Origin of the sequence: Paractinoplanes maris (assembly GCF_023544465.1) — a bacterium.
Classification (GTDB): Bacteria; Actinomycetota; Actinomycetes; order Mycobacteriales; family Micromonosporaceae; genus Actinoplanes; species Actinoplanes maris.
The window spans coordinates 287,038-342,001 of the sequence record NZ_JALPVL010000014.1 but is presented as its reverse complement, the minus strand read 5'-3'; the positions used below and the strand labels follow the sequence as shown (position 1 = coordinate 342,001).

The window sequence follows — 54,964 nt, the reverse complement described above, 5'->3', positions numbered from 1 at the left end:
CCCGGCCGGCGAGCCCGTCGACAGCCACCGCGCCGTCGTCGTCGTGCAGGCTGCCCAGCAGGCGCGCCAGCACGGTGAGCGCGTCCGGCACCGGGCCGCTGAACAGGCCGCTGTGCCGGGCGTCGCGCGCCGTGCGGACCTCGGCGAAACAGCTGACCAGTCCGCGCAGCGACGTCGTCAGCGCGGGGCGGCCGACATCCCAGTTGTCGGAGTCGGCCACGACGATCACATCCGGGTGCGGCCCGCCGAGATGGTCGGTGATCAGCCTGTCCAAGGACTCCGAGCCGTACTCCTCCTCGCCCTCGACGAACAGGACGATCCCCACCGCGAGGTCGTCGCTCAGGGCCCGCAACGCCGCGATGTGGGTCATCACCCCGGCCTTGTCGTCCGCGGCGCCCCGCCCGTAAAGCCGGCCGTCGCGTTCGACCGGCTCGAACGGGTCGCTGTGCCACCGCGCGAGGTCACCGGCCGGCTGAACGTCGTGATGCGCGTACAACAGCACGGTCGGCGCGCCGGGCGGTGCCGCCCGGCGCCCGAGGACCGCGGGTTGCCCGCCCGAGCGGACGACGCTCGTCCGCAGCCCGCAACCGCGTGACAGCTCGGCGACGGCCGCGGCCGAGCGCTCGACGTGCGAGTGGTCGAATCCGTCGAACGCGATCCCAGGGATGCGGATCAGCCGCTCGAGGTCGGAGCGGACCCCGGGCATCTCCCGCTCGATCGCGGCGCGCAGCGCCAGGTCGGGCCCGGCCGCCATGGTGGCTCCCTCCGGTGGTCGAGCCGGTCGGCTACCCGGCGACCGCGCCGGCATTCCTCTCGCCGACGGGTGATCGGACGAATGACCCGCTGGTCCGGGGGTACGCCGCGACTCATGGATCACGAGACCACTCCCGTTCTCGATGCCATCGAGCAGTTCCGGCGCGAGGACCAGTACACCTTCGCCCTGCCCGGGCACCGCCTCGGCCGGGGCATCGACGAGCGGACGGCGGCGGTGCTGTCCCGGGGCGCGTTCGAGGCCGACGTCATCAACGCCAAGACCGCCGTGCCGCAGGCCGAGGAGTTGTTCGCCGACGCGGTGGGCGCCCGTCAGGCCGTCTTCACCACCTGCGGGTCGAGCATCTCCATCCACACGGCGATGCTGACCGTCACCGGTCCCGGACGCACGATCCTGGTCGACCGCAACGTGCACAAGTCGGTGGTGGCCTCACTGATCCTGGCCGGAGCCCACCCCGTGTGGTTGCGCCCGCGCTGGGACCACGAGAACCAGATCGCCCACCCGGCGGCCGCCGCCGACGTGGCCGAGGCACTGCGCCACCATCCGGAGATCAGCGCCGCCTTGATGATCACACCGACCGAGTACGGGACCGGCGCGGACGTCCGGGCCATCGCCGAGCTGTGTCACGGGCACGGCATCCCGTTGCTGGTCGACGAGGCCTGGGGCGGGCACTTCCCGTTCCACCCGGACATGCCGACGGCCGCGGTGCGGGCCGGCGCCGACATCGTCGTGCAGAGCCTGCACAAGGCGGACGGAGGCTTCTGCCAGTCGTCGGTCATGCTGGTCGGCGGCGACCTGGTCGATCCGGTCGACCTGCGGCTGCGGCTGGATCTGATCACGACGACGAGCCCGTCGCCGCTGATGTTCGGAGCCATCGACGGCTTCCGGCGCCGGATGGTCCGGGAGGGCCGGCAGCTGCTCACCGAGGCGCTGGAGCGGGCGGGCCGGCTGCGGGAACGCCTGGACCGGGTCAAGGGTCTGGAGGTGATGGACTCCTCGATCATCGGGCACGACGCGGTCGCCGAGTGGGATCCGCTCAAGCTCAGCGTCGACGTCTCCGCTCTCGGCATCACCGGATACCAGGCCCGCGAATGGCTGGAGTCGGAGTGCGGGCTGATCACCCAGCTCGGCGACAGCCGGCGGATCGTCTGTTCCCTGACGTACGCCGATGACGACGCCGCCCTCGACCGTCTCGCCACAGCGCTGGAACGGCTCGCCGGCGACCCACCCGCGCCGGAGTCGCCGCCGCCCGCCGTGCCGCCGTTGGAGGAGCTGAATCTCGACCAGGTGCTGAATCCGCGCGACGCCTACTTCGCCCAGACGGAGCAGGTGGCCGACCCGGTCGGACGGATCGCCGCGGAGATGATCAGCCCGTACCCGCCCGGTGTGCCGGCGGTGCTGCCGGGGGAGCGGTTCAACGAAGCGGTCGTGACCTACCTGCGCGCCGGTAAGGCGGCCGGGATGACGATTCCCGACGCCGCCGACCCCGAGCTGAAGACGTTCCGGGTGGTCCGCGAGTGACAGACCGGGCGATCCGGCGGTGCCCCACCCGATGACAGGATGGGTGCGTGGTCACCGCTGTCGGCTGGGCCGAGTCTGCTTGGCAACGCCGGATCGTCCAGGTGCGGCGCCTGACCGGAGGCTGGACGTCGACCATGCTGGGCCTCACCGGGGAGGACGGTCAGCGGGCCGTTCTGCGGCTGATGACCAGACAGCCATGGCGACGGCACGCGGCCGGGCTGCTGGCCCGGGAGGCGACCGTGCACCAGCAACTCGACGGCTCACGGATTCCGGCGCCGTCGAGCATCGCCCTCGACTTGTCGGGAGATGCGGCCGGCGCCCCGGCTCACCTCATGTCGTGGCTTCCCGGGAGACTGCGCCTGGACTCCGCCTCGGACGAGGTCCTGCGGGCGTCGGCGCAGATGCTCGCCACCATCCATCAGTTCGAGCCGGGACCGGGGCGCCGGCCCCGGACCTACCAATCGTGGGCGCCGCCGGGCAAACACGTCAGGCCCGGGTGGGCACAGCGGCCGGCGTTGTGGAATCAGGCGTTCGAGCTGCTGGGGCAACCGGCACCGGACTATGTGGGCACTTTCCTGCACCGCGACTTCCACCTGGGGAACCTGCTGTGGTCACGAGGGCGGATCAGCGGTGTCGTCGATTGGGTCGAGACGTCGTGGGGACCGGCGGATCTGGATGTCGCGCACGCCGCCACCTACCTGGCGATGGTGCACGGCGTTGAAGCCGCGGCGGCGTTCACGTCCGCCTACCGTCGCCGCGCCGACGATCGCCGCGACGCGGACGTGGTCCGGTACTGGAATGTCATGGACCTCGTCGGCTACCTGCCGGACCCGGTGAAGGTTGCCCAGCCATGGCGAGATTCCGGGCTGAAGATCAGCGACGACCTAGCTCGCCGTCGTCTCGAACAGCGGCTCGAGCACGTCCTCCGGGGCCGTTGACCACGTCGCCGTGCCGGCTGCCGTCCAGTGCGGTCGGTCCGTGCGGGCGGGGCGACAACGTGGGCAGGACTGACGTCGGGGCGCCGGCCGTCGGAGCTGACGCCGGATTCGGGCCACTGTGGGTGACCAGGATGCCCGGTCGGTGGCTGCTCCGGCGGCGGATGACCACCAGCGCGAGCGCGCCCAGGCCGGCCGCGATCAGACAACCGCCCAGAAGGGTGAACAGCAGCAGACTGCTGCCCGCGTCGCCGGCTGTCTTGGTGGTGGCCGGCGGCGCCGCGGCCGCGAAGCTCGCCGTGGCTGGCTGCCCGGTCTCCGCGGGGCTCACCGCCGCGGTGGGCGACGGCGGAGTTGTAGGTGCGACGGCGACGGCGACGGGGGCCAAGGTCAGGCGTACGGTCGCGGCGTCGCCGGCGGTGCCCCGCACGGTTGCGCGGGCGGTGCGATAGCCGTCTTTGGCCGCGACGACGGTGACCGGACCGGCCGCGATCGGCCGGCTGTCGCTCGACCTGATCGAGAACCGGCCGCCGCGATCGGTGGCCGCCCGGTGCTCGTGCCCGGCGCTGTCCCGGGCGGTCACGGCCGCGCCGCGGATCGCCCTGCCGTCGGCGTCACGGATCCGGCCGGAGATCCGGCTCACCGCGGACGATCTCTTCCTGGCGCCGCTCACGATGATCATCTGGTGGTCGAACGCGGTCTCAGCGTTGATCCGCACGCTGACCGCGAGGTTGCGGCCGCTCTCCTCGCCGGCGCTCACCGCGGGAGCGACAACGGTGGCCTCGAAGGTCCGGCTCCGGCCGGGTCCGATGTCCTGGGCCGCGGAGCATCCGGCGGTGCATCGCAGGCCGCCGGAGACGGCCACGAAGACTTTCTCGGTCCGCTGGTTGTTGTTCGTGGCCTGGAACCGCACCCGCACAGTCCCGCCGGACGCCACGGTCTCCGACGAGACGCTCAGGATCCGGATCGCCGGCGAAGCCGCCGCCGCGGGTGCGGGGGACATCGCCATTGCCGCGCCGATCACCGCCATCGACGCGACAACTCGGGCCGGCTGGATACGGAACGTCGTCACGTGAACCACCTGTTCTTACGGCGAGTGACGCCGGTCGATGACATCGCGGGCCACTATGCCGTGTCCTCGATGGACTGCGCGAATCGTCGGCGTAACCCGACCGGGAGCCTGTATCGGACGTCAGACCGGCCACGGCCGCGGTAAAAAACCCCGGAGTCGTGCTGCCGATCCCGGCGGATGTCGTCGCCGATCACCGGCCGACGGGGCTGTCCCGCCGTCGTGGGCTGGGACGATGGCGACGCGCCCGACCATCTATGACGTGGCCCGGGAGGCCGGGGTCGCGGCGTCGACCGTGTCCCGGGCGTATGCCCGGCCGGGCCGGGTCAGCGCGCGGACGGCCCGGGCCATCCTCGAGGCCGCCGAGCGGCTCGGATACCGCACCGAGCGGCTGGACGGGCGCGGTTCGCCGCACGCCCCGGCGACCCGGGCGATCGGCCTGGTCGTGGCCGACGTGACCAATCCGTTCTACGGCGAGATCATCAAAGGGGCGTCCGACGCAGCGCGGGCCGAGGGCTACCTGCTGATCCTCTCGCACACCAGCGAGTCCCCGGAGCTCGAGCGGGAGCTCATCGAGGCCGAGCTGAGCGCGGTCGACACCCTGGTGTTCGCCAGCTCCCGGATGAGCGACTCGACGTTGCGGCTGATCGCCAAGCAGAAGGCGACTGTGCTGCTGAACCGGACGATCCCCGAGGTGTCCTGCCTGATCTCCGACAATCCGCCCGGGGTGCGGCGGGCGGCCGAGCATCTGGGCATGCTCGGGCACGAGAGCATCCTCTATGTGGCCGGTCCCGAACAGAGCTGGTCGGAGGGGGTCCGGTGGCGGGCCCTGCGCGAGTCGGCGATGGAGCTGGAGCTGGACGTCCGGCGGCTCGGTCCCAACGCGCCGACCGTCGTGGCCGGTTTCCGGCAGGCGCCCCGGGTGGCCGACCTCGGGGCCACCGCCGTGCTGGCCTACAACGACCAGCTGGCCATCGGGGTGATGAAGGGCCTGCGGACGCTCGGATTGCGCGTCCCCGAGGACGTGAGCGTCGTGGGTTTCGACAACGTCCAGTTCGGCGAGATCATCGAGCCGGGGCTGACCACCGTCGCCGCGCCGCTGCGGCACATGGGGGAGACCGGTCTCCGCAACAGCATCGCCGTCCTGCACGGGGCCCGGCCCAGCGCTCCGCCGCTGGTCCTGCCGGTCACGTTCGTCGAGCGGCAGTCCACCGGCCCGTGCCGGAAGCCCGCGGCGTAGGCAGTGATCAGTCGATCGCGTGGCCGTCGGGGGCGATGAGGTGTCCCTGCTCGCGCTTGCGGAGCTCGGTCTCGTCGCGGATCTGCCGGAAGCGCTCGTCGGTCAGCGGGTACTTCCAGAAGATGGCGATCGCGATCACCGCGACGAGGGCCGGCAGCAGCCCGATCGTGAAGCGGATCGACCAGATCGCCGAGTCCGGCTGGATCGGGTCGGGGACGGCCGTGGTGGCCGACAGGTAACCGCCGATCGCGAGGGCCCAGGCGCCGATCGCGCCGCCGATCGACTGGGTGATCTTGCGGGTGAAGGAGAAGATCGCGTACGTGGAACCTTCGGACCGCTTGCCGGTCTGCCACTCGCCGTACTCGACGGTGTCGGCCTCGAGACCGAACATCACCGTGTTGATCAGAGCCGCGCCGACGCCCTTGACGGCCAGGAAGATCAGCGCGGGGACGGCGAGCCCGGCCGGGGTGAAGAACAGGGCGACGCCGCCGATGATGGTGAAGACGCCGCAGTACTGGAAGATCATCTTTTTGCCGAAGCGATTGACGAGCTTCGGGATGAACGGGGCCAGGACGATCGAGGTGCCCGCGTTGACCAGCGTGATCGGGCCGAGCCAGCTGATGTCGCCCATCACGTACTGGGCGTAGTAGGCCGACGCACCGCCGACCGCGAACAGGCCGATGAGATAGAAGAAGCTGGCCGCACACAGGTAGCCGAGCGGCTTGTTGGTCCTCAGGGTCTCGATCGTCTCGCGCATCGACACCTTGGGCTGGGTCCGGACCACCTGCTCGCGGCAGAGATAGAAGGTCAGCAGGTAGGCCAGGGTGCCGATGACGATGAACGCGACGGTGGTCTGGGTGAAGATCGTCTGGACCTTGGCCGCGTACGCCTCGGCCGTGAGATCCGCCTTCTGTGAGCGCACGTCCGAGATCCGGGGAGCGATCAGGTAGGTCAGGACGATGCCGCCGACGGCTGCTCCGAAGAACCGGGAGGCGACCAGCTTGGCCCGCTGGTGGACCGACTGGGTCATCGCGGACGCGAGTGAGCCGTACGGGATGTTGACCAGGGAGTAGAGCAGGCCGAGCACGGCGTAGGTCAGGTAGGCGTACAGCAGTTTGCCGTTGTCGGACAACGTGGACGGCACGTGGAAGGTCAGGAAGCTGAGGAACAGCAGGGGAACCGCGCCGAAGAGGATGAACGGGCGGAACTTGCCCCAGCGGGTCACCGTGCGGTCGACGAGCCGGCCGGCGAAGGTGTCGGCGAACGCGTCCCAGAGCCGGACGATGAGGAACATGGTGCCGACCGCGGCCGCCGAGATGCCGGCGACATCGGTGTAGTAGTAGAGCAGGAAGGCGGTGGACAGGGTGAAGGCGAGGTTGCCGGCGAAGTCGCCGAGGCCGTAGCCGACGACCGTCCTTCTGCTGAGCCGGTCGCCCGCGATGAGCGGGTTCGGGGCGAGGCCGTTGATCGACATGGGAGCGGTTCTCCTCGGGCTGGCATCGAGCGGTGTCGGTGGATGTAGCCAGTAGAGGCTCCGTAGCGGTCTGAGCACAGCTTGTTGCACCCAGTTGCCCTTCGCGGGCGGCGCGGCACCGGGGCAACTCGTGGCAATCGATGGGGTCCGGCGGCGCTCGATGAGTCAATGGGGACATCACCGAAGCGAAAGGGCCCGATCATGCTGCGTCCCCAGGACAGCTCCACCCGTGAGAAGAAGCGACTGGACGGCCTCTGGTCGTTCCGGCTCGACCGCGACTCGGCCGGCCGGGATGCGGGCTGGTTCCGCGGGCCGTTGACCGGCGCCCGGGAGATGGCTGTGCCGGCCAGCTTCAACGACCTGGCCGCGGATGCCTCGGTCCGGGACTACTTCGGTGACATCTGGTACCAGCGCACCGCCCGCGTGCCGAAGGGCTGGGCCGGTGAGCGCGTCGTGCTGCACTTCGAGTCCGCGACCCACCGGGCCACCGTCTGGGTGAACGACACCGAGGTGATGAGCCACGAGGGCGGCTACACGCCGTTCGAGGCCGACATCACCGAGCTGGTCACCCCCGGCGAGGAACTGCGGATCACCGCGCTGGTCAACAACACGCTGTCGTTCCAGTCGATCCCGCCGGGCGTGATCGAGCAGACACCCACCGGCCCGGCTCAGATCTACTGGCACGACTTCTTCAACTTCGCCGGCCTGCACCGCTCGGTGTGGCTGGTGGCTACCCCGCAGGCCCGGATCGAGGACCTCACCGTCGTGACCGGACTCGCCGCCGGCGACGGCACCGTCGACTACACCAGTGCGGCGACCGACGCGGACGGCTTCGACACGCACGTCGTGCTCCGCGACGCCGACGGTGCCGTCGTGGCCGAGGCGACCGGGGCCTCCGGTCGGCTCGACGTTCCCGGTGTCCGGGCCTGGGCGCCCGGCGCGGCCTACCTCTACGACCTCGAGGTGCGGCTCGTCGACGACTCCGGCGTGGTGGGGGACTCCTACCATCAGCCGGTGGGCGTGCGCACCGTCGAGGTGCGCGGCACCCAGTTCCTGATCAACGGCGAGCCCTTCTACTTCCAGGGCTTCGGCATGCACGAGGACCATGCGGTCATCGGCAAGGCGCACAGCGACGCCCATCTGGTGCACGACTTCGAGCTGCTGAAGTGGATCGGCGCGAACTCGTTCCGGACCTCGCACTACCCGTACTCGGAGGAGGTCCTGGACTACGCCGACCGGCACGGGATCGTGATCATCGACGAGGTCGCGGCCGTCGGCCTCAACATGGGTCTCGGTGGCGGCATCTTCGGCGGGCAGGGGTATCAGACCTTCTCGCCCGGGACCGTCAACGACGCGACCCGGCAGGTGCACGCGCAGGCCATCCGTGAGCTGGTGGCCCGCGACAAGAACCACCCGAGCGTCGTGCTGTGGTCGATCGCCAACGAGCCCGAGTCCGATACCGCGGGCGCCGAGGACTACTTCCGTCCGCTCTTCGACGTGGCCCGTGCGGCCGACCCGACGCGGCCGGTCGGCTTCGTCAACGTCATGCTCGCCCCGCACGGCAAGTGCCGCGTCTCCCAGTTCGCCGACGTCCTGATGCTCAACCGCTACTACGGCTGGTACGTCAACACCGGCGACCTGGCCGGCGCCGAGCAGGAGTGGACCCGCGAGATCTCCGCGTGGGCCGGCGACGGCAAGCCGATCATCATCACCGAATACGGCGCCGACACCATGCCCGGTCTGCACTCACTCACCCCGCAGCCGTGGAGCGAGGAGTATCAGGTCGACTATCTGGACATGAACCACCGGGTGTTCGACGCCTGCGACGCCGTGGTCGGCGAGCAGGTGTGGAACTTCGCCGACTTCGCCACGAAGTCCGGCATCATGCGGGTCGACGGCAACAAGAAGGGCGTCTTCACCCGCGACCGCCGGCCCAAGTCGGCCGCCTTCGCGCTGCGTCGCCGGTGGCGTGCCAAGGAGAGTGGCAGCCTGAACTGACCCGGAGACATTGACACCTAGGACTTCTATGCCTAGCGTGCCTGGGCATGGACATCCGCGGTCATCTCGACCTCCTTCTGCTGTCCGTGCTGGACGATGCCGGGCCGGTGCACGGATACGCCGTGATCACCGCGCTGCGCGACCGGTCGGACGGCGCGTTCGACCTGCCCGAGGGCACGGTCTACCCGGCCCTGCAACGCCTCGAGCGCGCCGGCCTGGTGGCCAGCCACTGGGACGAGACGTCGGCCCGCCGGCGCCGCGTCTACCGGTTGACCGATGACGGCCGGCGGGCCCGGGCCGCCAAGAAGCAGGAGTGGCGGGGCATCGTCCTCGGCGTTCAGGCCGTCATCGGGCCGATGACCGCGGGGCGGCCGGCATGACCGCAGCGGCCCGGCTCGACGGGGGACCCGTCGATCGATATCTCGACGAGATGTTCGACCTGCTGTCCGGCACCGGCGCCGACGGGCGGCGGCTGCTGACCGAGGCCGAGGAGCACCTCGCCGAGGCCGCCGCCGAGGGGCGGTCCCGCGGGCTCGACGCCGAGGCGGCCGAGCGCGAGGCGGTCCAGCGTTTCGGCGCGGCGGCCGCCGTCGCCCGGCGCGTGCCGGCCACCGCCGGCCCGGTGCGCGTCTCCCTGCGCCGGCTGGCGACCGTGGCGTGGGCGCTTACCGGTCTGGCCCTGACCTGGTTCGGGCTGAGCGGCGCCCTCACCTGGCTGCTGAGCGGGCCGTGGACCCGGCTGCTCATCGCGACCGACCGGTTCGGCGGGCACCCGATGTGCGAGGGCCCGTGGATGCCGCCGTTCCCGATCGACTGCGTGGAGGCCTACCGGCAGGACGTCGCCTTGCTGCCCGGCGTCGGCAACGACTTTCCCTACCAGCTCGTCGGCGGCCTCGGCGTGGCATTGGTTGTCGCGCTGCTGATCCTGCGGCGCATCACCGCGCTCGGCGCACCGTCCTGGACGCCGTCCCGGACCGTGCCGGGTCTCGTGTTCGCGGTGCTGTTCGGCCTGACCGGCGTGGCCCTGCTCATCGAGGCGATCGACGGCGTGTTCAAGGAAGTCCAGTACTACGTGGTGGCCGACCTCGTCGCCGGCCTGCTCGCGGTGACGATCGGGGCGGTCGTGGTGCGACGGTCCCGGATTGTTCAGGGCGGACAGCCGACGGCCTGCTGAGCGACGAGGCGGACCGGGCCGGGCGACGCCGGTCAGGTGTCGATGCGGGAGACCGGGGCGATCACCAGGTCGTGGACGCGCCAGTCGAAGTCGCGGGCGAACCTCTCCAGCCCCTCGAGGCGTTCGACGAGCCGGTCGGTGCCGTCGCGGGGGACGACGATGAGCTCGCCGACGAAGACGTGCCCCTCCTCGCGCAGGCGGAGGCGGGCGTCGGCGATCCAGTCGTGGTCGCGTACGGCGGTGAGCAGTTGCCCGGGCAGCGGGTGCTCCCGGCTGCCGTCGACGACGCGGGGCTTGCTGTCCATGAGGTCGGCCACCGCGCTGCGGGTGGTGCGGACGCCGTCGCGGACGATGTCGCCGCCGATGATCAGCGCGGCGACGGCGTCGGCCCACCACAGTCCGGCGCCGATGCCGGCGATGCCCAGGACGGCGGCGCCCGCGGTGAGCCAGTCGGCGCGGTTCATCTCGGCGTCGGCGAACAGGACCTTGTCGTGCAGTTCACGGGCGATGCGCTGCTTGGCCCGGCCCAGCAGGATGGCCGGCACCATGGTGACCAGCAGGACGGCGATCATGAGCCAGCCGAGCCAGAACCGCTGCCCGAGGACCTCGATGAGTCCGATGGGCGGGCGCTCGCGGGCGAGGAGCCGGACCACGGAGTCGTAGACGACGTAGCCGCCGAGGCTGAACAGGGTGACCGAGCCGGCCAGGAAGGCGACGCTGACCGAGCGGTGGTAGCCGTAGGGAAAGCGTTCGTTGGGCGCGCGGTTGCGGTAGCGGGCGGCGATCAGGAAGGCTGCGGGTGGCACCAGGCCGAGCATGTCCTCGATCCAGGCCGCCTTCATGGCCTGCGACTGGCCCAGGGTGACGGCTAGCAGGGCCACGGTGGCGGCGAAGAACACGATCGTCCACCACTCGAGGCGGATCGCCCGGCGGTGCAGGGCGGCCTTGTCCGGCGGAAGCTCGAACCGGTCGTACGCCTTCATCGGGCCGCCTCCGTCCGTTCGGCGTCGACCAGCACGCGAACGACGTCGTCGTGCGACAGCTTCAGCAGGAAGTGCTCCACTTCGCTCTGCCAGGCGTTCTCGCCCGGCGGCAGCGCCCAGACGTGGTCGGTGGCGCCGAGTTCGTGCTTGGAGGGTGTCAGCCCGAGCTCGGTCAGGCGCCACTCGCCGACCACGACCGGCAGCTGCTCCCGGCCGGTTACTTCGTCGACCGCGACGACGGTGGCGCCCTCGCCGACCAGCGCGGCGACATCGGCAGTGCCACCGGGTACGGCGACGCGCTGCCCGGTGAGGTCGTCGGGCACGCGTACGCCGGCGGGCGCGGCCACCAGGGTCCGCATCGTGACGTAGGGCCGGGTGAGAGAGGCCTCCTCGGTCCACGGCGCGTCCGCGGCGAGGCCGCCGACAACCAGGTCGAGCACGCGGCCCTTGACGGCCGCCATGAGCTCGGACTCGGAGCCGGGGTGCCACTCGACCCGGGCACCGAGCCGGTCGGCGAGCCGGGTCACCAGGGTGATCTCCGCGCCGGTGGGCGGGCCCTCGTCGGGAACCGTGACCCACGGCGGGTTCTCGGTGACGCCGACGTGGAGCACACCGCCGCGCACGTCGGCGAGGGTGCTGCTCGTATCGCGTGGCAGCCCGCAAGCCCCCAGCACCACCATCAGGAGGATCAGAACAGCGGTGCCGCGTCGCATGCCTCTCCCGCCGGAATCGTAACGATCGCCGCATCCACCCTAGAGGGCCGGGCGGACGTCATCGCGCAGCCGGCGTAAGGAGTGTTTCGGCTCAAGGTGGGTACGTGGCTGCGGGTCGGGACCTGCGGCGAACCCCGCCGGAAGCGCCCAGGACCACCAACCGCCGACAACGACGAGCGCGAGGACAGACGATGACTGACAACGAACCGCAGCAGCAGCCGCCCGGCACGACGCAGGAGATGCGGCGGCAGCCGGATCACGGCGAGGACAGCTACCGGGGCAACGGCCGGCTGACCGGCAAGCGGATCCTCATCACCGGCGGCGACAGCGGTATCGGCCGGGCCGCCGTCATCGCCTTCGCCCGGGAGGGCGCCGACGTCGCGATCTCGTATCTGAGCGAGGACGAGGACGCCCGGGACACGGCTGCCCTGGTGGAGAAGGCCGGTCGCAAGGCGGTGCTGATCCCCGGTGACCTGACCTCGCGGGAGCACTGCCGGGCCGTGGTCGACCAGGCCGTACGGGAACTCGGGGGTCTGGACGTGCTGGTCAACAACGCCGCGTTCCAGATGACCCACGAGACGGTCGAGGAGATCAGCGACGACGAGTGGCAGCACACGTTCGACACCAACATCACCGCCATGTTCCGGCTGGTGCAGGCGGCCCTGCCGCACCTGGGCGAGGGTGCTTCGATCATCAACACCAGCTCGGTGAACTACGACCAGCCCAAGCCGACGCTGCTGCCGTACGCCACCACCAAAGGCGCGATCGCCAACTTCACGGCCGGGCTGGCCCAGATGCTCGGCGACCGGGGCATCCGGGTCAACGCCGTCGCCCCGGGCCCGATCTGGACGCCGCTGATCCCCTCGACCATGCCGCCCGAGCAGGTCGAGGAGTTCGGCAAGAACACCCCGCTGGGCCGGCCGGGTGAGCCGAAGGAGGTCGCCCCGGTGTACGTCCTGCTCGCCTCGGACGAAGGCAGCTACATCTCCGGCGCCGTCGTCCCGGTCACCGGCGGCAAGGCCATCCTCTGAACCACCGCCGGGGCCGGTCTCGTGCCGGCCCCCACGGTGGAGGATCGCCGGATCAGTCGCCAGGAATCGCGGTGGTCCGGTGCCGACTCGCCCAGGGCCGCGGCCGCGCAGGCCGCGCCCTGCTCCCGCAGCGACTGGGCCACCGTGGTGAGGTTGTTGTCCCGGGCCAGCTCCGAGTCGTCCCACCCGCTGACCCGCAGCGGGCCGGTGGTCTCGCTCAGGGCGGCGAGCGCCAGTGTGTCGCCCATGGCGGCGACGGCGTCGATGCCGGGCGCCACCGCGAAGAGCTCCCGCATGACCGTGCGCGCCTCGGCCACGTCGTTGGTGCGGCACACCCCGACCGGCACCTCGGACCAGTCGAGGCCGAGGTCCAGCGCCGCGTCGCGGTAACCGGCCAGCCGATCCCGGGTGACGGGGTAGGCGACGGTATCGGGATCGACGCCGGAGCGGACGAAGGACTCCCGGCGCCGGTCGACCGGAAAGCTCAGCACGGCCGGTCGCCGGGCGGTGGCGAACACCTCGAGGCCGGCCGCGCGGGCGGCGGCGCGGTTGTCGATGCCGATCACGGTGGTGCCGGCTCGATCGGGACCGCTGTGGACGACCACCGGGCGGTGGGTGCTGCCGGCGGCGGCCAGAACCGGGTCGTCGGCGGTGGTCGTCCAGATCACGTACGCGTCCACCGCCGCGGCGGTCACCCGGTCGGGGTCCTCCTCGCCGGTGCCGGTCGGCACGATCAGCAGCCCGTATCCGCGCTCGGCGCAGACCTCGGCGATGCCGGCCAGGAAGGCCACCGCCTGCGGGTCGTCGAAGGCGTAGGTGAGGTGTTCGCCCAGCACGACGCCGAGCGTGCGGGTGGCGCCGTAGCGCAGGGACCGCGCGCTGGGATCCGGGCCGGCGTAGCCGAGGGCCTGGGCGGCGCGCAGCACCCGGTCGCGGGTCTCGGCGGCGACCCGCTGCGGCCGGTTGTAGGTGTAGGACACGGTCATCGGGGACACGTCCGCCGCGCGCGCCACGTCGGTCATGGTCACCCGGCGGGAGGGCTGCCGCGATTGCACAGGCCCACCCTATCTGTGTAGCGTTACACAATGCTTCTCGCGACGCCGCGCCGACCGCTTGTCACCGCCGCCTACCTGGCGCTGGGCGTGTTCGGCACGTTCTGGGGCACCTGGGGCGCGGCCGTGCCCCGCATCCGCGATCAGGCCGGGGTCGGCGACGCCCAGCTCGGCACCGCCCTGCTGTTCATCAGCGCCGGCGGCCTGCCCGCGATGCTGCTGACCGGCCGGGCGCTGGACCGGTGGGGTCTGCGGTGCACCGCGGTGCTGGTCGTCGCGCTGGGCGGCGCCGGACTCGTCGCGGCGGCCACCGCCGGCGGGCTCGTCAGCCTGTGCGCCGGGCTCGCTCTCGTGGGCGCGGCCAGCGGCGCGGCCGACGTCGCGATGAACTCGATGGCCGGCCGGGCCGAGCAACGGACCGGGCGGCCGGTCATCACCCGGGCCGGCGCGGTGTTCTCCACCGGCGTCGTGCTGTCCAGCCTCGGAGCCGGTGCGGCGTACCGGCTCGGGGCCGCCACCTGGGTTCCGTTCGCGACCGTACTGCTGCTGTCGGTGGTGGCCGGTGCCGCCATCCACCGGGCCCTGCCGACCGACGTCTCGGGTCCCGAGCCGGCCACCTCGCGCCGCGGCCGGCTGACGATCTGGCCGCTGCTGCTCCTCGGGGCGCTGGGTGCGCTCGCGTACGCCAGCGAGAACGCCCACCAGAGCTGGAGCGCGGTCTATCTCGAGGACGTGCTGGCCACCGAGCCCGGGCTCAGCGCGATCGCCCCCGCGGTGTTCGCGGCCGTCGTGGCGGTCACCCGGCTGGCGGTCAGCGCCCTCAAACCGGCGTACGCCCGGCGGGTCCTGGTCCTCGGGTCGGTCGTGGCCGCAGCCGGCGCGGCGGTCCTCGCCCGTGCCCCCACCGTGCCCGTCGCCCTGGCCGGGCTGGTCCTCGCCGCCGCGGGCACGGCGGCACTCTTCCCGACGCTCCTGAGCATCGTCTCGCGCAACGTCGCCGAGTCCTCGCGTGGCCGGGCCACCGCCGTCGTGACGGTCGTGGCCTACCTGGGCTTCCTGCTGGGCCCCGTCTACGTCGGAGGGTGGGCCGCCGCGACCGGGCTCCGAGGGGCGATGGTCGCGGTGGCCGCCCTCGGCGTCGCGCTGGCCGCACTCACCCTGCCGCTGCTGGCCCTGAGCAGATACACGGTGACGACCCGGTCCGCCAGGTGACCCAGGCCGGTGGTCAGGGCTGGTGCTGTTCGATGACCTGGGCGGCGGTGTCGGTCAGGGAGGCACCGGTTTCCGCGGCCCGGTCGCACAGAACCTGGTAGCCGTGGTCGGGGCCCGTCCCGTCGGCCGACAGCACGGTGATGGCCCGCTGAATCATGGTGCGCAGGGCCACGGCGCCGATGAGACCCGCGGTCAGCTCGCGGCCGCCGGCCTCCAGCGCGTCGTGGTCCCAGCGATCGGTGGAGTCCGGGTCGTACGCCGCCCACACCGCGGTGGTCAGCGTCGACAGGGTGCCGGACCGGCGGCTGTAGAGATTGAGCGCCGCGACGGTTGTGCCCGAGCCGGCGAACAACGGGATCGACAGGGACGTCTCGAGGCCGGACCGGGTGGCCGTGTCCCGGAAACCCGGCCAGGTCATCGTGGCGGCGATGTCGGGAACGGCGGCCGGATAGTGCGCCTCGAGGGCTTCGAGGCAGGGACCGGCCTTGTCGTCGTACTGGGCCTGGTCGACGGCGGCCGCGAGGTCACTGCTGGCCGCGACGGTGGCGTACCCACCCTCGTCGCGGCTGGTCACCGAGGCGCACTCGACCGGGGCGATCAGCTTTGCGGCCAGCTGAGCGATCACGACGAGGTCGGTCCCGATGCGGAAGCTGTCGTCCGGCGTGCCGGCCAGGGCCAGCAACCGTTCCTGCAGCAGACCGGTCGGCTGCACCTGCCCAAGCGGCGAATTCACCGGCCGTGCATACCACCACGATCACCGCATAAACACTGCCGGCGTCGCCGGGTGGGCCGGCGGATTCACTCGGTGGCCGAGTCGACGTCGGCCCCGCCGCTGTCGCCGATCCAGACCGACTTGAGGTTGCAGAACTCGCGGATGCCGGCGGCCGACAGCTCCCGGCCGTACCCGGAGTTCTTGACCCCGCCGAACGGCAGCTGCGGATACGAGGTGACCATCCCGTTGACGAAGACCGCGCCGGCGTCCAGTTCGCCGGCCAGCCGCTGCTGCTCCTGCGGGTCGTCGGTCCAGGCGTTCGCGCCCAGACCGTACGAGGTGGCGTTGGCCAGCTCGATGGCCTCGTCGATCGAAGCGGCCCGGTAGACACCGGCGACCGGGCCGAACACCTCCTCGGAGAAGATGCGCATGTCGCGGGTGATGTCGGTGATCACGGTCGGCGGGTACCACCAGCCGGCCCCCTCGGGCGCCTTTCCGCCGCACCGCACGGTGGCGCCCTTGTCCACCGCGTCGGCGACCTGCTCCTCGACGTCCGCGCGGCCCTGCTCGGTGGCCAGCGGCCCGACATCGGTGGCGTCCATCATCGGGTCGCCCACCGTCAGCGCCGACATGTGCGCGACAAACGTGTCCACGAACTGGTCGTAGACGTCGGTGTGCACGATGAACCGCTTCGCCGCGATGCACGACTGGCCGTTGTTCTGGCAGCGCGAGGTGGCCGCAACCTGGGCCGCGCGGTCGAGGTCGGCGGTCGGCAGGACGACGTACGGGTCGCTTCCGCCCAGCTCCAGCACGGTCTTCTTCAGCTCGCGGCCGGCGATCGCGGCGATCGAGCGGCCCGCGCCCTCGCTGCCGGTGAGCGTCGCCGCCCGGACCCGCGGATCGGTGAGGATCCGCTCGACCGCGTCCGAGCCGACCAGCAGGGTCTGGAACGCCCCGGCCGGGAAGCCGGCCCGGGTGAACAGCTCGCCCAGATAGAGCGCGGTCTGCGGGACGTTCGAGGCGTGCTTGAGCAAGCCGGTGTTGCCGGCCATCAACGCCGGCGCGGCGAACCGCATCGCCTGCCAGAGCGGGAAGTTCCACGGCATGACCGCGAGCACCGGTCCGAGCGGCTGATAACGCGCGTACGCCCGGACCGCACCGACCGCGGACGGGTCGACCGGCTCGTCGGCCAGGAACTGCTCGGCGTGCTCGGCATAGAAGCGGCAGGCGGTGGCGCACTTGGTGACCTCGGCCTTGGCCGCGGCGAGGGTCTTGCCCATCTCCTGGGTCATCAGGGCGCCCACGTCGTCCTGCTCGGCGTCGAGCAGGTCGGCCGCCGCCCGCATCCAGCCGGCCCGCTGCTCGAAGGACGTGGCGCGCAGGGCGCGGAAGCCCGTCACCGCCCGGCCGATCGCCGCGTCGACCTGCTCGTCGGTCAGCGCATCGAACGTCTTGAGCACCTCACCCGTGACCGGGTTCGTCGTGGCGATCGGCATGGTCGTCTCCTCCTGGCTTGTCTGAGGACAGCCGCTACCCGCTCACGCGCCGGTTAACCGCTGCGCGTTGTTTGACCGGGCCCGGAACGGGCACGAAACGCAGGTCCCCCACGTCGAGGAGGTCATCATGCCGGCCAAGGACGACATGCCCAGCACGGTGAAGCGCTCACCGAAGAAGGCGCAGGATACCTACGCCAAGACCCACGACCACGCGGTCGAGGAGTACGGCGAGGGCGAGCGGGCCCACCGTACGGCGTTCGCGTCCCTCAAGCACTCGTTCGAGAAGACCGGGGATCACTGGGAGCCCAAGGAGAAGAAGGGCCCGAGTGACGCCAAGGCGGCCGGCGGCCGGGACACCAAGGCCAAGACCGCCGGTGGGGTCGACGCGAACGCCAGCAAACAGCACCTGATGGATCAGGCCAAGAAGCTCGAGATCAGCGGGCGCAGCCGGATGACCAAGGGCCAGTTGGTCGACGCGATCCAGAAGGCCAACGACAAGAGCACCCGCAAAGCCCGCGGCAAGTAGTGCCGCTACCGCGCCGCCGCGATCTCGACCGGCATGGCCGCCCAGATCACTTTGTCGTCGCCGTCCGGCAGCAGCCCCCACCGGTCAGCCAGGGCGTCGATGACGAGTGATTCGAGGGCGGCACAGTGCTCGTCCGGTGGTTCCGGGGGCGGCTGCCGGCCGGCCCGGACCCAGAGGTAGAGGATTCCGCGGTCCAGCAGCGCCACGACCGTCATGATGGTCGACGCCCGCCGGACGGTCTGGCTGACCAGTTCACTGGCCAGCAGCGCGGCGGCCCCGGTGAGGTGGGTCAGATCCCAGGCCAGGCAGGCCTGGGTCACGATGTCGCGGGCCGCGCGGGCCGAGCCGGAGATCGGCAGAATCTGCTCGACGAACGACGGCGATCTCAGCAACCCTACGGCGAGTGCCTCGCAGGCATGGGCGAATCGGCCCGTGACCGCGGGGCTCCGGCCGAGCTCGTGGCGACGCGCGGCGACGTCGATGGGCGGCTCGGGGCTCAGCAGGATCGTCGTGCCCGAGGCCATGGTGCTGTAGCCGATCGTCAACGACGAGCCGGTCACGACGATCCGGTCGGACGCCGGCATGTCGGGCAAGTCGAGGATCAAGCAGTCCGGTCGCCGAGCGAGCAGGCGTTTCAGCGCCGCCCGCAAGGCCAGCAGGGAAGACGTGTCCGGTCTACCGTGGACCGCGACGAATGTGGACTGCGGGCCCGTGTCGACGTCCCAGGTCAGCGGGCACATGTGTCCGACCGGCCATCGTCGCCGCAGCGTCTCCTGCTCGCTGTCATGCGGCGCGGGTACCCGCCCGAAAGGTCACTACACCGGCGAGATTCCACCCGGCACCGGACGCATGAGACCTGCCGTGGCGGGTACGCCGCGGCATGGGACGTTACGGCGACGAGGTGGCGGCACTGGCCGCGCCGCTGACCGATCCCGGCGACCTCGACGTGCTGCTCGACCGGGTGGGTGACGCCCGGGTGGTGATGCTGGGTGAGGCGAGCCACGGCACGCACGAGTTCTATACGTGGCGGGCGGCGATCAGCCGGCGTCTGATCGAGGAGAAGGGCTTCTCGTTCGTCGCCGTCGAGGGCGACTGGCCCGACTGTGACCGCGTGGACCGCGCCGTCCGCTGCCTGCCGGACGCGCCGGCCGACCCGCGGGAGGCGCTGCTCTGTTTCGAGCGGTGGCCGACCTGGATGTGGGCCAATGAGGAAGTCGTCGACTTCACGCGCTGGCTGCGCACCCGCAACGCCGGCGTCGATGCGTCCGAGCGGGCCGGTTTCCACGGTCTGGACGTGTATTCGCTGTGGGAGTCGCTGCGCGAGATTCTCACCTACCTGCGCGAGCACGATCCCGAGCAGGTGCCGGCGGCGCTGGCCGCCTATCGGTGTTTCGAGCCGTACGGCGAGAACGCGCAGGAGTACGCCTGGGCGACCCGGATGGTGCCGGCCAGTTGCGAGAACGAGGTCATCGACCTGCTCGCCGCGCTGCGCCGGCGGGCCGCCGCCGACGGGGCCGACCGGTTCCGGGCCTGGCAGAACGCCGAGGTGGTGGCCGGGGCGGAGCGCTACTACCGGGCCATGGTGCGCGGCGGCCGCGAGTCCTGGAACGTGCGGGACCGGCACATGGACGAGAGCCTGGATCGCCTCCTGCAGCACTACGGGCCGGGCTCCAAGGCAGTCGTGTGGGCGCACAACACCCATGTCGGCGACGCCCGGGCCACCGACATGGCCGAGTCGGGCACGGTGAACGTCGGTCAGCTCGCCCGCGAACGATACGGCCCCGACCGGGTGGTGCTGGTCGGCTTCGGCACGCACCACGGCACCGTGGTCGCCGGGCACGCCTGGGGTGCACCGATGGCGGTGATGGCAGTGCCGCCGGGCCGGCGCGACTCCCTCGAAGCCGTGCTGCATGCGGCCGCGCCTCAGCAGGCGTTGTTCGTCTTCCCGCCGGGCGACCACCCCGACGTGCTGACCGGCGAGCTCGACCACCGGGCCATCGGCGTGGTCTACCACCCCACCCGTGAGGAATACGGCAACTACGTGCCGACCGTGCTCGGCGAGCGCTACGACGCCTTCCTCTGGTTCGACAGGTCCCAAGCCGTACGGCCGCTGTCCCCGCACGCCGTCGATGTGCTCGAGCCGGAGACGTATCCGTCCGGAGTCTGACCGGGCTTGCATGGACCGGGCCTCGGCGGGGAAGTGAGGACCCGTGCAGATCTCTGACGTCGTTTTCGCGGTCATCGGCTTCGGGGCTCTGCTCGCGGGCATCCTTCCGCGGGTCCTGGAGCGACGGCCGCTGTCGATGCCGATCGCCTTCCTCGCGCTCGGCATGCTGGTCTTCGCGCTGCCGATCGGATTGCCGGACGCCGACCCGCTGGCCCATCCGAAGGCCACCGAGCACCTGACCGAGATCGGCGTGATCGTCGCGCTGATGGGCGCCGGCCTGAAGATCGACCGGCCGCTGAGCCTGCGGGGATGGTCGTCGACCTGGCGGCTGCTGGCGATCGCCATGCCGGTCACGATCGCCGCGATGGCCCTGCTCGGCTGGTGGTGGGCCGGCCTGGTGCCGGCCACCGCGCTGCTGCTGGGCGCGGCCCTCGCGCCGACTGATCCGGTGCTGGCTTCCGACGTGCAGGTCGGCGAGCCCACCGGCGAGGAGGATTCCGAGGACGAGGTGCGGTTCGCGCTGACCTCGGAGGCCGGTCTGAACGACGGGCTGGCGTTCCCGTTCGTCTACGCCGCCATCGCCATGGCCGGCGCCGCCGGACTGAGCTGGGTGGGGGAGTGGGCCTGGCTGGACCTGCTCTACCGGCTCGTGGTCGGGGTGGGGGCGGGGCTGATCGTCGGCAAGCTGCTCGGGCGCCTGTTCTTCCGCGCCCGCAAGGAGAGCCTGCGGCTGGCCAAGCATTCCGAGGGGTTCCTGGCGCTGGCGGCGACCTTCCTGGCGTACGGGGTGGCCGAGGTCGCCCAGGGTTACGGGTTCGTCGCGGTGTTCGTGGCCGCGCGGGCGATCCGGGCCGCCGAGCGGTCGCACGACTACCACCAGGTGCTGCACGACTTCGCCGAGCAGGTCGAGCGCCTGCTGACCGTCCTGTTGCTCCTGCTCTTCGGCGGCGCCGTCGTCGGCGGTCTGCTCGAACCGCTGACCTGGCCGGCCGCTCTGGCCGGACTGGCGCTCATCTTCGTCGTCCGGCCGGTGACCGGTTTCCTGTCCTTGCGCGGCGCACCCGGTCGCGCGGCGGAGCATTGGGTGATCGGGGCGTTCGGCATCCGCGGCATCGGCTCGTTCTACTACCTGTCCTATGCGCTCACCCACGCCGCCTTCCCCGGCGCCGACCTGGTCTGGGCGACGATCGGCTTCGTCGTGCTGGTTTCCGTCGTGCTGCACGGCATCGCCGTCACACCGGTTATGCGCCTGCTCGACCGGGCCAACGAGCGCACCCACCAGCAGGATGTCGTGCCCGAGCCGGCGAGCGAGCAGTCCTGAACCGGCCGGCCCGGGCAGTGGTTCAGCGGCCGCCGGCGGCCGTCCAGCACTGCGGCCGGCCCTGGCAGGCGCTCATGGCCCGTACGGTCGCCGCCAGCTCGGCCTGGACCGGCGACGAGAGGGTCCCGGCGGTGTTGTTCAGCATGTTCGGGTCGGCCCGGCGGTCGTAGTACTCCTTCGTCCCGTCCGCGTACTCGACATAGGTGTAGGTGGTGGTCCGGATGGCCTCGTAGGTCGCCGGGTTGCCGCTGTTCTTGTCCGCGCGGTCCGGGTCGGCGGGGTCGGTGTTGGGGCCGTGGTGCTCGATCAGTGAGGTCGTCCGCCACCCCGGGCCCGGCTCGCCGCCCAGCAGCGGCACCAGGCTGCGGCCATCGACGTCGGACGGCGTCGTCGCGCCGGCCAGCTCCTCGAAGGTCGGCCGCAGATCGACGTTCTCGACCGGTTCGGTGACCGTCTTGCCCACGCCGACACCGGGACCGGCGACGATGAGAGGAACGTTCACGTCGGTGTCGAAAGCCGTCTGCTTACCGGGGGTCATCCGGTATTCGCCCATGTGGAACCCGTTGTCGGAGCTGAACATAATGATCGTGTTGTCGGCCGCCCCGGTCTTCTCGAGGGTGTCCCGCAGCGAGCCGATCATCCGGTCCACCGACTGTACGGCCTGGGCCCGCTTGCGGAAGTTCACGTCGATGGTCTTCTGCTCTTGGGCGGTCAACGGCTCGCGTCCGGCCAGGTATTTGGGAGGGTTGGCGGGCAGCTTGTCGAAGGCCGGCCCGCGCGGCGCGCCGTTGGTGAAGATGCCGGTGTTGTGCGGATAGCGGCCGGTGAAGATCGAGGACCGCGACGGGCAGGGCGGAGAGCAGCGCGCAAGCGTGCCGGAGGAAAGTCATGTCCCGGACGCTAGGGGCCTGGGTATCGATGAACGTCAGCGAATCGTACGAGGGACGTAAAGCCGTTTCGGTGGCCCGGGTTGCCCCGATCACAGCGGGGCGGACGGTCCGCCGGTAGGGTTGGCCCCAGGTGCGCCGGGAAGTCTGGTCGGCAAGTGGCTGGACCGACCCCAGATTTGGAGCGCCTGTGAGCGAAACACCTCGTCTTGTCCCCCGTCTGCTCAGCCGTGGTTCCTGGGCGGAGGCGCGGCGCATCGCCGATGTGCTGCGTAAAGAGACGATCGGCGGGGCCCTGCTCCTGGTCGGGACAGTCATCGCGCTGGTCTGGGCCAACTCGCCGTGGCGCGAGCACTACGACGCGATGGTGAGCTATGAGATCGGCCCGTCGGCGCTGCATCTCAACCTGACGCTGGGAGCGTGGGCGGCCGACGGGCTGCTGGCGATCTTCTTCTTCGTCGCCGGGCTCGAGCTCAAACGGGAGTTCGTCGCCGGTGACCTGCGGGATCCCCGCCGGGCGGCGGTGCCGGTGGCCGCCGCGGTCGGCGGCGTCATCGTCCCGGCCGTGTTCTACACGGTGATCAACCTGGGTGGTGCGGTGAAGGGCTGGGCCATCCCGACGGCGACCGACATCGCGTTCGCGCTGGCGGTGCTGGCCGTGGTCGGCCGGTGCCTGCCCTCGGCCCTGCGGACCTTCCTGCTGACCCTGGCCGTCGTCGACGACCTGCTGGCCATCCTGATCATCGCGGTGTTCTACACCGCGCACCTGGCGGTGCTGCCGCTGCTGGCCGCCCTGGTGCCGCTGGCGCTGTTCACCGTGCTGGTGCAGCGGCGGGTGCGCTCGTGGTGGCTGCTGCTGCCGCTGGCCGCGGCGGCCTGGGCCCTGGTGCACGCCTCGGGGGTGCACGCCACCGTGGCCGGGGTGCTGCTCGGCTTCGCCGTGCCGGTGCTGCGGCCGGCCCTGGACCGCGGGGCCGAGCCCGGTCTGGCCGAGCACTTCGAGCACCGGTTCCGGCCGATCTCGGCCGGCGTCGCCGTGCCGATCTTCGCCCTGTTCGCCGCGGGTGTCACGATCGGCGGACTCGAGGGCCTGACGTCGGCGCTGTCCGACCCCATCGCCATCGGCATCGTCGCCGGCCTGGTCCTCGGCAAGCCGATCGGCATCCTGCTCGCGACCTGGCTGACCGCCCGGTTCACCCGCGCGACCATCGACTCCGGCCTGTCCTGGATCGACATGGCCGGGCTGGCCCTGCTGGCCGGGGTCGGCTTCACCGTCTCACTGCTGATCGGGGAGCTCGCGTTCGGCCCCGGCGAGCAGGACGACCGGGTGAAGGTCGCCGTGCTCATCGGCTCGCTGGTGGCCGCGCTGCTGGCCGCCGTGGTGCTGCGCCTGCGTAACCGCACCTACCGGCGCATCTACGACGAGGAGCAGGCCGACCGGAACCAGGACGACATCCCCGATGTTTACCAGAGCCAGGGAAACCCCGCCTGATCACCGGACCGGCGATCGATCCGGGAACCCTGGTCGGCGATTGATGACGGCTGACCGCATTCGGGAGAATCCATGAGCGCACTGGCTTGGATCGCCGTCCTCGTCTTCGTGACGGCCTACGTCCTGATCGCCACCGAGAAGATCAACCGGGTCGCCGTCGCGCTCGGCGGGGCGGCGATCATGCTGGCGCTCGGCGCCACCGACGCCGAGCACGCCTTCTTCTCCGAAGAGTCGGGCATCGACTGGAACGTCATCTTCCTGCTGCTCGGCATGATGCTGATCGTCGGCGTACTCAAACGCACCGGCCTGTTCGAGTACGTCGCGATCTGGGCGGCCAAGAAGGCCCGCGGGCGACCGTTCCCGATCATGGTGATCCTCATCGTGGTCACCGGGGTGGTGTCCGCCGCGCTCGACAACGTCACCACCGTGCTGCTCGTCGCACCGGTGACCCTGCTGGTCTGCGACCGCCTCGGCGTACCGCCGGTGCCGTTCCTCATCGCCGAGGTCCTGGCCTCCAACATCGGCGGCGCCGCCACCCTGGTCGGCGACCCGCCGAACATCATCATCGCCAGCCGTTCGGGGCTGACCTTCAACGACTTCCTCAGCGTGATGGCGCCGCTCGTGCTCGCCGTGCTGGTCGTCCTGGTGGGGTTGTGCCGGATCATGTTCCGGTCGGCGTTCCGATATGACGCGGAACGCGTCGAACGGGTGATGGCGTTGCGCGAGGCCGACGCCATCCGCGACCGCCGGCTGGTGATCATCAGCCTGATCGTGCTCGGGGCGGTGCTCGTCGCCTTCAGCCTCCACACGCTGCTCGGCTTGGAACCGTCCGTGGTCGCCCTGCTCGGCGGCCTGCTGCTGCTGGCTCTGTCGCGGCTCGACGCCACCGAGGTCGCCCAGGACGTCGAATGGCCGACGCTGATCTTCTTCGCCGGCCTGTTCATCATGGTCGGCGGCCTGGTCACCACCGGCGTGATCGACACGCTGGCCCACGCGGCCACCGGTGCGGTCGAGGGCAAGCTGTGGCCGGCCACCATGCTGCTGCTGTGGGCGTCGGCCGCGCTGTCGGCCATCGTCGACAACATCCCGTACGTGGCCACGATGAGCCCGATCGTCGCCGAGCTGGTCGACGCGGCCGGCGGCAACGACAAGGCTCAGGTGCTGTGGTGGGCCCTCGCCATCGGTGCCGATTTCGGTGGCAACGCGACCGCGGTGGGAGCGTCGGCGAACGTCGTGGTGCTCGGCATCGCCGAACGCGCCGGCCACCGCATCTCGTTCTGGGGCTTCACCAAGTACGGCTTGATCGTCACCGTCATCTCGGTCGCGCTGGCCGTGCCGTACCTGTGGCTGCGGTTCTTCTGACGGCTCAGGTGCCGAGCATGCGGTCGAGCAATCCGTCCAGGGTGATGGCACCGGTCATCACCCGGTCACGGTCGACCACGGCGACCAGCGGCACGTTGGAGCGGGCCATCACCGAGGCGACCTCGAGCAGGGTGGCGTCGGCGCTGACGGCCGGCAGCTCGGGACGGTTGCGCGGCAGCAGGTCAGCGACCGTGCGGTCGCCGATGCCCTCGAGGACGACATCGGCGGCGGCCTCGTCGATCACCCGGGCCAGGGCCGGATCGTCCTGGCAGTACGACGGCAGCGCCATCCGCAACACTTGCGTGCCGGCCAGCACGGTCAACGGCCGGCCTTTCGGGTCGACCACCACCAGCCCCGGCAGATCCTGGGCGGCCAGCAGCCGGGTGGCCTCACGGGCCGGCGTCCTCTCGGCCACGGTGTCCATCTGAACCGCCACATCACCAGCACGCATGCGTCGACGATACGCCGGATCCCCCATTGATCCCGCCGACGGCAACGGCAGGCCGTTCCGGCGGGACGGCGACGAGAGTACGGTGAGGCGCAGGTGTGCCGGGAAGCCTGGTCGGCGGTCACGTCCGCACGACTGAAGGGCCTTCCGATGGGTGATTCCGCCCTGCGCGCCGACCACCTCACCAAACGCTACGGGCGCCTGACGGCACTCGACGATCTGACGCTCGAGGTGACGGCCGGCGAGGTGTTCGGGTTTCTCGGACCGAACGGTGCCGGCAAGTCCACCACCATCCGTCTGCTGCTGGGCCTCGCCCGGCCCACCGCCGGGCGGGCCTGGGTGTTCGGCATCGACGCCGCGGACGTCGCCCGGGCACACCGGCTTCTCGCCCATGTGCCGGCCGACGTCGCGTTGTGGCCGCACCTGACCGGTGCCGAGATCCTGCACCTGCAAGCGCGCACCGGCTCGGGCGTCGACCTGGCCTACCGCGACGAACTGGTGCAGCGGTTCGAGCTGGACCCGTCGAAGCCGGCCGGTACGTATTCGACCGGCAATCGGCAGAAGGTCGCGCTGATCGCGGCGTTCGCCACCCGCGCCCCGTTGCTGGTGCTCGACGAGCCGACCAGCGGCCTCGACCCGCTGATGGAGCGGGAATTCCGCACAGCCGTCGCGACCGCCCGCGCACGCGGCCAGGCGGTCTTCCTCAGCTCTCACCAGCTGGCCGAGGTCGAGGCGGTCTGCGACCGGGTGGCGATCCTGCGCGCCGGCCGGTTGGTCCAGGTCGCCTCCCTCCCGGAACTGCGCGACCTGCATCGCTCCGAGGTGACCCTCACCTACACGGGTTCGCCACCGGCGCTGGCTGAGGTCAGCGGCGTCGGCGCGGTGGAGTCTGCGGGGGAGGGACATGTGCGGTTCACGCTGACCGGCTCGCCGGCACCGGTCCTCCAAGCGCTGGCCGCAGCCGACATCACGGCGCTGGTCGTGCGCGAGCCGAGCCTCGAGGAGATCTTCCTCGACTACTACGGCGCCGCGGACGTCCGATGAGCACCGGCAGTGCTGCCCTCGCCCCGGCCGCGCCCGGTCGGGCGGTGACCGGATCGGCGATACGGCAGGTGCGCCGCGGTGGCTTGATCGTCGTTCTGCTCACCGCCGGCCTGCCGGCGCTGGTCGCCGCCACCTATGCCGGGGTCATGGCCGACCCGGCCGCGGCCGGCGGTCTGCGGGCGCTGGCCGGCAACCCGGCGATCCGGACCCTGTTCGGTGAGCCGATCGGCCTCGACAACGCGGGCGGGTTCACGGTGTGGCGGGTCGGGACCGCACTGGCGGTCCTGCTCGGCGTGTGGAGCATCCTCGCCACGACCCGGATCACTCGCGGCGCGGAGGACGCCCGTCGCTGGGATCTGCTCCTGGCCGGACAGTTGACGCTCAGGGGCACCGTCGCACGCCATCTCGCTGCCGTCATGCTCGTCCCGGTCGTCGCCGGCGGCGCGGTCACCGCCGTACTGCTGCTTGCCGGCACCCGGACGGCGGGGGCGTTGACCTACGGGGCCGGCATCGGCGTACTCGGGCTGTTCTTCGTCGCGGTCGGCGGCCTCACCGCGCAAGTGTTCCCGGCACGAGCTTCGGCGACCGGGACCGCGGTGGCGGTCCTTGCGGCGGGCCTGCTGACCCGCATGATCGGCGACGGTCTCGCCGATCTGGCCTGGCTGCGCTGGACGTCGCCGTTCGGCCTGCTCGCGCTCAGCGCCCCGTACCACCGGAATTGGATCCTGCCCGTCCTCGTCCTGCTCGCCGCGACGATCGTGGTGGCCGGCGCCGCACTCGTCCTCGCCGGCCGCCGCGACCTGCGGGGCGGCTTGTTCGCGGAGCGGTCCGGCCGGCGACCGCGGCTTCGCCTGCTCAGCGGCGTGGAGGCGTTCGCCGTACGCCGGATGGTGCGGCCGTTGACCGGCTGGGCGCTCGGGATCGGCGCGTACTACCTGTTGATCGGGCTGACCGCGGTGTCCATCACCGAATTCCTGACCGGCAACCCGCGCCTGGCGGACGAGGCCGCCCGGGCCGGCTTCTCGCTCGGTGCCGTCGAGGGATTCACCGCGACCCTGTTCGCCATCCTCGCCCTGCCGGTCGGCGGGTTCACCGCGATGCGCCTGGGCGCCTTCGTCGCGGCCGAGACCGACGGCCGGTTGACCCTGCTGAGCGCGCAACCGATCAGCCGGCCGCGCCTGCTCGGCGCCGAACTGCTCGCCACCACGGCCGGTGCGGTGCTGCTGGTCAGCGTCGCCGGCCTGACCACCTGGCTCGGCGTGGCCATCTCGGGTGGTGACCTCGCTCTGCTCGCCGCTCTGCGAGGAGCGTGGAACGTCCTGCCCGTCGTCCTGCTGACCCTCGCCGCAGCCGCCTTGGCGGTCGGCTGGGCGCCCCGCACGACCGGGGTCGCCGGGTCACTGCCCGCCACCGGCGGCTTCCTGCTGCTGGTGCTCGCCGACAGCGTCGGCGCGCCCGGCTGGGTTCGTGGCCTGTCCCCGTTCGCGCACCTGGCGCCCGTGCCACTCACGGGTGTCAACTGGCCCGCGACGGCGGTCACGACCGGCCTGGCGATCGGATCGACCGTGCTCGCCCTGCTCGGCTACGGCCGACGGGACATCCGGGTCTGAACCCGTGGCAGGCATGCGCCGTGTCGTGGACGTGCGAACGGCAACGCCGCCTGAGGTTTGTCCGAGAGCGTCGTGGGCATTTGTTCCTACTTCGGAGATGTCTGGCTCCGGCTGAGGCGTCAACTCACATCAGCTTGTGACTCCGCACAGGTGTATTGCGGAGGAGAGTTGCATGCCTGGTCCTCAGGCGTTGACGTGGCATCAGGAGATTCGGGACGAGCTACCGACCCTGACCGTGGCCGGGACGTTGACCGTGGCGTCCGGCGAGCCGCTGCACGACGCGGCGATCGGATTCCTGCGGCAGCACCGGGCCGAGGTGATGATCGATCTGACCGCGTTGACGGTGGCCGACGAGAGTGCGGTTCTGGTGTTCGGCCGGATCGTGGACGAGGCCCTGCGGTGGCCCGACGTTCTGGTTGTGGTCTGCGCCCCCACCGGCGAGGTGATGCGGCTGCTCAGCGCGGACGTGCTGGACCCGAGGCTGGTCTTCGACAGCGTGGCTTCGGGGCGGTCGGTCGCGCTGGCGAGCGTGCCCGCGGTGTCCGAGGACCTGCTTCCGATCTCGCGGGCCGCGCGGCACGCTCGCCGGGTGGTCACCGAGGCGTGCTTGCGGTGGGACGAGCCCGATCTGATCGGCTCGGCGACGCTGGTGGTCAGCGAGCTGGTCAGCAATGCGGCGATGCACGCCCAGACGATGATGACGATGCAGGTCCGGCTGCGGCCCTGCCATGTGCGCATCGCGGTCTTCGACGGCTCGGCTCTTCCGGCTGTGTCCCGGTCGGCCGGAACGGCCGGTGGTGGCGGCCGCGGCCTCCTTCTGGTCGACGCTGTCTCCGCGGCGTGGGGCTCGACGCCTCTGCCCGACGGCAAAGTGGTCTGGTCGGCACTGGCCCGCGGCAACGGTGATCAGTAGAAGCCGGCCCGTTCGTTGATGGAGCGATGCGTCAGCCCGGCCTCCAGGAAAGCCTGGCGTGTCCGGTGATGGGGATTGACGACGGTCAGCTGACACTCCATCTGCCGGGCGTCGCCGCGGCACAGCAGCAGAGCCGCGACCCCGGCGGCGTCCAGCGAGATGAGGCCCCGCGCGTCGATCTCGATCAGGCGGGGCTGGTGCCGGCGTAACTGATCCAGCACGCTGTGGTGGAGGTCCGTGCCGCCGGCCGCGTCGAGCTCGCCGGCGATGATGAGGCGCCGCGTCACGGGATCACCGCTGCGGTCGGCTTCGATCACCAGACCAGTGGCACGTCTGGCCGTGCCGGGCATCTTTTCGTTGAGCACAGGTCACCTTCAGCTCGAATGCCGGGACAAGCCCTCGCTGCTGAAGGTCCGTACGAGGATACCCATGATCACGGCCGGTAGACATCACACTTCGGAAGGACGGCGGGCGGCCGCGGGTGAATCCCAGGATGGGTGATCACGCCCGGCATAGAACGGGTGGACGTGGGTACGACGCGCCGAGCCCACGGAGGACAACCATCGTCATGACTGAGCACCGATCCAGCACACCGGCACCTCACCAACGCGGTGCACTGGCCCGCTGCCTGGCCGATCTCGCCGATACCGCCGACGACGCGCCCGGCGTGGACGCGCAACTGATCACCGCCGCGCTGCTGACCGCCGACCTGGTCGCAGCCGCCGACTACGCGTCCGTCACGGTGCTGCGCGACGGCGGCTATACGACGGTGGCCGCCAGCAGCCAGCTGGCCAGGGCGGTCGATCGGGCCCAGTACGACAGCGCCTCGGGACCGTGCCTCGACAGTGTCGCCACGGGCGCGCCGGTCGCCGTGCCGGACATGAGCACTGCCATCCGGTGGCCCGGATTCCGGGACGAGGCGTGGCGCCTGGGCTTGCGGGCGTCGCTGTCCATCCCGTTGTTCGCCGGAAGCGGCACGACGATCGCCGCGCTCAATCTGTACGGACGCGACCACGTCACGATGACGCCGCTCAGCGAGGCGGTGCTGACCGTCTTCGACATCGGCCCCGGCGACGGCGAGCAGGCCGCGATCCGGTCGGCCACGCTGGACGACGGGAGCCGGGACCTGCTCGCCGGGCTGGCCGAGGCCCACGCCGTCCGCGCGATCATCCAGCGCGCGATCGGTCTGCTCATCGGCCGGGTCAGCTGCACGGCCGAGCAGGGCTACCGGACCCTGCGGGGGTGTGCCGCCGACGCCGGCACCACCTTGAGTCACGTGGCGACCGACCTGCTGACCGAGCCGACGTGACCGTTCCGGACCAGCCGGATCCACCAGCGGAGGGACTGCCATGACCGATGACAAGCCGGTCGACCCGGCCGACGCCTTTGCCGAGCTCGGCCGGATCAAGCTCAGTGAGATCGACCTCCAGGGCGTCCTCCGCAAGATCGCGGACCTGGCCAAGCGTACGGTTCCCGGGGCCGCCGAGGTGACCGTGACGCTTGTCCAGGGCGAGCGGGCGCAGACCGCGGCGTTCACCGGTGACGTCGCCCTGGCCCTGGACGAGACGCAGTACCGGCTGGGGCACGGACCGTGCCTGGAGGCCTCGGCCGGCGCCGGAACGTTGTCGCTGCCCGACATGGCCCGGGAGTCACGCTGGCCGGATTTCGCCCGGCGCGCGTTGGACGCGGGGGTGCACAGCTCGCTGTCGGTCGGTCTGCCGGTGCACGCGGATGTCACCGGTGCGCTGAACGTCTACGCCACCCGGGCCGCGGCCTTCGACAACACGGCGGTCGAGCTGGCGGAGGTGTTCTCCGGCTATGCCGCCGTCACGCTGGGGAACGCGCATCTGTACGACGCGAAGGCCACCCTGGCCCAGCAGATGCAGGCGGCCATGCAGAGCCGTGCCGTGATCGAGCAGGCCAAGGGCATCCTGATGGGTGGGCGGCACTGCAGTGCGGAGGAGGCCTTCAAGATCCTGACCAAGCTGTCGCAGGACACCAACCGCAAGCTGCGCGACGTCGCCGCCGCCCTGGTGGACAGCGTTCAGCACCGGGGACAAGCATGATCCCCGCGGCGCGGGCCGGAGCGGACCATGGGTGACCGGATCGCCGACCCGTGGGGCGAGCGGACACCGTACGGGCCGGGGGAGACCTGGCCGGCCCGGGTCGACCTGCACCTCGCCGACGGTCGCGCGCTCCCGGGAACTGCTGCGGGGTCCGGGCGGCTGGGGCCACTTCGGCTTCTACGCCACCGGTCAGCTGTTCCTGGAGGAGTACTACACGCTCGGTGTGCTCGGTAAGGCCGGGATCGGCACCCCGCACATGGACGGCAACACCCGGTTGTGCACGGCCACCGCGGCGGCCGCGCTCAAGGCGAGCTTCGGCACCGACGGGCAACCCGGCTCCTACACCGATGTGGACCACTGCGACGCGATCGCGCTGTGGGGACACAACGTCGCGGCGACCCAGACCGTGCTGTGGATGAGGATGCTGGACCGGCGCCGCGGGACCGACCCGCCGGCGATGCTGGCCGTCGACCCCCGCTCGACCCCGGTCGCCCGGGAGGCCGACGTGCACCTGGCGGTGCGCGCCGGCACCAATCAGGCCCTGCTCAACGGCCTGCTCCACGAGATGATCAAGCGAGGCTGGTACGACGAGAAGTACCTCGCCGCGCACATGGTCGGCCGGCACCTTCACCAATGTGGACCGGACCGTGCATCTGAGCGAGAAGGCGGTCGACCCGCCCGGCGAGGCCCGGGCCGATCTGGACATCTTCCTCGACTACGCCCGGCGGATGGACTTCCGCAACCGCGACGGCGCCCCGCTGATCGACTGGACCACCCCCGAGCAGGCGTACGCGGCCTGGCAGCGCTGCTCGGCCGGCCGGCCCTGCGACTACACCGCGATCACCTACGAGCGCCTGCGCGGCGGCAGCGGCATCCAGTGGGGTGGTGAGCGGCTGTACACCGACGGCGTGTTCAACACCGACCCCGGCTACTGCGAGACCTACGGCCAGGACCTGAGCACCGGCGCCGAGTTCACCGCCGAGCAGTACCGGGCCAAGCAGCCGGCCGGGCGGGCCTTCCTGCCCGCCGCCGACTACCAGCCCTCGCCCGAGGTGCCGTCCGAGGAGTACCCGCTGCTGCTGACCACCGGCCGTACGGTCTATCAGTTCCACACCCGCACCAAGACCGGCCGCGCCCCGGAGCTGAACGCGGCGGCTCCGGACGTGTGGGTGGAACTGCACCCGCAGGACGCCGCCCGGCACGGCATCGCCGAGGGTGACCTGGTCGGCATAGCCTCACCGCGAGGCGCTGTCGAAGCGCGGGCCCGGCTCGGCGGCATCCGTCCCGGCGTGGTGTTCGTGCCCTTCCACTACGGCTACTTCGACGTCGACCCGGCGCGGCGCCGGCCCCGCGCCGCCAACGAGATGACCGTGACCGCCTGGGACCCGGTGTCCAAGCAGCCCCTCTTCAAGGTGGCCGCGGTCCGGATCGCCAAGCTCGCGGGATCGGACGACTGACCATGCATCTCGCCCACTACCTCGGACTGCTGCACCGGGCCCAGCTCGCCCGGGCCGACGCGTTCCGGCAGGTGGCCGACGCGCACGGCGCGGAGCCGGACATCGACCACCTCTGCCGGCAACAGGCGAAGCGTTGCGATGACCACGCCGCGCGGCTGGAGCCCTTCGCGCGGCGCTACGCCGAGAAAGCCCCCGAGGAACCCGAGCGGCTGCACTCCGAGCTGTTCCGGGGCACCCGCACCGGCGGCATCGGCCTGCTGCGCGACCTGCAGGACCTCTATCTCATGACCGCCGAGTGCGACATCTGCTGGACGGTCGTCGGCCAAGCCGCCCAGGGCGCCCGCGACCGCGACCTGCTCGACGTCGTGACCCGTTGCGAGGGCGAGACGGCGATCCAGCTCGCCTGGCTGCGCAGCCGGATGAAACAGGCCGCCCCGCAGGCACTGGTCGTAGCCGACTGATCAGCTGGGCGGGCGCTGGGCCTTGCGGACCAGGGCCGTGGCGACGTCGTGGAGCTTGCGATTGGAGTTCTGCGACATCTTGCTGAGCGAGGCGAACGCCTCATCGGCGCTGCAGTGCATCTCGGCCATGATGATGCCCTTGGCCTGCTCGATCACCGCACGATGCTCCATCGCCGCCTGCATGTGCTGGGCCAGGGTGGCCGTCGCGTCGTACAGGTGTGCGTTGGCCAGCGCGACCGCGGCGTAGCCGGAGAAGGTCTGAGCCAGCACGACCGCGTCCTCGTCGAACGCGTCGGGTTCGGTGGAGTACAGATTCAGTGCGCCGCTCACACTCTCGTGGACGGGCAGGCCGACCGACAGCGAGCTGCGCACTCCGGCCTTCAGTGCGGCCGGCACGTAATGCGGCCAGCGTTGCTCCCGAGTCAGGTCGGGCACCGACTGGACGGCGGCGGCGGCGGCCGCGTCCAAGCACGGGCCGCCGCCTTCCTCGTATTGTCGTTCGTCCATGTCGCGGGCCAGATCGCCGGTGAACGCCGCGGTGTGCGCCTTCTTGCGGCGGAGCAGCGTCACCGATGCCTCGTCGACGCCGGCGATCGTCCGCTTGGCCAGGGTGGCGACCTGCTGCAGCACACCTTCGAGGTCGGTGTCGGCGAGTTTGATCCGGCCGAGCTCGGCGAAAGCGTACGTGGGGTCGAGGGGCTGTTGATCTGCCACGGCGGGACATCCCTGGAAAAGGGCACAACAGCGTCGATCAGAGACGAGCTGGTGCGCAGGTCACTGCAGGCTTCTCCACCACGGCGGGGGAGCCGGGACCTGCGCCACTTCTTGACGCCGGGCTCGTCGGCCCGACAGATGGACCGACCACAGAATCCCAGTGTAGTGCCCGCGGGTGGACCGATGGCGGGCGCCATTGTGCTCAGCCGTGTGATGGGACGCGATGCGATGTGGTGTCGGCTGGCGGCCGAGGCAACCGGCGATTACTCTCATCAGTGGGTCAAGCCAAGTGCCCGTTCATGTGGCGACGGCAGAGGCGGACTTGTGACTATTCGTCAGACCTTTGAACTCGGGCGTATCGAGCTCGACGGACGACCGATTCGTGACGGCGTGACAGTGACTGTCGTCAATGACAGCGGCGCCCCGGTGCTCGCGGTCCGCAGCTGGACCGAGCACGGTCCGTCCGCCGCCGAGCCGATCGGTCGGATGACGGTCATCGCCGCCGAGGGCGATATCGACGTGGACACCGAGCCTTTGTTGCGACACGTCCTGGCGCAGGCCGTCAACGGCCGCCCGGCCGTCTGTTGCGATCTGAGCGGGGTCACCTTCTTCGGTGCCGCCGCCGCCAATCTGCTGCTGGCCACGCATCGGCGTGCGACCGAGGCCGGGCAGCTCTTCGTTCTGCGGGGTGCCGGCGGGATGACTGAGCATGTCCTGGCGGTAGCCGACCCGGACCACGTCATCGCCCGGTACTGAGGGCCGACCCGTACCGGAAAGCGCACGTCGGCCAGGATCACGCAGCCGGACAGGGCGCCGAACGGCGCCGAGCCGACACGTATTATCGTCATCACGGCGGCTCCTGTGGGCCGCCACCAGCGTCAAGCAGCGGCGCGGGCCAGGAAGCTCGACGGCTTCCGGCAACTCTGTCCCGCCGACTCGCACGGCCATCGCCATGGCACCGTGCCCGTTGCAAGGATCGCCCGAGATTCATGACGCACGCCCCGACCGACCCGCTTGCTGTCTTCGCCCGACTCGGCCGCGTCAAGCTCAGCGAGACCAGCCTCGACGATGTCCTGAGCCAGGTCGCCGCTGTCGCGCGACAGGCGCTGCCCGGCGCCGCCGACGTGTCCATCACCCTGGTCCGGCCGGACGGCCCCTACACCGCCGCCTGCACCGGAGATCTCGCGCGGGTGCTGGACGAACGACAGTACGAACACCATCGTGGACCGTGCCTGCAGGCAGCCGCCGAACATCGGACCATCTCCGTGCCCGACACCGCCGGCGACACCCGCTGGGCCGGCTGGGCCCCGCGGGCGGCCGCCGCGGGAGCCGGCAGCGTGCTGTCGGTCGGCCTGCCCCTGCTGGACGACATCAGCGGAGCCCTCAACATCTACGGCCGGCGGCCGGCCGCGTTCGACGACCGATCCATCGCCCTGGCGCAGTCGTTCGCCGGGTACGCGTCGGTCGCCCTGGCCAACGCCTACGCCTATCACCACACCGCGGACCTCGCCCGGCAGCTGCAGCAGGCGATGGACAGCCGGGCCGTCATCGAGCAGGCCAAGGGCATCATCATGGCCGAACAGCGATGCGGTCCGGACGACGCCTTCGCCGTGCTCACCCAGATCTCCCAGAACAGCAACCGCAAGCTCCGCGAGGTCGCCGCGACCATGGTCGCCGCCGTTCAACGGTCACCGGGCGCATCGCGCTGATGCTTCCGGCCCGCGCGGGCTCGCCGGCCGAACCGGCAGGCGAGCCCGGTGGTGATGTCACGGCGGTGGACGTTGACGGTCGGTGAGCGGATCGGCCGTCGGCTCGTCCGGCGGTGTGACGGCCGCAGGGGCCGCCGCGCCGCCGGGCAGTGACGCGGAATCGGAACTGGGCGCGGGCGGCGGCGCGGGACCGGACGAGTCCGGCCACGAGGCGGCGATCAGCTCGTCGAACTCCGCCTGAACCAGGTCGGGGTCGCTGCTGACGAGCTCCGCGAACGCCTCGTCGAAACCGCGATCCCACTCCGGGGACAACGCGGTCCGGGCCCGCACCACCAAATTGTCGAACATGTTTCACCACCCGCCTTGTCGAACGGATGAGGGCCGAGCCGGCGGACCGCCGGGTCAGCTCGTGATCACCTTCTGCTCACCGGTCCGGCCCGCCGTCACGGCGACCTTGCGGGGCTTGGCCTTCTCGGCGATCGGGATCCGCAGGACCAGGACCCCGTTCTCGTACGCGGCGTCGATGCGCTCGGTGTCCAGGGCGTCGCCGAGGAACAGCTGCCGGGAGAACGCGCCGAGCGGTCGCTCGGTCAGCTGCGTGACGGCCTGATCGCCCAGGTCGATGGGGCGGCGCTCGGCGCGCACGGTCAGCACGTTGCGTTCGACGTCGACGTCGATGCTGTCGGCGCTCACGCCGGGCAGGTCGAACGCGATCACGAACTCGTCGCCGTTGCGGATGGCATCGACCGGCATCGTCGTCGGACGAGTCCAGGTGCCGGTCGGCGTGGCCCCGAACAGCTGCTGGGCGAGTCGGTTGACCTCGGTGAAGGGTTCGCTGCGCATCAACATGGGTTTCACCTCCCGCGGTGTCGACTGGGTCGTCAATGCGCGATACGGTCTTTCTAACATGTCATCGCCGCGATGACAAGTGGATTGTCATCGCCGAGATGACGACAGGCGAAAGCGACGGGGAAAGATGACGGATACCACCCACGCGGATCGCGGCGATCTCGTCGCCGTCACGGCTGCCCTCGTCGCCACGGCCCAGACGGTGGAGGCGCAGACCGCCGGCGACCTGCTGGACTCCCTGGTTCTACTGCGCTGGGCCCAATCCGAGCTGGCCGCCGTCGAGCCGGTGCTGATCGCCGCCGCCCGGGCCGCCGGCGTCTCCTGGCAGAGCCTGGCCCCGGCGCTCGGGGTGGCCAGCCGGCAGGCCGCCGAGCGTCGTTACCTGCGCAGCACCTCCGCCGACCCGGAGCAACCCGACGCCACCCGCGACGCCCTCGTCCAGGCCGAACGTGATCGCCGGGCCGCGCACCGCGCCGTCGTCCGGTGGGCCAACGACAACACCGCCGACCTGAGGCGGCTGGCCGGGCAGGTCACCGCGCTCACCGACCTGGGTGAAGCGGCCGGCGAGAGCATCGGCCGGCTGCACGACGCCCTCGGCGACCCGGACGCCTCGGCGCTCCCCGGCTTGCTGGCCGACACCCACCGTCACCTGCCGGGGCATCCGGAGCTGGCCGCCCAGATCGACGCGGTCACCGAGCAGACGGCCCAGATCCGTCGGGCGGCCACGCCGGAACGGTAGCCGCGACGGCTCGATGTGATGTCGCCCGATCGAGCAGGGCGCCGCCGTCAGTATGGTGTCAGTGTGGGTCTCGGCAGCGCGATGCGTGACGACGAGCGGCTGCGCCGTCTCGAAGCGGTCACCGACGCCGCGCTGTCCCGGCTCGACGTCGTCGATCTGCTCGATGAGCTGCTGGAACGCGTCCGTGATCTGCTCGACGCCGACACCGCGGCGATCATGCTGCTCGATCCGCACGCCCGCCAGCTGATCCCCACCGCGGCCAAGGGGCTGGAGCAGGAGATCCGGCGGGGCATCCGGGTGCCGGTCGGGCGGGGTTTCTCCGGGCAGGTCGCGCAGGGCCGTGAGCCGGTCGTGCTCTCCGAGGTGACCGCGGCCGACGTGGTGAGCCCGGTCCTGATCGAGCAGGGCATCCGCTCGCTGCTCGGGGTGCCCATCTTCGCGGCCGGTGAGGTCGTCGGCGTGCTGCACGTCGGCAGTTGCCGGCCCCGGCGATTCAGTGCTGATGACGTACGCCTGATGCAGCTGGCCGCCGACCGGGCCGGCGTGGCCGGGCAGATCCGCTCCCGCAAGCTCGAGCAGAGCGCGGCTCTGGCGTTGCAGCGCAGCCTGCTTCCGTCGACGCTGCCCACGGTCGACGGTCTCGAGCTGGCCGCGCGTTACGTCCCGGGGCACGAGTTCGGCCTCGGCGGTGACTGGTACGACGTCTTCACCCTGCCGTCCGGCTGGCTCGGACTGGTGATCGGCGACGTCTCCGGGCACGGTCTGGCCTCGGCGGTGGTGATGGGCCGGGTCCGCAGCGCCCTGCGCGCCTACACGTTGCTGACCGATGACCCGGCCGAGGCGCTGACGCTGCTCGACCGCAAGGTGCGCCACTTCGAGGCAGGCAACATGACCACGGCGTTGTACGCGGTCATCTCGCCCGACCGGCAAACGGTCCGGCTGTCGTCCGCGGGCCACCTGCGTCCCGTGCTGGCGGTCCCCGGGCGGGCGACGGAGCTGGTCGACATGCCGGTCGACGTCCCGTTGGGCACCGGCTGCACCCGGGCCCGGCGGACGACGCTGATCGAGCTGCCGCCGCAGGCCGTGCTGCTCTGCTACACCGACGGCCTGGTCGAGCGCCGCGAGCGAGTCATCGACGTGGGCATCACCGCGCTGGTCGAGGTCGTGCGCCCCCAGCCGCCCGACGATGTCTGCACGACCGTCATGGCGCACCTGGGCAGTGACCAGCCGACCGACGACGTCGCCGTGCTGGCAGTCCGCCGCCGGGCGTGAACTTTTTCTCCTCGTGTGCATCCAGGCGGTGAGGTCGTGACGAAGGACAGGGCGTATCGCACTCACGACGATCATTCGGAGACCAGATGCGCATCCTGTCCCTTCGCCGCGCGGCTTCACTCGGCGCGGTAACTCTGATCGCCTTGGGCGGTGCGGCGGCGCTCGGTCCGTCGGCCGCCTTCGCCAAGGCGAACTCGCAGGTTTCGGTGGTGCACGGCATTCCCGGTCAGGCGGTCGACGTCTACGTCAACGGGAAGAAGACCATCCCGGACTTCCAGCCCGGTAAGGTCGCCGGGCCGCTGAGCCTGCCCGCCGGGCAGTACGACATCGTGCTGACCAAGCCCGGTGACGCCATCGGCAGCGCCCTGCTCAAGGTCGACAACGCCGAGGTGCCCGGCGACGCCAACATCAGCCTGGTCGCGCATCTCACCGCCGACGGCAAGCCCGCGCTGACCCCGTTCGTCAACGACACCAGCAAGCTGGCGGCCGGCAAGGCCCGGCTGATCGTGCGGCACGCCGCCGCCGCGCCCGCCGTGGACATCCGGGCCGGTGGCAAGCCGGTCTTCGAGGGCGTGACCAACGGCAAGGAGGGCAAGGCCGATGTGGACGCGGGCACCGTGTCCGCCGATGTCGTGCTGGCCGGCTCCGACACCCGGGTGCTCGGCCCGGCCGACCTCGACCTCAAGGAAGGCACCGCGACCATCGTGTACGCGGTCGGTTCGGCCGAGGACAAGACCCTCGACATCGTGTCGCAGACGATCGACGGCCTGCACTCGGCGCCGGGCGGCGTCCCCAGTGGTGACGGTGGCCGGGCCGACGGCAACGGCTCGCTGCCCTGGTACGGCGCCGCCGCGGCCGGCATCCTGCTGGCCCTGTTCGGCCTCACGCGGCTGGCGATCCGACGTCGATGAGCTCGCATCGCGGCACGCCCCGGACCCGTCCGGGGCGTGCCCTGCTCCTCGTGCTGCTCGGCGTCACCCTGGCCACTGTCGCCGGGGTCGCCGCCTGCCGGTCGGAGCCGGCTGACGACTTCGGTGCCCCGCGGGTCACCACGCTGGCCTCCTCGGCTCCGGCGGTTTCCTCGTCCAGATCGTCGGCTCCCGCGGTGCGCGTACCGGTCCAGGACGGTGCACTGCCGACCGACACCACTGTGGACGCGCCAGTCCGCCTGCGCATCCCCGCGCTGAAACTCGACGCGGCGGTCGACGCTGTCGGCATCGACGCGAAGACCGGTGACTTCGCGGTGCCGCCCAGTGTCGACCAGGTCGGCTGGTACCGGTACGGGCCGGGCTTCTCCGCCGGCGCCGGCTCGATCGTCGTCGCCGGGCATGTGGACAGCGCGGCCGAGGGTGACGGGGCATTCTTCAAGCTGGGCTCGCTCGAGGCCGGCGACTCGGTCACGCTGAGCGGTCCGGGCGGTCAGGATCGTACGTTCGAGGTGGTTGCCCGGGAGCGCTACCGCAAGACGGCCATCCCGCTGGAGAAGTACTTCGCCCGGGAAGGCGCGGCGCGCCTGACGTTGATCACCTGCGGTGGGCCGTTCGACCCGAAGACCCGGCACTACCGCGACAACGTGGTCGTCACGGCGGCGGCCCGCTCCTGACAAGCCGGCCTCTCGCAGGGCATCGGTACCCTTCCGGGCATGTCTCCCGAAGCGGCCGGCTTGTTCGCGCAGGTGCAGGCGGCGTTGCTCATCGCGATCGTGGTGGAGATGAGAGGCCCGGCGGGTGACCGGGTCCCGGGGCGGATGGCGTTCTGGAACCCGTTGGCGATTTTCGCCGTCTTCTTCGGCCTGGCGGTCGATCTGACGAGCGTGGCCGCCGACCAGGCACTGCCCGGCGTGATGGTCTTCGTCACCGCCGGCGCGACTGCCTTCGCCGCCTACATCCTGCTGACCAACGCTTTCCACCGCGCCATGGTGTTGTTCGGCCCGGAGGATTCGTCGCGCGGCGCTCTGCTGGTCGGTGCCTTCGCAGTCGGCATGGCCGCCTTCGCCGTATGGGCGTACGTGTTTCTGTATCTCTGACACCGGAGCTCTCGCCGATGGGGCGGTGAGGTGCTTGGATGCCACGCATGGGTATCGACGGCAGGGCGCTCGTGCTGGGCGGAGGCGGTGTCACCGGGGTGGCCTGGGAGATCGGGCTCCTGCACGGGCTGGCCGAGCACGGCGTCGATCTGACCGATGCCGGGCTGTTCGTCGGGACCTCGGCCGGTTCGTCAGTGGCCGCTCAGGTGCTCTCCGGCGTACCGCTCGAGGATCTTTTCGAGGCGCAGCTCGCGGGCGCCGGCACGGAGATCGCCGCGCGCATGGGCGTCCCTGATCTGCTGAAGTTCGTGGTGGCCGGTCTCTGGCCGGGCGACCCGGCGCGGGGCCGGGCCTGGCTCGGGCGTCAGGCCCTGCGGGCTCGCACCGTGCCCGAGGCGGACCGACGCGCCGTGATCGAGCGGCGCATCGGTGACCGCGCCTGGCCGGCGACGCGCCTGCTGATCACGGCGGTGGAGGCCGAGACCGGCAGAGACCGTGTTTTCGACGCGGCCAGTGGTGTGCCGCTGATCGATGCCGTCGCCGCCAGTTGCGCGGTGCCGCTGACCTGGCCGCCGGTGACGATCGGCGGAGTGCGATACATCGACGGCGGGATCCGGTCGATCGCCAACGCCGACCTGGCCGCCGGAAGCGAGCGGGTGGTGGTGCTGGCCCCGATGACGACGTCGGTGCGGCGCTCCGGTCGACCGGCTGCGCAGCTCGCCGCGCTCGGACCGCAGGTGCGCAGTGTGGTCGTGTCGCCGGACGCGGCCGCGCGGGCCGCCATCGGCCGCAATCCTCTGGACCCGGCCCGACGGCGCCCCGCCGCCGAAGCGGGCCGGACGCAAGCGGCAGCCGAGGCGGCTCGGCTGCGCGCCGTCTGGGCAGAGTGAGCGCCGGAAACACACCAAGCGTCACGGACACGGTGAACGCCGTGGGCGCAGCAAGCCCCCGCGGCACAGTGAATCGTGGAGCAGAGCTTCGCGCTGGTGCACTGATTCCGCCGCCTGCGCATCCGCTGGGAAATCCGCGACGACATCCACGAAGCCTGCTCAGACTCGGCTGCGCTCTGATCTGCCGCGCCGCTTCCACCCCTCAAGAGGTAGGACTTTCTCAGAGCTGTGGGCGCAGTGGAGGCTCGGTGGGCGCTGGGCGTCCGAAGTGAGCGTTGTGTTTTGGGGCGCCGCCCGGCCCAGGTGGGCCGGGCGGCGTGCGGCGGTCAGGTGGCTGAGATCGCGGACTGCTCGCCGGTCGAGCCCTCGACCACCGGGTGGCCGGCGCCGGTGTTGATCTCGATGCGGCGCGGCTTGGCCGCCTCGGCCACCGGGATGGTGAGGGTGAGTACGCCGTCCTGCCAGGTGGCGGTGATCCGGTCGGTGTCGAGACCGTCGGCCAGGGTCAGTCGGCGTTCGAAGGTGCCGGTGGCGCGCTCGCGGCGCACCCACTGCACGTCGTCGTCGGTGCGGGGTGAGCGCTCGGCCCGGATGGTGAGGACCCGGTTGTCGACGTCCACCTGCACGGAGCCGGGGTCGACGCCGGCCAGGTCGCAGTGCAGGACGAAGTGGTCGCCGGAGCGGTAGAGGTCCATCGGCATGGCCAGGGTGGTGCCGCCGGGAACGGTGTTACCGGCGCCCAGCAGCTGCCCGGCCAGGCGGTCGAACTCGCGGAAAGGATCGAAAGTCAGCACCACGGGGATCCACCTCCTCGAGAGGTCCGCCGGCCCGTCCGGCGGACACGTGGCGCTCGGCTGAAGACCAGCTTTGCCGAGGTCGCGGGGCGCTCCAGTGGTGGTTCATCACCGCGTGGAGCAGCAGCGACAGCTAATTTTTTAGCACTCGGACCGGGCGAGTGCAAGCGATTCGCCCCGGCGCGAGGTCGCGCCTCGCGCCGGGCCGGGAAGTCAGCTGCAGGCGCCGTAGCGGGCGTTGCGGGTGCTTGACGACGTCGGCCGGGACGCCTGGGCAGATGTCGCCGCTGCCGCTGCTGTGCACCGTCCACGAAGCTGAGGCGAACTTGAAGACGACGTACTGCTCGTCGGAGTCGGTGCGCTCGGGCGCCCTGGCGACCGCGTAGTTCCGACAGCAGACGATCTTGGTGAACCGGGAGTCCGGGGAGACCCCGTTGTCGTTCCGGGCCGGCACCGCGGATTGCAGCTCGGCCTCGGTGACCGGGCAGGCCGTCTTGGCCGTCCGGGTCGGGGCGGCGGGGGACCGGGTGACGGCCCCCGGTGGCCGCCGGGGTGACGGCCACGCTGGGCGCCGCGGTGGTGGGGGCCGCGCCGCCGACCCGCTCGACGTCGGCGTTGCAGCCGGTGAGCAGGACGGCGTCCTGGGCCACTTAGTTCTCGTGATCAGGTCACGGAAGCATGACGGTCATCCGGCCGGGATCAGGAGGGCGGCCAGGGCCCGGAACTCCTCGGACGGGAACGAGGAGGTGTCGCCGCCGTTCAGGACCTGGATCGCCACCTCGTCGGCGCCGGCCTGGTAGTGCTTCTCGATGCCGGCGGCCACCTGCTCGGCCGTACCCCAGGGAATGACGGCATCGACCAGGCGGTCACTGCCGCCGCCGGCGAGGTCCTCGTCGGTCCAGCCGAATCGTCGCAGGTTGTTGGTGTAGTTGGGCAGCGTCAGATATCCGGCGGTGTACTGCCGGGCCGTCGCCCGGGCGAGGGTGGCGTCCGGCTCGAGCACCACCGCGACCTCGGGGGCCAGCAGCCGGTCGGCTCCGATCGCCGCCCGGGCCTCGGCGGTGTGCTCGACGGTGGTGAAGTAGGGGTGGGCGCCGGCCGAACGGTCGCGCGAGAGTTCCAGCATGCGCGGGCCGAGGGCGGCCAGGACCCGCCGCTCGGGTGCGAGCCCGGCCGCGTCGAGGGCGTCGAGGTAGCCGACCATCTTCGAGTAGGGCTTGCGGTATTCGGTGCCGTCCCCCTCGACCAGTACGGCATGACTGGTGCCCAGGCCGAGCAGGAACCGCCCGGGGTGTGCCCGGTGCGCGTCCTCGGTGAACGCCGCCACCTCAGCCGGCGACGTGTGCCAGACGGAGGCGATCCCGGAGGCGACCCCGATCCGGCGGGTCCCGTCCAGGAGCTCACGGAAGCGGGACGGCAGGTGCTCCTCGAAGCCGGCCGAGAACCAGATCCGCGAGTATCCGAGCTCCTCCAGCTCGGTCGCGGCGCCGATGGCGGCCTGGGTGTCGTCGCTGCCGAGGAAGAAGGGTTGCCACACGCTGACGAGTCGTTGAGCCATACCCCGAACATTACGACTCCGGGCCGGCTGAACAATCTTGGTCGAGGTGATCTCGCCCGGATGCGGTGACGATGCGATGTCCCTAGGCTACTGCGGTGTCCGATGCTCCGGCCGCGCAGCGGCTGACCAAGAGAACGCTGGTAACCATCTCGCACGCGCTGGAACGGGCCGCGCTGGCGGCGGCCGAGGACGGACCGATGGTGGTTTTCGCCCTGTTCCAGCGGCTGCCCTATTTCGAGCGCGAACGCCGGGTCTACGAGCGGATCGCCGGCCGGGCCGCGGCGACGGTGGTCGGGCTGGTCGCGGCGCAGGCCCCGGACCTGCCGGCCGGCACGCACCCGGTGCTGCTGGACGAGAAGGAAGAGCTCGCTCGCGAGTGGACGGTGGTCGTTCTGACCCCGCGGTTCGGCGGGGTGCTGGTCGCCCGTGACCTCGAGGAGTTCGAGGCCGGCGCGGCGACCTTGGAGAGCGGGCGGGTCTTCGAGGGCCACTCCAGCTTCCGCCGCGACGATGCGCTGCACGAGGTGCTCCGGCTGCGGCATCTGCTGGCCGACCGGCTGACGCCGGCGGCCGTGTCCGCCGTCGACGCGGTGGTCGGCCGGGTGCGTGATCTGCCGTCGACGCCGGGTGAGAGCCGGGCCGACGCGGCCCTGCATCTGTTCGCCGACCGGGCTGAGCGCGACCACGCCCGGATCCGGGCGGAGGCCCACCGGCCCGGCCCGGCCGCGGACCAGGGCGACGCCGAAGACACTGATCTCACCGGCCGGTCGGGGGTGCGGCGGTGGACCGGGACGGCCGGTGTCACGGCTTCCGGTGTGCTGCCGGTGGCGGTGCTGGCGGTCCGGGTGACGCACGCGGCGGCCGGTCAGGACGGCCCGATCGGACGGACGGCCACGCGGCAGCAGCAGGCCGCGGTCGAGTTGCTGGCGGCCCGGCTGGGCCCGGCCGATCGGGCGACGAAGACCGGCCCGGACGATTTCCTGCTCTACCTGCCGGCGCTCAAGCACGAGGAGGCAGTGGCCTTCGCGTACGGTCTGGTCGCCGATTTCGAGGCGGCCGAGGCCCGCAGCGCTTTCCTGTCCGCGACGGTGACCGTGGCGCTGACTGTCACCCGCCGCCGGCCGCTGCCCGAGGAGCACCTGCGGAAGGCCGTGGACTGGGCGATCACCCAGAACGCCCCGGTGGTGACCATCGAGGGCTGACCCGGGGGCGTGTCGGCTCGCGTCTGAGAGAAAATTTCACATTTAGACATGCGTCGATGGTGTGACCTTTCCTACACTGCTCCTGGCGATGATCGAGCGAGGGAGTCCCCATGGCCAGGTTGCGCGGGTGGGTTGCCGGTTTGCTGGTGCTCGGGCTGGTCGGCGGGCTGCCCGCACCGGCCGTTGCGGCGCCGGCTTGGACTCCGGCCCAGGACCTGGAGGGTGCCTGCGTGACGCTGCAGGTGTTCGACGGATCCTCGTCCCGCGGGTACGTCCGGCGTGCCTCGGTCGGCTACGGCTTCACCGGCAGCGCGGCGAGCGCCGAGCCGTTCCGGTTCGAGGCCACCCAGCTCGGTCGCTATCTGCTGCGGGACACCACCGGCAAGCCGCCCTATCAGAGCACCCTCGGCTGGGTGTGGACCGGTGACTCGTACGGCGAGCGGGCCGACTGGACGGTGAGCGTGGCCGACGGCCGCTACCGCTTCGTGTCCACCGCGACCGGTCAGCAGATGGGCGTCTACCTCGGCGGGCTCGGGGCGGGCAACGCCGCCTCGACCGTCGCCCTGGCCCCGGCGAGCGGGTGCGCGGCCGTCCCGGACATCGCCACCGGCGTCAGCGGCACCCCGGCCCCCGGCGTGGACGCCAACGGCAAGCTGGTCGGCTGGATCGACGCGCACGCGCACATCACCGCGGCCGAGGCCTTCGGCGGCTCCCTGCACTGCGGAGACGCCTTCGCGCCCGGTGGCGCACCGGTCGCGCTCAAGGGCTGCCCGTCGCATGGCACCCTCGGCTGGGGCGCCCTGCTCGAAGCGATCATCGCCGGCACCGATCCGATCGACTCGGCCGAGGACGGCTGGCCGACCTTCGGCGACTGGCCGCAGCACGACACGATGCTGCACGAGGCCTCGTACTTCCGGAGCCTGGAACGGGCCTGGCAGTCCGGGCAGCGGGTGCTCAACGTGCTGCTGGTCGCGAACCGGGTGATCTGCGGGCTGACGCTGCAGCACACGTCGTGCGACGAGATGGACCAGATCCGGGCCCAGGCCACCTATCTGCGCCAGATGCAGGACTATGTGGACGCCCGCAGCGGCGGCCCCGGCAAGGGCTGGTTCCGGCTGGCCACCACTCCGGCCCAGGTACGCCAGATCGGCGCCCAGGGCAAGCTGGCCGTCACCATCGGCGTGGAGAACTCCGAGATCTTCGGCTGCCGCGAGATCGGCGACGTACCGCAGTGCACCCGGGCCCAGATCGACGCCGGTCTCGACGAGCTGGTGAGCCTGGGCGTCAGCGGCCTCTACCCGGTCCACAAGTTCGACAACGCGTTCGGCGGCACCCGGTTCGACGAAGGCGTCACCGGTGCCGCGGTCAACGTCGGCAACCTGATCTCCACCGGCCACTGGTGGCAGGCGACCTCCTGCACCGGGCCCTCGGACAACGAGCAGCCCCTGGTCAGTGACGACTTCGCCCGATTGCTGCAACTGGGAGTGGGCCTGCCCGCCGGGTCGATCCTGCCGGTCTATCCGAGTGGCAAGATCTGCAACGTACGGGGTCTGACCGATCTCGGCCGTTATCTGGTCGAGCGGATGATGGACCGCGGCATGATCATCCACCTCGACCACATGAGCGTGAAGGCGGCTTCGGCCGTGCTCGATCTGGCCGAGCAGGCCGCCTACCCCGGCGTCGCCTCGGTGCACAGCTGGTCCGACCCGGCCATGGTCAACCGGATCCTCGGGGTCGGCGGTTTTGTGGCCGGCTACGCGTTCTCGGCCACCGATGACGGGCAGGACACGGGCGCCTTCCTCGACGAGTGGCGGGTCAACAAGGGTCTGGCCAACGGCTCGAAGATCACCGGGTACGGGGTCGGCACCGACGTGAACGGGCTGGGCACCCAGGCCGCGCCGCGGTTGGACGCCGGCTCCCGGCCGCTCGTCTACCCGTTCACCGCGACCAACGGCACCCAGGTCGCCAAGCAGGTCTACGGCACCCGCACGTTCGACCTCAACACCGACGGCGTGGCCCAGTACGGGCTCTATGCGGACTGGATCACCGACCTGATCAACCAGGCCGGCCCGGACGCGCCGCTGCTGCGCCGGCAGCTGCTCGGAGGAGCCGAGGCGTACACCGCGATGTGGGAGAAGGCTCGCGCCTGACCCATTCTCGACCCTCCCCCGGCGGGAGGGTCGAGAATGGCGCGGTGACGATGCGGAAGGGCTTGACCATCGGCGAGTTCGCCACGGTGAGCCACCTGAGTGTGCGGACCCTGCGCCGGTACCACGAGGCGGGCCTGCTGGAGCCCGCGACCGTGGACCCGCACACCAGTTATCGCTACTACCGGCCCGACCAGATCGCGACGGCACAGGTCATCCACCGGCTGCGCGAGCTCGATGTGCCGCTGGCCGAGGTCAAGGCACTGCTCGCGACGGACGACCCGCAGGAGCGGGCCGGGCTCATCTCGGGACACCTGCGGCGGCTTGAAGCCGAGCTCGACCGGACCCGGGCCGCCGTCGGGTCGCTGCGCCGGCTGCTGCAGCCCGAGGCGGCGGCGCTCGAGGTCCAGCTTCGGTCCGTGCCGGCTCGCACCGTGGCCGCCATCCGGGACCGGGTACGGCGGGAGGACGCGCTGGTCTGGTTCGACGGGGCGATGACCGAGCTCGACGCGGCTTTCCCGCCCGCCGGACGCGACGGGCCGCCGGGCGGGCAGTACGCCAACGAGCTGTTCACCGAGGGCGCCGGTGCGATGACCGTCTTCCGGCCGGTCCGCCATCCGTCTGCCCGGGGGCGTATCGAGGTCGTCGAGCTGCCGCCGGTCGAGCTCGCCGTGACGGTTCACCCGGGGTCGCACGACGACATCGACGTGACGTACGGCCGTCTCGGCTCCTGGGTTGTCGCGCAGGCCCTGGGCGTGGACGGCCCGGTTCACGAGACCTACCTGGTCGGTCCCCGGGACACCGCGGACGCCGGACAGTGGCGCACCGAGCTGGGCTGGCCCGTCTTCCGCCTCGGTGGTGACCCTCGCCCCGGGGAGACCCGAAGTTGACCCTCGGCCCCGGGGAGACCCGCAGCCTTGACCCTCGCCCCGGGGGAGAGCCGATCCTCGGAGCATGACCAAGAATTCGAGCTCGGGCACCGGCCTCTCGTGGGCCGAGCTGCCCGCCACGATCACTGCCTACCTCCCGGCCCACCAGGCCCGCGACACGCAGACCGCGATCACCGCCTTCGCCACGGACGCGGTGGTGACCGACGAGGGCCGCACCCACCGGGGCCGCGACGAGATCCGGGCCTGGCTGGACACCGGGGCCAGTGAGTACACGTACACCACGGAATTCGTCGGCGCGACCCGGACCGGTGCGGCCCACTTCGATGTCGTCCAGCATCTGGAGGGCGATTTCCCGGGCGGCTCCGCCGATCTGCACTACCGGTTCGTCCTCGACGGCGCCACGATCGCCCAGCTGGTGATCGAGCCGTAGCGCGGGATGTCGCGAGGCCGCGTGCGGGCCGGCGGTCCGGGTCGCGAGGCCGCGCGCGGGCCGGCGGTCCGGGTCGCGAGGCCGCGTTGCGGGGCCGACGGCCCGATCGCCGGTGCCGCCTGGTCGAGCTGCTATCGGGCGAGCCAGCCCCCGTCGACCGCGAGCAGGTGGCCGTTGACGTAGTCGGCGGCGGGGGAGGCCAGGAAGACCACGGCCCCGGCGATGTCGTCGGGGCGGCCCCAACGGCCGGCCGGGATCCGCGCGGTGATCTCGGCCTCGCGCACCGGATCGGCGCGCAGGGCGGCCGTGTTGTCGGTGACCACGTAGCCCGGGGCGACCGCATTGACCTGGACGCCCTCGGCGGCCCACTCGGCGGCCAGCGCCTTGGTCAGCCCGGCCAGTCCGTGCTTGGCCGCGGTGTATCCGGGAACGCGCAGACCGCCCTGGAACGACAGCATCGACGCGACCGAGATGATTTTGCCGTGGCGCCGGGCCAGCATGCCGGCGCCGACGGTGCGGGTCAGCTGGAACACCGCGTCGAGGTTGACGCCGAGGACGTCGCGCCAGTCCTCGAAACAGTGGTCGGCGGCCGGGGCCCGCCGGATGATGCCGGCGTTGTTGACCAGGATGTCGATGGCGGGCAGCGTGGCCACGGCGCCGGGGATGGCCGCGGTGTCGGACAGGTCGAGGATCCACCGGGTGGACCCCCGGCCGGTCTCGCGGACCTCCCGTTCCACGTCGTCGAGGTCGTTGTGGTGGCCGTGCAGCACCACGTCGGCGCCGGCCCGGGCCAGGGCGACCGCGATCGCCCGGCCGATCCCGCCCCGCGAGCCGGTGACCAGCGCGGTGCGGCCGTGCAACGAGAACGGGGACTCGGCGGCCGCCGTCATCGCAGCTCGCCGATCGCCACCGGTTCGACATCCTCGTACGCCTGGTTCTCGCCGCCCATCGCCCAGACGAACGCATAACTGCGGGTGCCGAAGCCGCAGTGCACCGACCAGCGAGGCGAGATCACCGCCTGCTCGGGCGCCACGATGAGGTTTCGGGTCTGGTCGGGCCGGCCCATCAGGTGCACGACACGCTCGGATTCGGGCAGACCGAAGTAGAAGTAGACCTCGGTGCGGCGCTCGTGGGTGTGGCACGGCATGGTGTTCCACATGCTGCCCGGGGCGAGGACCGTGACGCCGAGGACGAGCTGGGCACTCTGCACACCCTTGGCGTGAATGTATTTGTAGATGGTGCGCTCGTTGGAGCCTTCCGGCGAGCCCAGCCGCACCGGCTCGGCGTCGTCGAGGGTCGCCTTGACGGTGGGATGACTCGCGTGGGCCGGCGTGGAGACCAGGTAGAACCGGCCGTCGAAGCTCACCCGGCGGGCGCCGCGCCCGATGTAGAGCACTTCCTGGGCGGCCAGGTCGAAGCGGGCGCCGTCGACGGTCACCGTGCCCGTCTGGCCGAGGTTGACGACCCCGAGCTCGCGGCGCTCGAGGAAGTAGGCGGAGCGCAGCTCGTCCGGGGCGGGAAGCTCGGTGACGCCGGCCGATCCACCGACCACCATGCGGTCCTCGTGGGAGTAGGTCAGCCGCACCTCGCCCGGGGCGAACAGGTCCTCCACCAGGAACCGTCGCCGCAGGTGCTCGGTGTCCATGCCGGTCAGCTGATCCGGGGCGGTCGCGTGTCGTGAATCCATGGGTTTCCCTTTGCTCGTGGCGATGCAGGCGGCGGCGCCCCCGGGGGCGCCGCCGCTCTCTCACAGGTTGTCGGACTCGAGGGTTCCGCCGTTGGCGACGTCCTCGCGCTCGATCTCGTCGAAGCGGATGCGCACCGACGGCCGGCGGGCCTTGAGGATGTCGACCGCCGCCGCGGTGACCGCCTCGGCGAATTCGCGCCGCTGGTCGAGGGTGCGGCCGGACAGCAGTTCCACGGTGATGTTGGGCATGGGGGCTCCTAGTTGTCGGCGCCGGCGACGTAGATGTCGCCGTCGGCGATGTCGGCCGGGCGGGCGCTGCTGGCCCCGGTGAGGATGAGCCGGGCTGGGTCGCGATAGCCGTCGATGACTTCGACGCGCTGGACGGCCCGGGGGATCGGGATGGTCGACTCGCTCCGCCAGAACGTGCCGGCGGTGAGCCGGAAGGTGGAGACGGCGGTGACGGCGGGGTCGTTGGTGGTGGCATAAACGCGCCAGGTCACCGCGTCCACCCGTTCCATGTCGCGGATCCGGATGCCCGAGGCGACCTCGCGCCGGTGCCAGCCGAACGGGGAGTGCACCCCGGTGTACGTGTGCACCACGCCCTGCTCGTCGAGTTGCATCCAGGTGACGAACGGGGCGAGGGCGGTGGAGCCGACGAGTTGGATGTAGTCGGGGGAGCGGGGATTGGTGGTCTGCAGGGCGGTCTCGGCGACCTTGAGATGCTTCTCCTGGTCGGCGTCGTCGATCTGAACGCCGAGGTCGGCGCCGCTCGCGGAGCGGAACTTGAGGTCCCGAGGGCTGAAGTACGTGTAGTAGACGTTCTTGTGGTAGCGGTCGTGCAGGTGACCCTCGGGGCCGCCGCCGGCCAGCGTGTAGACGATGGCGACCCGCTCCGGCCGGCCCAGGGTGGCCGGCTCATGCCGCAACTGCCCGATGTAAACCTCGTTCAGGTTGTCGGCCCGGGTCTGCGGGGCGATGTTCCACCGCTCGCCGGTCAGCGTCTCCGAGCTCTGCCACGTGCGCCCGTTGTCGGTGGACCGGACGTACTTCATCGGGCGGAAGTCGGTCGGATACCGGTCGTCGAGGTCGCCCGCGGTCTCTCGGACGAAGACGAACAGGTGACCGGCCGACGACTTGAAGACCATCGGGTAGGTGGCGCCGAGACCTTCCGGGATCTGGGTGTCGGTCCAGGTGCCCTCGATGGAGTGCGGCTGCGGCGACCGGGCGAACCAGAGCTCGCGGTTGTGCATCCCCCGGAAGGCGAGCAGGTGACCGTCGTCGGCCTGGATGAGGGTCGGGTAATTGTGGGTGTCGTTGCCCCCGTCGGCCACCTTCACCGGCGCCGACCAGGTCTTGGTCCGGTGGTCGTAGGCCTGGACGTAGTTGTCCTCGAACTGGCCGGCCCAGGAGATGAAGGTCTTGCCGGCCGACCGGTCGTGAACCCCGCCGTTGGTGGGCCGGCGGTCGCTGCGGGCGGCCACGCCGGTGGCGACGGTGGTGAAGGCGGTGGGCGCGGCCGACGGCCCGGTCCGGGACGGCAAGGTGGCCGCGGTGGCCGGAACCGGCCCGGCCGCCGTCACGACGAGCGCGGCGGCGGTGCTGACAGCGATGAACGGCACGACGCGACGCATCGAGCCTCCTTAATGACTAGGACGTGACCGTGATTGTGCACAATTTCCACGCACAAGGAAAGCGTTCACGTATGTGGACGGCTGCCGGTGGTGCGATCGACCACCGCGGAACTCCTGCCATGGGTGAAGGCGCGCACCCGGAACCAGGCCTGCCGCTCGGCGGCCAGGGTCATCAGGCCGACCGAGTTCACGTCCGGGTCGAGCACCATGGCCACCGTCCACGCCGCGCTGTCCCCGGTTCTCACCTCGATCAGCTGACCGGCTTCCCCGGTCGCGTTGTCCGACCAGGTGAACAGCACCGCGTCCCGGCCCCGGGCAGTGCCGGTCAGGCTTGTCGGCGGTCCACCCGCCGTGCCGGGCGGCGGGCCGGTCACGATCCGGGGCTCGGCCCAGCTCGGGTCGGCGCCGGCCGGCTCGACGCCGGGCCGGGCGGCCGGCAGGTGAACCCGGACCGGCTCGGAGGCTGCGCCCAGCAGGGGCCGCACCCGGTAGTGGAAGGTGGTGCCGGGCATCAGATCCGGGTGCCGGTAGTGCTCGCGGTCGCCCGCCAGGAACTCGAGGATCGTCCACGGACCGGCCGCCTCGGTGGCGAACTCGACAACCTGCCCGCCGTCGGCCGCGGCCGGATCGGCGGTCCAGGTGAGCTCGATGTCCACCGGCGTCACGAGCTCCGCGGTCAGCTCGCCGGTGGAGCAGCCGGCCAGCACCAGCATCAGGGCGGTGGTGGTCACGGTGATGCGCATGGGTACCTCCGGGCTGAGGGGCGCAGCCGTTCCCCGCGACGGCCACGCCACTGCGATCACTTGCGCCAGAACTGGACACCGCTCCAGACCACGGTCGCCGGGCCCGCGCCACTGCTGGTGCGGTAGGCCCCGAACTTGTCGTAGTAGCCGCCCGAGCCGCCGGTCTGCGAGTGCTGGTTGGAACCGTTGATGTAGGTGCGGTGCGCGCCGTTGCCGGTGTTGTGCACCGTGTTCACCCGTACGCTGGTGCCGACCGTCGCCCCGGTGGCCAGGGTGCTGCCGCCGTGCACGGCGTAGAGGCGGCCGCCGCGCTCGACCGCGAGCATGAAGAACGGGCCGTCCGGGCCGAAGGTCTGCTTCAGGCTGATCCGGGTCCCGGGCATGCTGGTGATCCGGAAGTAGCCCTCGAACTGCCGGACGCCGGAGCTGTAGGTGGCGTAGCGGCGCTCGGCCCGCTGGTCACCGCTCGCCGTCGAGCAGGTGAGCCGGAAGGTCAGGCCGTCGACTGTGCCGCAGCCGCGCTGCTGCACGTCGAACGACGGCGAGTAGGACGTCCAGGGCCCGGTTTCGACCACGGCCCGGGCCGGCCCGGCCGCGGCCAGCACGATGGTCACGACCAGCGCCGTGACGAGTGAGAACGATCTTCGCAAGACAACCTCCGTGGATCGAAGCCGTCCACATACATGGACGACTATTAGCGAGGTGTTACGCGTTCATTGCTGAGGATGATGCCGCTAGGATGTCCATCGATCAATACCTATGACGAACGGGACGGTCGATGGCGGACGAGCGGATTTTGATCACCGGGTCGTCGGGGCGGGTCGGCACCCTGTTGCGGCCGCTGCTGGCCCGGCCCGGACGCGTGCTGCGGCTCTTCGACCCGCGGCCGCCCCAGGCTCTGCCGGGAACCGGTGCCGAGGAGGTGGTTCCGGGGTCGGTCACTGATCTGGACGCGCTCGTGGCCGCGCTGCAAGATGTGGATGCCGTTCTGCATCTCGGCGGGCACAGCCACGAGGCGGGCGCCGAGGACGTGCTGCGGGTCGACGCGTACGGTGCGTACTGCCTGCTCGAGGCGGCCCGCCGGACCGGGGTCACCCGGATCCTGCTGGGCTCGTCCAATCATGTGGCCGGTTTCCACCGCCTGAGCGAGCATCCGGGCGAGGTGCCGGGCGACGTCGAGGCCCGCCCGGACACCCTCTACGGCTGGAGCAAGGTCGCGATCGAGTCGGCCGGCCGGCTGTTCCACGACCGGTTCGGCCTGGACGTGATCTGCCTGCGCCTCGGACAGTGCTTCCCGGCTCCGCGCGGTCCGCGGGGCCTGGCCATGTGGCTGTCCCCGGACGACTGCGCGCGGCTGGTCGAGGCGGCGATCAGCGTGCCCGGGCCGGGTTTCCGCCAGGTGTGGGGGATCAGCCGCAACACCCGGCGCTGGCTCTCGCTGGCCGAGGGCGAGGCGATCGGCTACCGGCCCGAGGACGACGCCGAGGAGTACGCGGAGAAGATCGTCGCCGAGTGCGGCGAACCCGACATGGCCGCCGACCCCGAGCTCAACCGGATCGGCGGCAGCTGGTGCGACCGGCCCCTCGGCGCGGCCGGCTGATCGTGACTCAGCGGATGCCCTCGCGGCGCAGCGTGGTCGCCAGGGCCTGGGTGCGCGCCGTCACCGCCGCGGTGACCCGCTTGAGCTCGGGACCCCGGACCGCCTTGGCCGGCATCGAGCAGGAGATCGCGTCGGTGGCCGGGATCCGGTATGCCACCGTGGCGGCCAGGCAGGCGACGCCCTCGGTGCCCTGTTCGCGTTCGAAGGCCCAGCCCCGCTGCCGCACCTGGTCCAGCTCGCCGAGCAGTGCCGCCCGGTCGACGATGGTGTGCGGGGTGTATCGCTCCAGGGTCTGCGGCAGCAACGCCTCCACCTCGTCGTCGGTGAGGTCGGCCAGCAGGGCCTGGCCCAGCGCGGTCAGGTGGGCCGGCAACCGGCGCCCGACCCGGGACACCACGTGCACCGTGTTGCGCGACTCCCGGCTGGCCAGGTAAAGCACGTGGTTCTCGTCGCGCCGGGCATAGTGGACCGTGTAGCCCAGCTCGGCCCGCAGATCCTCCAGCGCCTCGTAGGCGAACATCAGCGCCGGATCGCGGTCGAGATAGGCCGTGCCGGCGAGCAGCGCATGCGGGCCCACGCCGAAGGCCGACCCGGTGTCGTCGGTCTCCACCCATTTCAGGTCGCGCAGCGTGCGCACCAGCGCGTGCAGGCTCGATCGGGGATAGCCCGTGCGCTCCTGCAGCTGCGAGAGGGTGAGGCGGACCGGCGAGGCGGCGAGCGTCTCGAGGATCCGGACCGTCCGTTCCGCGGACTTGACCGGCGACATCTCCGCGGCGGTCTCCGGGACGAGCGCCACCGGGTGCGCCGCGGGGCGGCGACGGGTTCCTGGCATGGGTCCATCCTCAAGCTTGTCTATTTCGAACTGTTGACCGTCATGCTACCGGACGCTAACTTGACCCTGCGTGTGAACACATTTCAGGAAGCCATCCACATATATGGACAGGAGG

Annotated in this window: 57 protein-coding genes and 1 pseudogene (1 of these 58 cut by a window edge); 34 read left to right on the top strand and 24 right to left on the bottom strand. The window is 71.2% G+C overall.

What is annotated here, in order from left to right; translation table 11 throughout:
- Positions 1-754, bottom strand: partial view of a dipeptidase gene (locus NAG42_RS36415; RefSeq protein ID WP_250036714.1) — the 5' portion only. Its footprint begins 620 nt before the window's first position; only the first 754 of its 1,374 coding nucleotides appear in the window; its start codon is at positions 752-754; the stop codon falls past the left edge of the window.
- A 114-nt stretch (positions 755-868) separates the two neighbouring features.
- On the opposite strand from NAG42_RS36415, the gene NAG42_RS36410 reads away from it, so the two are divergent.
- On the top strand, positions 869-2,293 hold the full coding sequence (locus tag NAG42_RS36410; protein WP_284046355.1) for an aminotransferase class I/II-fold pyridoxal phosphate-dependent enzyme: 1,425 nt from the start codon (positions 869-871) through the stop codon (positions 2,291-2,293).
- A 47-nt stretch (positions 2,294-2,340) separates the two neighbouring features.
- Positions 2,341-3,231, top strand: a complete 891-nt coding sequence (locus tag NAG42_RS36400; protein WP_250036713.1) for a phosphotransferase family protein — start codon at positions 2,341-2,343, stop codon at positions 3,229-3,231.
- Here the strand turns inward: NAG42_RS36400 and NAG42_RS36395 are convergent.
- Positions 3,167-4,300, bottom strand: a complete 1,134-nt coding sequence (locus NAG42_RS36395) for a carboxypeptidase-like regulatory domain-containing protein (RefSeq protein WP_250036711.1) — start codon at positions 4,298-4,300, stop codon at positions 3,167-3,169. The two genes, NAG42_RS36400 and NAG42_RS36395, sit on opposite strands and share 65 nt — an antisense overlap.
- A 232-nt stretch (positions 4,301-4,532) precedes the next feature.
- Here NAG42_RS36395 and NAG42_RS36390 point away from each other — a divergent pair, with 232 nt between their 5' ends.
- Positions 4,533-5,537, top strand: coding sequence for a LacI family DNA-binding transcriptional regulator (locus tag NAG42_RS36390; protein ID WP_250036709.1), 1,005 nt, complete (start codon positions 4,533-4,535; stop codon positions 5,535-5,537).
- 7 nt (positions 5,538-5,544) lie between these two features.
- Here the strand turns inward: NAG42_RS36390 and NAG42_RS36385 are convergent, their stop codons facing one another.
- A complete protein-coding gene (locus NAG42_RS36385) occupies positions 5,545-7,011 on the bottom strand; it encodes a glycoside-pentoside-hexuronide (GPH):cation symporter (protein WP_250036707.1) in 1,467 nt (488 codons plus the stop codon).
- Between the two features lie 201 nt (positions 7,012-7,212).
- Between NAG42_RS36385 and uidA the strand changes: the two genes are divergently transcribed.
- The 3 genes from uidA to NAG42_RS36370 are packed head-to-tail and all read left to right on the top strand — an operon-like array spanning position 7,213 to position 10,183.
- Positions 7,213-9,009, top strand: a complete 1,797-nt coding sequence (uidA, locus tag NAG42_RS36380; protein WP_250036706.1) for a beta-glucuronidase — start codon at positions 7,213-7,215, stop codon at positions 9,007-9,009.
- A 47-nt stretch (positions 9,010-9,056) separates the two neighbouring features.
- A complete protein-coding gene (locus NAG42_RS36375; RefSeq protein ID WP_250036704.1) occupies positions 9,057-9,389 on the top strand; it encodes a PadR family transcriptional regulator in 333 nt (110 codons plus the stop codon).
- Positions 9,386-10,183: an HAAS signaling domain-containing protein gene (locus NAG42_RS36370; RefSeq protein WP_250036703.1), complete on the top strand. Its 798-nt coding sequence runs from the start codon at positions 9,386-9,388 to the stop codon at positions 10,181-10,183. The genes NAG42_RS36375 and NAG42_RS36370 overlap by 4 nt, the downstream gene beginning before the upstream one ends.
- Positions 10,184-10,215: 32 nt before the next feature.
- On the opposite strand, the gene NAG42_RS36365 is transcribed toward NAG42_RS36370, so the two are convergent.
- Positions 10,216-11,166 carry a cation diffusion facilitator family transporter gene (locus NAG42_RS36365; RefSeq protein WP_250036701.1) on the bottom strand — a complete coding sequence of 317 codons (951 nt, stop codon included), beginning with the start codon at positions 11,164-11,166 and terminating at the stop codon, positions 10,216-10,218.
- The gene (locus NAG42_RS36360; RefSeq protein ID WP_250036699.1) at positions 11,163-11,879 is read right to left on the bottom strand and encodes a substrate-binding periplasmic protein; all 717 of its coding nucleotides are present in this window, start codon (positions 11,877-11,879) and stop codon (positions 11,163-11,165) included. Before NAG42_RS36360 ends, NAG42_RS36365 begins: the two co-directional genes overlap by 4 nt.
- Before the next feature lie 191 nt (positions 11,880-12,070).
- Between NAG42_RS36360 and NAG42_RS36355 the strand changes: the two genes are divergently transcribed.
- Positions 12,071-12,910, top strand: coding sequence for an SDR family oxidoreductase (locus tag NAG42_RS36355; protein WP_250036697.1), 840 nt, complete (start codon positions 12,071-12,073; stop codon positions 12,908-12,910).
- Here NAG42_RS36355 and NAG42_RS36350 read toward each other — a convergent pair.
- Positions 12,859-13,965 carry a LacI family DNA-binding transcriptional regulator gene (locus NAG42_RS36350; protein ID WP_250036696.1) on the bottom strand — a complete coding sequence of 369 codons (1,107 nt, stop codon included), beginning with the start codon at positions 13,963-13,965 and terminating at the stop codon, positions 12,859-12,861. The genes NAG42_RS36355 and NAG42_RS36350 overlap by 52 nt on opposite strands.
- A gap of 30 nt (positions 13,966-13,995) precedes the next feature.
- Between NAG42_RS36350 and NAG42_RS36345 the strand changes: the two genes are divergently transcribed.
- Entirely contained in the window at positions 13,996-15,174 is a 1,179-nt protein-coding gene (locus tag NAG42_RS36345; RefSeq protein ID WP_250036694.1) for an MFS transporter, read from the top strand.
- A 13-nt stretch (positions 15,175-15,187) separates the two neighbouring features.
- Here the strand turns inward: NAG42_RS36345 and NAG42_RS36340 are convergent, their stop codons facing one another.
- Entirely contained in the window at positions 15,188-15,907 is a 720-nt protein-coding gene (locus NAG42_RS36340) for a GAF domain-containing protein (RefSeq protein ID WP_250036693.1), read from the bottom strand.
- A gap of 65 nt (positions 15,908-15,972) precedes the next feature.
- Complete coding sequence (locus NAG42_RS36335; RefSeq protein WP_250036691.1) at positions 15,973-17,382, bottom strand: NADP-dependent succinic semialdehyde dehydrogenase; 1,410 nt, start codon at positions 17,380-17,382, stop codon at positions 15,973-15,975.
- Between the two features lie 127 nt (positions 17,383-17,509).
- Here NAG42_RS36335 and NAG42_RS36330 point away from each other — a divergent pair, with 127 nt between their 5' ends.
- Entirely contained in the window at positions 17,510-17,908 is a 399-nt protein-coding gene (locus NAG42_RS36330) for a ChaB family protein (protein WP_250036689.1), read from the top strand.
- A 5-nt stretch (positions 17,909-17,913) separates the two neighbouring features.
- Here the strand turns inward: NAG42_RS36330 and NAG42_RS36325 are convergent, their stop codons facing one another.
- A complete protein-coding gene (locus NAG42_RS36325; protein WP_250036688.1) occupies positions 17,914-18,648 on the bottom strand; it encodes a hypothetical protein in 735 nt (244 codons plus the stop codon).
- Between the two features lie 140 nt (positions 18,649-18,788).
- Here NAG42_RS36325 and NAG42_RS36320 point away from each other — a divergent pair, with 140 nt between their 5' ends.
- Positions 18,789-20,075 carry an erythromycin esterase family protein gene (locus NAG42_RS36320; RefSeq protein WP_250036686.1) on the top strand — a complete coding sequence of 429 codons (1,287 nt, stop codon included), beginning with the start codon at positions 18,789-18,791 and terminating at the stop codon, positions 20,073-20,075.
- A 43-nt stretch (positions 20,076-20,118) separates the two neighbouring features.
- Positions 20,119-21,396: a cation:proton antiporter gene (locus NAG42_RS36315; RefSeq protein ID WP_250036684.1), complete on the top strand. Its 1,278-nt coding sequence runs from the start codon at positions 20,119-20,121 to the stop codon at positions 21,394-21,396.
- Positions 21,397-21,418: 22 nt separating this feature from the next.
- Here NAG42_RS36315 and NAG42_RS36310 read toward each other — a convergent pair whose 3' ends face one another.
- Positions 21,419-22,111: a sulfatase-like hydrolase/transferase gene (locus NAG42_RS36310; protein ID WP_250036682.1), complete on the bottom strand. Its 693-nt coding sequence runs from the start codon at positions 22,109-22,111 to the stop codon at positions 21,419-21,421.
- A gap of 362 nt (positions 22,112-22,473) precedes the next feature.
- Here NAG42_RS36310 and nhaA point away from each other — a divergent pair, with 362 nt between their 5' ends.
- Both nhaA and NAG42_RS36300 read left to right on the top strand, forming a co-directional pair.
- On the top strand, positions 22,474-23,775 hold the full coding sequence (nhaA, locus tag NAG42_RS36305; protein ID WP_250036680.1) for a Na+/H+ antiporter NhaA: 1,302 nt from the start codon (positions 22,474-22,476) through the stop codon (positions 23,773-23,775).
- 72 nt (positions 23,776-23,847) lie between these two features.
- Complete coding sequence (locus NAG42_RS36300) at positions 23,848-25,137, top strand: ArsB/NhaD family transporter (protein WP_250036679.1); 1,290 nt, start codon at positions 23,848-23,850, stop codon at positions 25,135-25,137.
- Positions 25,138-25,141: 4 nt separating this feature from the next.
- Here the strand turns inward: NAG42_RS36300 and NAG42_RS36295 are convergent, their stop codons facing one another.
- The gene (locus NAG42_RS36295) at positions 25,142-25,588 is read right to left on the bottom strand and encodes a CBS domain-containing protein (protein WP_250036677.1); all 447 of its coding nucleotides are present in this window, start codon (positions 25,586-25,588) and stop codon (positions 25,142-25,144) included.
- A gap of 147 nt (positions 25,589-25,735) precedes the next feature.
- Here NAG42_RS36295 and NAG42_RS36290 point away from each other — a divergent pair, with 147 nt between their 5' ends.
- From NAG42_RS36290 to NAG42_RS36280, 3 genes are all read left to right on the top strand, one after another.
- The gene (locus NAG42_RS36290) at positions 25,736-26,629 is read left to right on the top strand and encodes an ABC transporter ATP-binding protein (protein ID WP_250036675.1); all 894 of its coding nucleotides are present in this window, start codon (positions 25,736-25,738) and stop codon (positions 26,627-26,629) included.
- Positions 26,626-28,239: an ABC transporter permease gene (locus NAG42_RS36285; RefSeq protein ID WP_250036674.1), complete on the top strand. Its 1,614-nt coding sequence runs from the start codon at positions 26,626-26,628 to the stop codon at positions 28,237-28,239. The genes NAG42_RS36290 and NAG42_RS36285 overlap by 4 nt, the downstream gene beginning before the upstream one ends.
- 172 nt (positions 28,240-28,411) lie before the next feature.
- Positions 28,412-29,152: an STAS domain-containing protein gene (locus NAG42_RS36280; protein ID WP_250036672.1), complete on the top strand. Its 741-nt coding sequence runs from the start codon at positions 28,412-28,414 to the stop codon at positions 29,150-29,152.
- On the opposite strand, the gene NAG42_RS36275 is transcribed toward NAG42_RS36280, so the two are convergent.
- Positions 29,146-29,439 carry an STAS domain-containing protein gene (locus tag NAG42_RS36275; protein WP_250036670.1) on the bottom strand — a complete coding sequence of 98 codons (294 nt, stop codon included), beginning with the start codon at positions 29,437-29,439 and terminating at the stop codon, positions 29,146-29,148. The genes NAG42_RS36280 and NAG42_RS36275 overlap by 7 nt on opposite strands.
- A 281-nt stretch (positions 29,440-29,720) precedes the next feature.
- On the opposite strand from NAG42_RS36275, the gene NAG42_RS36270 reads away from it, so the two are divergent.
- From NAG42_RS36270 to NAG42_RS36250, 5 genes and pseudogenes are all read left to right on the top strand, one after another.
- Entirely contained in the window at positions 29,721-30,461 is a 741-nt protein-coding gene (locus NAG42_RS36270; protein WP_250036668.1) for a GAF and ANTAR domain-containing protein, read from the top strand.
- 40 nt (positions 30,462-30,501) lie between these two features.
- Positions 30,502-31,218, top strand: a complete 717-nt coding sequence (locus NAG42_RS36265) for an ANTAR domain-containing protein (RefSeq protein WP_250036666.1) — start codon at positions 30,502-30,504, stop codon at positions 31,216-31,218.
- Positions 31,219-31,249: 31 nt separating this feature from the next.
- Positions 31,250-31,759, top strand: a pseudogene (locus tag NAG42_RS45205) (molybdopterin-dependent oxidoreductase); the annotation flags it as partial.
- Positions 31,760-31,853: 94 nt separating this feature from the next.
- Positions 31,854-32,675, top strand: coding sequence for a molybdopterin oxidoreductase family protein (locus NAG42_RS36255; RefSeq protein WP_250036664.1), 822 nt, complete (start codon positions 31,854-31,856; stop codon positions 32,673-32,675).
- A gap of 2 nt (positions 32,676-32,677) precedes the next feature.
- Positions 32,678-33,136, top strand: a complete 459-nt coding sequence (locus tag NAG42_RS36250) for a hypothetical protein (protein WP_250036663.1) — start codon at positions 32,678-32,680, stop codon at positions 33,134-33,136.
- Here NAG42_RS36250 and NAG42_RS36245 read toward each other — a convergent pair whose 3' ends face one another.
- Complete coding sequence (locus NAG42_RS36245; protein WP_250036661.1) at positions 33,137-33,850, bottom strand: ANTAR domain-containing protein; 714 nt, start codon at positions 33,848-33,850, stop codon at positions 33,137-33,139.
- Positions 33,851-34,033: 183 nt separating this feature from the next.
- Here NAG42_RS36245 and NAG42_RS36240 point away from each other — a divergent pair, with 183 nt between their 5' ends.
- Positions 34,034-34,606, top strand: a complete 573-nt coding sequence (locus NAG42_RS36240) for an STAS domain-containing protein (RefSeq protein ID WP_250036659.1) — start codon at positions 34,034-34,036, stop codon at positions 34,604-34,606.
- A gap of 233 nt (positions 34,607-34,839) precedes the next feature.
- Positions 34,840-35,559: a GAF and ANTAR domain-containing protein gene (locus tag NAG42_RS36235; protein ID WP_250036658.1), complete on the top strand. Its 720-nt coding sequence runs from the start codon at positions 34,840-34,842 to the stop codon at positions 35,557-35,559.
- Between the two features lie 57 nt (positions 35,560-35,616).
- Here the strand turns inward: NAG42_RS36235 and NAG42_RS36230 are convergent, their stop codons facing one another.
- Both NAG42_RS36230 and NAG42_RS36225 read right to left on the bottom strand, forming a co-directional pair.
- The gene (locus tag NAG42_RS36230; RefSeq protein ID WP_250036656.1) at positions 35,617-35,907 is read right to left on the bottom strand and encodes a hypothetical protein; all 291 of its coding nucleotides are present in this window, start codon (positions 35,905-35,907) and stop codon (positions 35,617-35,619) included.
- Positions 35,908-35,961: 54 nt separating this feature from the next.
- Positions 35,962-36,408 (bottom strand): Hsp20/alpha crystallin family protein, encoded by a 447-nt coding sequence (locus NAG42_RS36225; RefSeq protein ID WP_250036654.1) that lies wholly within the window; start codon positions 36,406-36,408, stop codon positions 35,962-35,964.
- A 127-nt stretch (positions 36,409-36,535) separates the two neighbouring features.
- Between NAG42_RS36225 and NAG42_RS36220 the strand changes: the two genes are divergently transcribed.
- The 6 genes from NAG42_RS36220 (at position 36,536) to NAG42_RS36195 (ending at position 41,335) form a co-directional block, all read left to right on the top strand.
- A complete protein-coding gene (locus NAG42_RS36220; RefSeq protein ID WP_250036652.1) occupies positions 36,536-37,147 on the top strand; it encodes a hypothetical protein in 612 nt (203 codons plus the stop codon).
- 63 nt (positions 37,148-37,210) lie between these two features.
- Positions 37,211-38,419, top strand: coding sequence for a PP2C family protein-serine/threonine phosphatase (locus NAG42_RS36215; RefSeq protein ID WP_250036650.1), 1,209 nt, complete (start codon positions 37,211-37,213; stop codon positions 38,417-38,419).
- 86 nt (positions 38,420-38,505) lie between these two features.
- Positions 38,506-39,330, top strand: coding sequence for a DUF4397 domain-containing protein (locus NAG42_RS36210; RefSeq protein ID WP_250036648.1), 825 nt, complete (start codon positions 38,506-38,508; stop codon positions 39,328-39,330).
- The gene (locus tag NAG42_RS36205) at positions 39,327-40,022 is read left to right on the top strand and encodes a class F sortase (RefSeq protein WP_250036646.1); all 696 of its coding nucleotides are present in this window, start codon (positions 39,327-39,329) and stop codon (positions 40,020-40,022) included. The genes NAG42_RS36210 and NAG42_RS36205 overlap by 4 nt, the downstream gene beginning before the upstream one ends.
- Before the next feature lie 39 nt (positions 40,023-40,061).
- Positions 40,062-40,445, top strand: a complete 384-nt coding sequence (locus NAG42_RS36200) for a hypothetical protein (protein WP_250036645.1) — start codon at positions 40,062-40,064, stop codon at positions 40,443-40,445.
- Positions 40,446-40,483: 38 nt separating this feature from the next.
- Entirely contained in the window at positions 40,484-41,335 is an 852-nt protein-coding gene (locus NAG42_RS36195; protein ID WP_308201231.1) for a patatin-like phospholipase family protein, read from the top strand.
- Positions 41,336-41,661: 326 nt separating this feature from the next.
- Here the strand turns inward: NAG42_RS36195 and NAG42_RS36190 are convergent, their stop codons facing one another.
- Positions 41,662-42,132, bottom strand: a complete 471-nt coding sequence (locus tag NAG42_RS36190) for an Hsp20/alpha crystallin family protein (protein ID WP_250036643.1) — start codon at positions 42,130-42,132, stop codon at positions 41,662-41,664.
- A gap of 682 nt (positions 42,133-42,814) precedes the next feature.
- A complete protein-coding gene (locus NAG42_RS36185; protein WP_250036641.1) occupies positions 42,815-43,687 on the bottom strand; it encodes an LLM class F420-dependent oxidoreductase in 873 nt (290 codons plus the stop codon).
- A 95-nt stretch (positions 43,688-43,782) separates the two neighbouring features.
- Between NAG42_RS36185 and NAG42_RS36180 the strand changes: the two genes are divergently transcribed.
- The 4 genes from NAG42_RS36180 to NAG42_RS36165 all read left to right on the top strand — a co-directional run bounded on the left by NAG42_RS36180 (position 43,783) and on the right by NAG42_RS36165 (position 48,356).
- Positions 43,783-44,889 carry a DICT sensory domain-containing protein gene (locus tag NAG42_RS36180; protein ID WP_250036639.1) on the top strand — a complete coding sequence of 369 codons (1,107 nt, stop codon included), beginning with the start codon at positions 43,783-43,785 and terminating at the stop codon, positions 44,887-44,889.
- A gap of 110 nt (positions 44,890-44,999) precedes the next feature.
- Positions 45,000-47,039: an amidohydrolase family protein gene (locus NAG42_RS36175; RefSeq protein WP_250036638.1), complete on the top strand. Its 2,040-nt coding sequence runs from the start codon at positions 45,000-45,002 to the stop codon at positions 47,037-47,039.
- A gap of 50 nt (positions 47,040-47,089) precedes the next feature.
- Entirely contained in the window at positions 47,090-47,926 is an 837-nt protein-coding gene (locus tag NAG42_RS36170) for a MerR family transcriptional regulator (protein WP_250036752.1), read from the top strand.
- A 64-nt stretch (positions 47,927-47,990) separates the two neighbouring features.
- Positions 47,991-48,356 (top strand): nuclear transport factor 2-like protein, encoded by a 366-nt coding sequence (locus NAG42_RS36165; RefSeq protein ID WP_250036636.1) that lies wholly within the window; start codon positions 47,991-47,993, stop codon positions 48,354-48,356.
- A 131-nt stretch (positions 48,357-48,487) separates the two neighbouring features.
- On the opposite strand, the gene NAG42_RS36160 is transcribed toward NAG42_RS36165, so the two are convergent.
- From NAG42_RS36160 to NAG42_RS36135, 6 genes are all read right to left on the bottom strand, one after another.
- Entirely contained in the window at positions 48,488-49,246 is a 759-nt protein-coding gene (locus NAG42_RS36160) for an SDR family oxidoreductase (protein WP_250036635.1), read from the bottom strand.
- Positions 49,243-50,043, bottom strand: a complete 801-nt coding sequence (gene kduI, locus NAG42_RS36155) for a 5-dehydro-4-deoxy-D-glucuronate isomerase (protein WP_250036633.1) — start codon at positions 50,041-50,043, stop codon at positions 49,243-49,245. The genes NAG42_RS36160 and kduI overlap by 4 nt, the downstream gene beginning before the upstream one ends.
- 60 nt (positions 50,044-50,103) lie before the next feature.
- Complete coding sequence (locus NAG42_RS36150; RefSeq protein WP_250036631.1) at positions 50,104-50,292, bottom strand: tautomerase family protein; 189 nt, start codon at positions 50,290-50,292, stop codon at positions 50,104-50,106.
- Positions 50,293-50,300: 8 nt separating this feature from the next.
- Positions 50,301-51,674 carry a BNR-4 repeat-containing protein gene (locus NAG42_RS36145; RefSeq protein WP_250036629.1) on the bottom strand — a complete coding sequence of 458 codons (1,374 nt, stop codon included), beginning with the start codon at positions 51,672-51,674 and terminating at the stop codon, positions 50,301-50,303.
- Between the two features lie 65 nt (positions 51,675-51,739).
- Positions 51,740-52,417 carry a fibronectin type III domain-containing protein gene (locus tag NAG42_RS36140; RefSeq protein ID WP_250036627.1) on the bottom strand — a complete coding sequence of 226 codons (678 nt, stop codon included), beginning with the start codon at positions 52,415-52,417 and terminating at the stop codon, positions 51,740-51,742.
- A gap of 56 nt (positions 52,418-52,473) precedes the next feature.
- Positions 52,474-53,067 (bottom strand): hypothetical protein, encoded by a 594-nt coding sequence (locus NAG42_RS36135; protein ID WP_250036625.1) that lies wholly within the window; start codon positions 53,065-53,067, stop codon positions 52,474-52,476.
- Between the two features lie 128 nt (positions 53,068-53,195).
- On the opposite strand from NAG42_RS36135, the gene NAG42_RS36130 reads away from it, so the two are divergent.
- Complete coding sequence (locus tag NAG42_RS36130) at positions 53,196-54,017, top strand: NAD-dependent epimerase/dehydratase family protein (protein ID WP_250036624.1); 822 nt, start codon at positions 53,196-53,198, stop codon at positions 54,015-54,017.
- 7 nt (positions 54,018-54,024) lie between these two features.
- Here NAG42_RS36130 and NAG42_RS36125 read toward each other — a convergent pair whose 3' ends face one another.
- Positions 54,025-54,849 carry an IclR family transcriptional regulator gene (locus NAG42_RS36125; RefSeq protein WP_250036622.1) on the bottom strand — a complete coding sequence of 275 codons (825 nt, stop codon included), beginning with the start codon at positions 54,847-54,849 and terminating at the stop codon, positions 54,025-54,027.
- Between the last annotated feature and the right edge of the window lie 115 nt (positions 54,850-54,964).

Bases quoted from the DNA above. Each gene is read 5' to 3' on its own strand.
- NAG42_RS36410 (WP_284046355.1), top strand. From the start codon at position 869: ATGGATCACGAGACCACTCCCGTTCTCGATGCCATCGAGCAGTTCCGG.
- NAG42_RS36390 (WP_250036709.1), top strand. From the start codon at position 4,533: ATGGCGACGCGCCCGACCATCTATGACGTGGCCCGGGAGGCCGGGGTC.
- NAG42_RS36385 (WP_250036707.1), bottom strand. From the start codon at position 7,011: ATGTCGATCAACGGCCTCGCCCCGAACCCGCTCATCGCGGGCGACCGG.
- uidA (WP_250036706.1), top strand. From the start codon at position 7,213: ATGCTGCGTCCCCAGGACAGCTCCACCCGTGAGAAGAAGCGACTGGAC.
- NAG42_RS36375 (WP_250036704.1), top strand. From the start codon at position 9,057: ATGGACATCCGCGGTCATCTCGACCTCCTTCTGCTGTCCGTGCTGGAC.
- NAG42_RS36370 (WP_250036703.1), top strand. From the start codon at position 9,386: ATGACCGCAGCGGCCCGGCTCGACGGGGGACCCGTCGATCGATATCTC.
- NAG42_RS36365 (WP_250036701.1), bottom strand. From the start codon at position 11,166: ATGAAGGCGTACGACCGGTTCGAGCTTCCGCCGGACAAGGCCGCCCTG.
- NAG42_RS36360 (WP_250036699.1), bottom strand. From the start codon at position 11,879: ATGCGACGCGGCACCGCTGTTCTGATCCTCCTGATGGTGGTGCTGGGG.
- NAG42_RS36355 (WP_250036697.1), top strand. From the start codon at position 12,071: ATGACTGACAACGAACCGCAGCAGCAGCCGCCCGGCACGACGCAGGAG.
- NAG42_RS36345 (WP_250036694.1), top strand. From the start codon at position 13,996: ATGCTTCTCGCGACGCCGCGCCGACCGCTTGTCACCGCCGCCTACCTG.
- NAG42_RS36335 (WP_250036691.1), bottom strand. From the start codon at position 17,382: ATGCCGATCGCCACGACGAACCCGGTCACGGGTGAGGTGCTCAAGACG.
- NAG42_RS36330 (WP_250036689.1), top strand. From the start codon at position 17,510: ATGCCGGCCAAGGACGACATGCCCAGCACGGTGAAGCGCTCACCGAAG.
- NAG42_RS36325 (WP_250036688.1), bottom strand. From the start codon at position 18,648: ATGTGCCCGCTGACCTGGGACGTCGACACGGGCCCGCAGTCCACATTC.
- NAG42_RS36320 (WP_250036686.1), top strand. From the start codon at position 18,789: ATGGGACGTTACGGCGACGAGGTGGCGGCACTGGCCGCGCCGCTGACC.
- NAG42_RS36300 (WP_250036679.1), top strand. From the start codon at position 23,848: ATGAGCGCACTGGCTTGGATCGCCGTCCTCGTCTTCGTGACGGCCTAC.
- NAG42_RS36295 (WP_250036677.1), bottom strand. From the start codon at position 25,588: ATGCGTGCTGGTGATGTGGCGGTTCAGATGGACACCGTGGCCGAGAGG.
- NAG42_RS36290 (WP_250036675.1), top strand. From the start codon at position 25,736: ATGGGTGATTCCGCCCTGCGCGCCGACCACCTCACCAAACGCTACGGG.
- NAG42_RS36285 (WP_250036674.1), top strand. From the start codon at position 26,626: ATGAGCACCGGCAGTGCTGCCCTCGCCCCGGCCGCGCCCGGTCGGGCG.
- NAG42_RS36280 (WP_250036672.1), top strand. From the start codon at position 28,412: ATGCCTGGTCCTCAGGCGTTGACGTGGCATCAGGAGATTCGGGACGAG.
- NAG42_RS36270 (WP_250036668.1), top strand. From the start codon at position 29,721: ATGACTGAGCACCGATCCAGCACACCGGCACCTCACCAACGCGGTGCA.
- NAG42_RS36265 (WP_250036666.1), top strand. From the start codon at position 30,502: ATGACCGATGACAAGCCGGTCGACCCGGCCGACGCCTTTGCCGAGCTC.
- NAG42_RS36250 (WP_250036663.1), top strand. From the start codon at position 32,678: ATGCATCTCGCCCACTACCTCGGACTGCTGCACCGGGCCCAGCTCGCC.
- NAG42_RS36240 (WP_250036659.1), top strand. From the start codon at position 34,034: ATGGCGGGCGCCATTGTGCTCAGCCGTGTGATGGGACGCGATGCGATG.
- NAG42_RS36235 (WP_250036658.1), top strand. From the start codon at position 34,840: ATGACGCACGCCCCGACCGACCCGCTTGCTGTCTTCGCCCGACTCGGC.
- NAG42_RS36230 (WP_250036656.1), bottom strand. From the start codon at position 35,907: ATGTTCGACAATTTGGTGGTGCGGGCCCGGACCGCGTTGTCCCCGGAG.
- NAG42_RS36225 (WP_250036654.1), bottom strand. From the start codon at position 36,408: ATGTTGATGCGCAGCGAACCCTTCACCGAGGTCAACCGACTCGCCCAG.
- NAG42_RS36220 (WP_250036652.1), top strand. From the start codon at position 36,536: ATGACGGATACCACCCACGCGGATCGCGGCGATCTCGTCGCCGTCACG.
- NAG42_RS36210 (WP_250036648.1), top strand. From the start codon at position 38,506: ATGCGCATCCTGTCCCTTCGCCGCGCGGCTTCACTCGGCGCGGTAACT.
- NAG42_RS36205 (WP_250036646.1), top strand. From the start codon at position 39,327: ATGAGCTCGCATCGCGGCACGCCCCGGACCCGTCCGGGGCGTGCCCTG.
- NAG42_RS36200 (WP_250036645.1), top strand. From the start codon at position 40,062: ATGTCTCCCGAAGCGGCCGGCTTGTTCGCGCAGGTGCAGGCGGCGTTG.
- NAG42_RS36195 (WP_308201231.1), top strand. From the start codon at position 40,484: ATGCCACGCATGGGTATCGACGGCAGGGCGCTCGTGCTGGGCGGAGGC.
- NAG42_RS36185 (WP_250036641.1), bottom strand. From the start codon at position 43,687: ATGGCTCAACGACTCGTCAGCGTGTGGCAACCCTTCTTCCTCGGCAGC.
- NAG42_RS36175 (WP_250036638.1), top strand. From the start codon at position 45,000: ATGGCCAGGTTGCGCGGGTGGGTTGCCGGTTTGCTGGTGCTCGGGCTG.
- NAG42_RS36170 (WP_250036752.1), top strand. From the start codon at position 47,090: ATGCGGAAGGGCTTGACCATCGGCGAGTTCGCCACGGTGAGCCACCTG.
- NAG42_RS36165 (WP_250036636.1), top strand. From the start codon at position 47,991: ATGACCAAGAATTCGAGCTCGGGCACCGGCCTCTCGTGGGCCGAGCTG.
- NAG42_RS36160 (WP_250036635.1), bottom strand. From the start codon at position 49,246: ATGACGGCGGCCGCCGAGTCCCCGTTCTCGTTGCACGGCCGCACCGCG.
- kduI (WP_250036633.1), bottom strand. From the start codon at position 50,043: ATGGATTCACGACACGCGACCGCCCCGGATCAGCTGACCGGCATGGAC.
- NAG42_RS36150 (WP_250036631.1), bottom strand. From the start codon at position 50,292: ATGCCCAACATCACCGTGGAACTGCTGTCCGGCCGCACCCTCGACCAG.
- NAG42_RS36145 (WP_250036629.1), bottom strand. From the start codon at position 51,674: ATGCGTCGCGTCGTGCCGTTCATCGCTGTCAGCACCGCCGCCGCGCTC.
- NAG42_RS36140 (WP_250036627.1), bottom strand. From the start codon at position 52,417: ATGCGCATCACCGTGACCACCACCGCCCTGATGCTGGTGCTGGCCGGC.
- NAG42_RS36130 (WP_250036624.1), top strand. From the start codon at position 53,196: ATGGCGGACGAGCGGATTTTGATCACCGGGTCGTCGGGGCGGGTCGGC.
- NAG42_RS36125 (WP_250036622.1), bottom strand. From the start codon at position 54,849: ATGCCAGGAACCCGTCGCCGCCCCGCGGCGCACCCGGTGGCGCTCGTC.